This is a genomic window from Massilia sp. Mn16-1_5 (assembly GCF_004798585.1).
Lineage (GTDB): Bacteria > Pseudomonadota > Gammaproteobacteria > Burkholderiales > Burkholderiaceae_D > Telluria.
The window spans coordinates 56,506-114,176 of record NZ_PPXQ01000001.1 but is presented as its reverse complement, the minus strand read 5'-3'; the positions used below and the strand labels follow the sequence as shown (position 1 = coordinate 114,176).

Sequence of the window (57,671 nt, the reverse complement as noted above, 5' to 3'; positions counted from 1 at the left end):
AACGCATTGAGCCTGCCGTTTCCGGGCGCGGCGCGCACGTAGCCGGTGGCGCGGATGCCCTGCCCCAGCAGCCAGGCCTCGTAGTCGAAGCCGTGCGGATTGGCGTTGCCGTGCGGCCGCTGCAGGCGCACCGTCAGGCGCCAGCGCTCGCCCGGACGCAACTGCAGGCGCTCGTCCTCGGCGCGGTACCAGGACAGGGCGAGCATGGGAGGTATCTCCGTTTGCGGCGTCAGGACCTGCTCGACTTCGAACTGGAAGCGCGTGCCCTGGCCGAAGTCGTGCGGGAGTTTGGCGACGGTGCCGACGATGTCGATGTCGCGGCCTTCGTCGGACTTTTCAAGCTGGGGAGCGAGGGCCAGATGGGCGAGGAAGGCGGCCCAGGCGAAGCCGGCCAGGGCGCCGGCAATTGCTGCGCGGACCATGCCGCGCAATGCGATCAGGCAGGCGATCGACGCTGCGAGGCAGGCGGCGATCTGCCACGCCTCAGGGAGCGTTGCGCGTGTCTGCAGGAAGGCCGCGCCGGCGGCGACGCCGAGGATGGTGGAGCGCATGGGCGCGCTTGCAGGGGGCGGGGCCGTCAGATGGTCGGACGAGCGGGTGCTGCCGGGCGGGCGACCGGTGCAGGAGAGGCGTGGTGAAAACGGATGCTGGAGGAAATCTTATCCCATAGCGCCAGGGCCGCTTCCTGCGACAACGATGAAGGAACAGGGCCTCGCACGCCCTTTCCTGTGTCCATCGTAAACGACAGATGGGGACGCCCGACGTCGTCGGAGCTTCCACCAAACTCCCACCAAAAGCTATAGACATTTACGCTATCGCCCTCGGCGAAACGTTCGAGTACCTCTTCGCCGCGGAGTCCACTGATCGTCCTATGCGCTGCCCGCAATTGGGATACACGTAAGCTTTCAAGTACTGATAGTCGAGCATTGGATTCGGCATTGCGTATCAAGAGTCCTTTTTCGTCAGGCTTCGTTCCTGCCAACAGGATCAGGCTGAATTCAATATCAGGATGACTCGGCAGCCGTGCAAACATCATGATCCGTTCGCGCTGGCTGGCGTCGAGGGGATCGAGAACGTACGTTCCATCAAGACAAAATCCTGACTCCAAGGGAACCATGTTCGCTGGATTGGGAACGAGCTGTGCGGCCAGTCGGATAAGACGGTCGATGTGGTCGGGATCATATTTCCCGGCGCTGATGTCCGCGCTGGTGCCGCCGGAATGCACCATGGCTTCGACGGCGACGTTCTCGAAATCGTAATGCTCCAGCTCCATACCGTTCGCGGCAGTTCCTTGCGTCACTTGGCGATCATGTACAAACATCCGCGCCACTTCGCTTTCCCGTAGTTGCCCCACGGCCCAGGTTCCCGCTGCGACGGCCAAAACGATGGCGATGATCAGTTTCGCGAGCCGGCTCCAGGCTGCGCGCTTCATGCCGGATCCCCATCACCGCGACTCGCCTGTATCGGCGCATCGGCCAAGCGCATCAGGCGCCATGCACCGCGGCGCTCGATCGACTGCGCCCCATGCGCCGAGCGGCCGAAGGCCCCAGGCGGTATCGCGAACGTTGCCGAAGGCAGCAAGCTACCCTGTGCAAACCAGCGCGTGCTATCCAGTGCGCGAGGGTCCTCGCAACGCCACCAGCCGCTGGCCGGACAGGGCACGCCGGTGGCGGCGAAACTGCCGACCGGTACGCCCTGCTCTTCCATGACCCGCGGCCCGGCACTGGAACCGCTCACGCCAGCCGCCGCTACGGGTGTCGCCTGCGCCAGTGGCAGCGATGAGGGCACGCGCTTGCGATTGCGTTTGTCGACCAGCTTCCAAGAAGTTTGAGCCGTCGACTCGAAGCTCGGCTGAACGCCCCTGAGTTTTTCCCACATTGTTTGCGGTGGAAGCAGCAAGGCCCGCGGCATGCGGTCGCCTTCCTTGATGTACTGGCGCTGCCCACCGAGCACGCCGATGCCGTTGCCGCCGTCGCCGCACAGCCACCAGCCGCTTTCAGGGCAGCGGTCGCCAGCAAGTGCGTAAGTGCCGAGCGGGGTTGGCGGCGGCTCTGCTGCAACAGGCTTGCGTTCTTGCGTGGGACGCAATCGGATGCTGGATGAGATCTTGTCCCAAAGGGCCATGACTGCGTCCTGCGACAATGAAGAGGGAACTGGCCCATGATCGCTCTCGCCAGAGTCCATCTGAAAGAGCACATGTGGAATGAACACGTTGTCCTCCGTGCCATCGACCTCCCACCAAAAACTGTAACCAATAGAATCATTCTGCTCAACGAATCGTCTGACTAGCTCATCTCCGACAACTCCGCCGATTCTCCGTCGATCTGCCCGCAGGCGTGAAATTCGCTTCTTTTCGTCTGGAGCCAAGCCGGCCTCCGTAGCTGCGCTCCTTTCGAGCAGGCTTTGACTCGCGGGTTTGTTTCCGGCAGCCAGAATGGTCAAGAACCGGATATCAGGATGGCTTGGCAACTGGGCGTGCATCATGATTTGTTCGCCTTGGTCGGCGGTGAGCGGATCACGAAACCAAGCGCGGTCGATACAGAAGCCCGGTTCTTTCGGCGCTTCGTTAGTCGGGTTCGGCACCAGCTTGGCGACCAGTTTGGACAGATTTTCAATCTTTGCAGGGTCGTAATCGGGTGCCGATAGATCAAAACTCAGACCCTGGCCATGCACCAGGGCTTCGATCGCGACACCTTCAAAGCGGTAGCGTTCCTGTTCCAGCCCCCTCATTCTTGTTCCTTCCATTACCGTCCGGCTGTGAACGAAAATCTTGCCGATGACGCCGTTCTCGGTCTTCACCTCCCTGACCGATTCGACGTTCTTGTTCCCGCCGAGGCGGTCGGGCGTTGCCCGCAAACGCGCCTCGCGCAGGGCAAGGCGGGCCTGAAAATCGGCCTCCGGCTCGTCGAGCGACGAAATATCGAAGCCATGAATCCGCGGTTTGGCCAGCTCCAGCCTAGTTTCCTCTGGTAGATCAATCAGGAACCTGCCAATGCATACCGTCTTCATTTTCTGGGTCATTCGCGCTACCTCGTCCTTGTCTCGTTGTGCCGCTGCACGCTTCTCGCGAACCTCGCCGATGGCCCAGGCTCCCGTCATTCCAGCGATAAGCACGCCGGCCAGCAGTCTTGCCAGCCCGTTTCGGAGCCAACGCTTCACGTCGTCTCCTGCACGATCTTCACGACCAGCCGCAGCGTCAGCAACAACATATCGGGATGCTTGTACGAGCCCTGATGGTCGTAACCCTGCGTCGCGAACACCTGCTTCGCCTTCCCGCTCGGTCCCGTGCCCGACTGATAAGGAACCGTGCCGTCGCCACGTGCGTCCTGCTCCTCCAGTGCGAACAGCAGCTCGGTCTTTCCTTCCACGCGCACGCGGCGCTGGCCTAGCGTAGTGTGACCGACAAAACGTGCGGCATTGACGTTCGCCGGAGTGACGACGGTTGCCGCCCCGGCTTGTTGCCTCGCGACCCAGCGCAGCTGGCCATATGAGCGTTTGTGCTGGTCGTTGCCGTAAAATGCATATGTGTTTGGATGATAATAATCGCCCAGCGACCGGTGGAATGTCTCGGCAGTGTTAACCGCCGCGATAATGGCCTTCTCCACCCCCTTTTCTGTTTCTTTGTATTTCCCCGCAGGGTCCGCCAAGGCCGGGTTGATCAAACGATACCAAGGACTCATATCCCGGTAGATGTCGTAGGGATTTGGCGATGTTGGTCCAGGAAAATGCAGACAGTCGCTGGACGCAGGGTTATTGCCCGCCGAGTCAACTTTGCTTGCGCCGTTCACAGGCTCCGGTTTGCCAACGGACGTCGTGACGCGGACGTGCAGCCAAGGGCCGGGATAGAGATGATTCGGCAGCAGTTCGAGCGCGCCAGGCGAAGTCGCTAACACGGGCGTCGTCTTTTCGGTCGTTTCGCCCAGAATTTTTGCCAGCGCGGCGGCCGCAATATTATCGAGCGGGCCGTTGTAAGGACTCGAGCTCTCGGTGCCGCAGGCCATGCGTCGGTACGCCGCCGGCGCCCCAAAAGCGGGCATGACGCCATGAATTACGCCGGCGATCTTGTGGGGAATGCGTTTGGCGCACGCGCGTGCAACCAGCCCACCCATTGAATGCGTGACGAGGATGACCTGTTCACAATGCCGTTTCGCGCTTTGCCAGAAAGCGATGATCTCGTTAATCCGGCTTTCCAACCGCTCCGACGAGGTGGCGCAATCCTCAAGCCAGTTATAGCCGACGGCGTAGACCGGGAAATAGCGCTTGGCGTGTTTGGAAAGGTGTTTTTCCGTCAGCGGCTCGAACTCGCGCACGCCCCACTTGCTTGGTTCGCAGGCCATCACGTCCTTCCAGTGCTGTAGCAGGTAGCGCTCCTTCTTGATTTCGTCGAAGCCGAAAGTCTGGTTCAGGCGAGTTTGCAAGGTATGCAGTAAGAGGCCGTACGAGTCGGCATGGACTTCGCCCCATCCTTGCTTGCGCAGGATTTGCTCGTCCAACTCATACCCCTCGACAGCATCGAGTAATACGATGGAGCCACCGTCGTCCACTTCCAGAGTCGAACCATCGAACAACTGCTGGCGGTCTGACGGCGAAACCTCGCTCCATTTCGCTTTAGCTTTCAAGCCCTCCTTCATTCCATTAGGCGGACGCCATACCACTTCTCCAGGATTGGCCTTTCCATTTATCTCGTTAATCCGCATGGGTCGCGGATGCATCTTCGCCCGCAAATTCGTCCCCATAATCCCCGGCACCACGATCACCGGAATCACATGATTCGACGGCTTCAAGCCCATGCCCCGAATCGTGTACTCCGAGGAGGACATGAACGAATTGACCTCCCAGCCGCCGTGCGACAAGGGAATCAGCGGCGGTAGCGGCCTGGTCGATTCAGTCATGGGGCAAGACCTGCTGGCCGGCGTTCAGTCAAGCAGTTCGAAGCGAACAGGTCCGAGCGTGGCGCTCTGGACCAGGGAGGTGCGGCCATCCTCGTCGCTGGTGCCGGCGATCGTGCTGCCGTCCTCGAGGTGCGCGATATAGCGCTGCAGGGGAATCGGATCGCGCGTCTGCAAGTCGCGCAGCACCATGCGCTCGTCGGTGCGGATGTTCGATTTCGAGAAATCGAGCGTCGTCGGCGTGCCGCCGCCCGGCCCTGCGTGCACGATAGCCGAAGCCTTGATGATATGTTTGCCGCTTCCTTGCTGGGTGATCGTCCCGTCCGCCCATTCGGTCTGCGCGCCGCGCGAGACGATCCGCACCAGCGGCGCCTCGATGTGGATGGCCTCCGACGAGATCAGGCTGATGCGCTTGTGGGACCGCACCAGGACACTGCCCCGCCGCGCCTCCAGCGTCACGTCGCCGTCCGCGGCGACCAGCTTGACGCCGAGCGCATGGGCGAATGCGCTGATGCCGCGCGCCGCGCGCACGAAAATGTTGCGGCCGGCGGAGACTTGCGTATCGCCGCCGCTGACCACGTCCACCTTTTTTTCCGCTCCGAGCGCCACGTTCTGCTGGCTCGCCAGCACGACACCGGCGGGCGCCGTCACGGCGACGATGGGCGCGCCCCCGTTCCCGCCCGGCGTTCCCGGCGCTACATTGCTGCCCTCGTCCCAGGCCCTGATCTTGTCCGCCAGTTCGGCCAGGCGCCCGCTGGCCTGCTCGTCACCGGCATGGTGCTCGGCCAGCTTCGCCATCTCGTCGGCCACGCTTTGCATGAGTTGCGCCAGCCCCAGCAGGCCGCCGCGGGAAAGCTGCTGGCCACCTTCGTTCGACGCCGCCTCGGCGCTGACCAGCACCCCCTTCTTCCCCCGGATCGCCACCGCATGATCGCTGCGCAGCTCCGCGCCCTCGCCCCGTGCCTTGCCCTCGCCATTCGCCCGCGGACGCGTCAGCCAGCCGAGGTTCAGTTCGGATGCCCCATGGTCGCTGGCCACCTGCACGCCGATCTCGCCGCGGGTGTCGTCGAAGCGCAGCTGGCTGCCGCGGCGGCCACCGACTTCGCGCGAACGCAGGCCGGACAGGTAGCGATTGCCCGGCAGCTCGCCGTTCGGGCTCAGGGCCGGCGGGGTGGCCTGGCCGTTGAAGAGCTGGGCCAGGACGATCGGTTTGTCGGGGTCGCCGCCGAGGAAGGCCACCAGCACTTCGCTGCCCACGCGTGGCAGGCTGATGCTGCCGTTCTGCTGGTGGCTGCCGGGACCGTTGCCGGCCCAGTTCGAGGCAACGCGCACCCAGGCCGAGTCGAGCGGCGAGCCGGAGGCGCCGGCCCCGTGCGCATGTTCGTGGTCGCGCGTGCGCATGCCGGGGAAGCGGATCTTGATGCGGCCCAGGCTGTCGCAATGCACCTCTTCGTTGGCGGGACCGACGACGATCGCGCTTTGCAGTTGTGGATGCGGCAGGTCGACGCGCGGATCGAAGGCCGGCACCACGGGCACGCCGCGCCGGATTGCCGTGAAGCGCACCTGCACCGGCGCGCTGCCCAGTGGCGCAGCCCAGCCGGAGCGGGCCAGCAGCTGCTCGGCGCGCAGGTGCATGTCGCCCGGCAGGTTGTTGCGCACGCTGGCGTGCAGTTCGGTGATCAGGAACTCGCGCTCGGTTTCGGGATGGCCGTCGATCTCGGGATGGCCGTCCAGTGTGAAATACTGGCCCGCGCAGAAGTCGCGCACGGTTCCCTCGCCATGAAAGCACTTGGCCTCGAGGCCGTGGCGCGCCATGCGCAGCTGGCCCAGGCGCGCGTGGTCTTCGCCGTCGCTGCCGGCGTGCGGAGTATCGAGCAGGTAGTCGTCGAGGCTGGCCGCGAGCGCGTTGCCGTGGCTGCCCTGGTCGAATTCGGCGCGCGCGCCGGTAGCCATGAAGCGCTCGCCGCCCGGATGCTTGTAGTCCCAGCTGTGGCGCGACGCGAGACCGGGCTGCAGCGTGCGCGCCGCGCTCCAGGCGGTGATGGTGTCGCGTTCCCCGGTGGCGTCGTCGCGATGAAAGCGCACGGTCCCGGCGGCGTTGCGCGGCAGCTTGGCACCGTCCCCGAACAGGACCAGGGTGTGGGCCGGAATGCGGTCGTGCTCGGGGTCGACGGCGCTGGCGCGGCTGCGGCCCGGACGCACGCACCAGGAGATGCCGCGCCGGCGCAGCAGGCGGCGGACAAAAGCGGCATCGGACTCGTTGTACTGCATGGTCTGTTCGCGTGCCGGATAAACGGAAGATGCGTGGGCAAGGTCGAGCAGTGGATCGAGTTCGTACTCGAAGGCGCCGGCGAGCACCGCGTTCGCGTGGCGCCATTCGTCGAACAGGACCTGGACGATGGCCAGCTCGTTCTGGTTGCGGAAGATGCGGCTGTTGACGCGCCTTTCCATGATGGCCAGCGCGTCGCGCAAGACGAGCTGGTAGCTGGTGAGGGCGCCGTCGCTGTCGCCGGCGCGCGCTTCGGTGACGATGCCGCAGATGCTGCGCAAGGCGCCGCGGTCGGTGACGATCTGGACTTCGGCCGGCAGCGCGATGAAGTGTTTCAGCGCCAGTGCCGGATCGCTGGAGACGCAGGCCACGCGGTACTCGATACCGCCGCAGATGGACTCGCTGCCCACGATCTGCTGCGGCAGCAGCGCGTCTTCGATCAACTCCTCGGCATGCGCGAGGCGCAGGCGGAGCGCGCGGTGCGCCGTGCTCAGTGACTGTTCGTGCCGCAGCACCCGCAGGAAGGCACTCGCGCTGTCCAAAATCGTCTCCCATGCCGAAAGGGCCATGGTCCCACGAACCCGACAATACCTGGTTGCGGTGAATCATCGTGTCCAGGGAGAATGTGGCGAACTTTGTACGACCTGGACCGTCGTCTGGTTGCCTGCACAGCAGAGTTCGGCCGGCGCAAATAGTTCCGCCGAACGGCCGGTTTATTCCGCCAGCAGCGCCTGCAAACGGGGGATCGCGGCCAGGGAGCTGCGCCAGGTGCCGAGTGCCACCTCGGCCGGGTCCGTGCCCCGCAACTCGGCCAACGCCGCGCCGATCCGCGGTAGCTGCTCCGGGCTGTTGCGCGCCGGGTGGATCCAGCTGGGCGAGATGTCCGGCGCATCGGTTTCCAGCACGATCCGTTCCAAGGGCAGGCTGGCGGCCAGGCGCCGGATCTGCAACGCGCGGGTGAAGGTCATGGCGCCGCCGAAGCCCAGGTGCAGGCCGAGCTTGATGAAGGTATTCGCCTGCTGCTCGCTGCCGTTGAAGGCATGGGCGATGCCGCCTGCCGGCTGGATCTGGCGCAGGTGTTTCAGCACCTGGTCCTGCGAGCGCCGCACATGGGTGAGCACCGGCAGATCGAAGTCGCGCGCGATGCGCAGCTGCTCGCGGAAGAAGCGTTCCTGCTTCTCGCGCATGGCCGGCTCGCACAGCATGGGGATGAAGAAGTCGAGCCCGATCTCGCCGATCGCCACGAAGCGCGGGTCAATCATCGCCTTTTCGACCGCCGCACGCAGTGACACCAGGTCTTCGTCGCGCGCCTGCGGTACATAGATCGGGTGGATGCCGAGCGCGTAGCTGGCGTTCGGCGCGGCATGCGCCAGTTGCGCGACGGTCTCGAAATTCGCGCGCTCGACGGCCGGGATCACGATCATCGACACCCCGGCTGCACGCGCCTGCCCGGCCACCGCTAGCGAAGCAGCGCCGAACTCGTGCGCGTCCAGGTGGCAGTGGGTGTCGATCCACATGGCTTATGCCTCCAGCGGCACCAGCCCGTGCTCGGTCAGGCGCAGCGCGCGGTCGCAGCGGCGGGCGAGCTCCATGTCGTGGGTGACGATGACGAAGGCCGTGCCCAGGGTGCGCGACAGTTCCAGCATCAGGTCGAAGATCACGAGCGCCGTCGTGTGGTCCAGGTTACCGGTCGGCTCGTCGGCCAGCACACAGGCCGGCTGCGTGACCAGGGCGCGCGCCAGCGCCACGCGCTGGCGTTCGCCGCCGGAGAGTTCGCCCGGACGGTGCACGACCCGCTTGGCCAGGCCCACGCGCGCCAGGATCGCCTGCGCCTGCTCGACAGCCTGCGCGCGTTTCTCGCGCCGGATCATCAGCGGCATGGCCACGTTGTCCAGCGCCGAGAATTCCGGCAGCAGGTGGTGGAACTGGTAGACGAAGCCGAGCGAGGAATTGCGCAGGTCGCCGCGGCGCGCTTCGGACAGGGTCGCGAAGTCCTCGCCCAGCAGGGTCACCGAGCCGCCGGTCGGCGTATCCAGGCCGCCCAGCAGGTGCAGCAGCGTCGACTTGCCCGAACCGGAAGCGCCGACGATCGCCACGCGCTCGCCGCGCCCGATCGAGAAATCGATCTTGTCCAGCACCTGCACCTGATAGTCGCCCTGCTTGAAGGTTTTACTCAGGCCGCGGCAGGCCAAAACGGGAGTGTTCAACGCATCACTCATAGCGCAGCGCCTCCGCAGGTTTCACGCGCGAAGCCGACCAGCTCGGATACAGCGTGGCGGCAAAGGCCAGGATCACGGAGACGATGCCGATGCTGGCCACGTCCGGCCAGCGCAGCTCGGACGGTACGGCCGTGAATTGGTAAATATCCTTGGACAAGAACTGCACTCCCAATAACTGTTCAATGAATGGAACGATGACGTCGATGTTCAGCGCGACCAGCACCCCGCCGCCCACGCCCAGCACGGTGCCGAGCAGGCCCGCCACCGCGCCCTGGACCATGAAGATCTTCATGATCGAACGCGGCGAAGCGCCCAGCGTGCGCAGGATGGCGATGTCGGCCTGCTTGTCGGTCACCGTCATCACCAGGGTCGAGACCAGGTTGAAGGCGGCCACCGTAACGATCAGGGTCAGGATGATGAACATCATCTTCTTCTCGGTCTGTACGGCGCCGAACCAGACCGCGTTCAGCTGCGACCAGTCGCGCATCACCAGCTCGCCCGACATCGATTTTTTCAGCTCTTGCGCCACCTGGGGCGCGGCGTGCATGTCCCTGATGCGCAGGCGCAGGCCGGCGGGCGCATCGAGGCGCTCCATCTTCTCGGCGTCCTGCAAACTGATGAAGGCCATGCCGGCGTCGAACTCGGCGTGGCCGGCCTCGAAGATGCCCGACACCGTAAAGGTGCGCATGCGCGGCAGCAGGCCGGCCGGCGTGGCCTGGGCCTGCGCCAGCAGCATGGTGACCTTGTCGCCGACGTGCAGGTTGAGCGCGCCGGCCAGCGCATAGCCGAGCACGATGTTGAAGCTGCCCGGCGTGAGGCTGTCGATGCGGCCCTGGCGCATGGTGTTGGCCACTTCGGACACATTGCGCTCCGCTGCCGGCAGGATGCCGCGCACCACGGCCGGACGCATCGCGCCGTCGGCCTGCTGCAGTAGCGCCTCGCTCTGGACAAAAGGCGCCGCGCCCAGCACGTTCGGATTGCGCAGCGCTTCCTTCGACGCCGCCTGCCATTGCGGCATGCTGCCGGCGGCGTCGAAGACTTCGATATGCGCCAGCACCGACAGCATGCGGTCGGTTACCTGCTTCTGGAAGCCGTTCATCACCGAGAGCACGATGATCAGGGCCGCGACGCCGAGCGCGATGCCCGCCACCGAGATCAGGGAGATGAAGGAGATGAAACCACTGTTGTCGCTGCCCTTGCCCGCACGCGTGTAGCGCAGGCCGACCAGCCACTCGAAGGGCAGTTTGTGGATGATGCTCATACTGTTGTTCTCATTCGTAGCGTAGCGCCTGCGCCGGTTTCACGCGCGCGCCCGCCCAGCTCGGGTAGATGGTCGCCAGGAAGGCCAGCAGCACGGCCAGGCCGCCGATACTGGCCACGTCCGGCCAGCGCAGTTCGGACGGGATCTCGCTGATCAGGTAGATCTCCTTCGAAAGGAACTGGATCCCGAACAGGCGCTCGATGAAGGGCACGATCACGTCGACATTGAGCGCCACCGTCACGCCCAGCAGCACACCCAGCGCGCTGCCGAGCAGGCCGACCAGCGTGCCCTGCACGATGAAGATCTTCATGATCGAGCGCGGCGAGGCGCCCAGCGTGCGCAGGATCGCGATGTCGGACTGCTTGTCCTTCACCGTCATCACCAGGGTCGAGACCAGGTTGAAGGCAGCCACCGCGATGATCATCGCCAGGATGATGAACATCATGCGCTTTTGCGATTCGACGGCGGCGAACCAGACCGGGTTCACCTGCGACCAGTCGCGCAGCACCACCTCGCTGCCCAGGCTGCGGCGCAGCTCGGCCGCCACGCGCGGCGCCGCGTGCATGTCGCGCAGGTGCAGGCGCACGCCGGCCGGGCCCTGGATGCGCGCGGCCGCCACGGCGTCGTCCAGGTAGGCGAAAGCGAGCGTGGAATCGAATTCGTAGTGGCCGGCCTCGAAGATGCCGACCACCGTGAAGGCCTGGGTGCGCGGCGCGCTTGGTGCCCCGCCGGCATTGCCCACGGTGCCCAGCAACATGGTGACGCGCTCGCCGACCGTGACCTCGAGCGACTTGGCCAGCGCGCTGCCCAGCACGATGTTCATCGAGCCCGGCGTCAGCTTGTCCAGGCTGCCCTGGCGCATCTGGCGCCCTACTTCCGACACCCTGGTTTCCTCCCCCGGGATGATCCCGCGCAGCAGGGCCGGCTTCATCACGCCGTCGCGCAGCAGCATGCCCTGCACGTCGGCGAAGGGCGCGGCGGCCACGACCTGCGGATTCTTTGCGGCTTCGCGCCCGACCGCGCGCCAGTCCGGCATGGCGCCGCGCACGTCGTAGACCTCGACATGGGCCAACACCGACAGCATGCGGTCGGTGACCTCTTTCTGGAAGCCGTTCATCACCGACAGCACGACGATCAGGGCCGCCACGCCGAGGGCGATGCCGGCCACCGAGATCATCGAAATGAAGGAAATGAAGCGGTTGCGGCCGCTGCGCTTGCCGGCGCGCGTGTAGCGCAGGCCGACCAGGGCTTCATACGGCAGCTTGTAGATGATGCTCATGAATTTAAGTGTTTGACAACCGACCCCGCAGTTTGCCACAAGAAGCTCATCCGTGACAGCACGCGAGGAATCGATTTCGCACCTGAAACCCCGCTCGGGCCGCCTTGAGGACGGCCCGCGGCGTCGCTTGCCGGCCTCATTTGGCCTACAATGTCGGGTATGTCCCAGCTTACCGTCGTCCTTCCCTTCGCCCTTCCGATTCCCGAGTTCGCTCCCGACCTGGTGCGCTCCCTGCAAGCGCCTGCATTGAGCGCCCTGTTGAGCCGTACCAGCAGCCGCCAGCGCGTAGCGCTGAACGATGCGGTGCGCGCCTTGCCGCACGAGCAATGGCTGGCGCAGGCGCTCGGGCTGACCGACAGCGGCCGGCCGGCCTGGGCGGCGGCCGCGATGCGCGCTTTCGGCATCCAGCCCGAGGTGGGTACCTGGTTCATCGTCAATCCGATCCATATCGAGATCGCGCGCACCCACCTGATGATGGGCGACCCGCGCTATCTCGGGCTTTCGGATGCCGAAAGCCGTGCACTGTTCGAGACTGCCCTGCCCTATTTCGAGGAAGCCGGCCACGCGCTGGTCTACGGCGACCCCAAGACCTGGTTCATGCGCGCCGACGACTGGGCGGGACTCGATACCGCTACCCCCGAGGCGGCGCTGGGCATGGACCTGACCGACTGGATGCCGAGCGGCGAGCGCGCGGCGGCCTTCCGGCGCCTGCAGAACGAAGTCCAGATCCTGTGGCACACCCACCCGGTCAACGCGGCACGCGAGGCGCGCCGGCTGCCGCCGGTGAACGCCTTCTGGGCCTGGGGCGCGGCCGAAGCGAGCCGCCTGCCGGCACCAAACAGCCCCAAGCTGGCCGCCTTTGACGCGGGTGGCGTGATGAACGCGATTGCAGCCGAGCGCCCGGCGGACCTCGCGCAGTTTGCCGCCAGTGCCGGCGGCGAAACCATCCTGTACTGCGCCAGCGCCGCTCCCTACGCGGTCGGCGCCGACTGGGGCGGCTGGGTCGCGCAGCTGCAGCAACTTGAAGCCGCGCTGTTCGCACCCATCTTGGATGCCTTGAAGACGCGCCGCAGCGGCATCGGCCAGGTGCGCCTGTTGCTGAGCCACCGCGACGCGCTTGCCGAATTCACCACCACCGCCCTGGCGCAACGCGCCTTCTGGCGCCGTATCAGCCTGGATAGCCTGCTTTGAAAACCCGTATTTCCACTCGTCCCTGCCCCTTCCGCCAGTCCGAACTGCTGCGCCAGGGCGGGGTGCACCCTGTCCTGGCCCGCATCTACGCCGCGCGCGGCCTGGTCGACGTGCGTGAACTGTCCTGCGAACTGACGGCCCTGGTGCCGCCGAGCGGCCTGAAACACATCGACGCCGCGGCCGTCTTCCTGGCCGATGCGATTGCCGCGCGCAAGAAGATGACCATCGTCGCCGACTACGACTGCGACGGCGCCACCGCCTGCGCCACGGCCCTGCGCGGCCTGCGCGCGATGGGCGCCGAGGTCGACTACATCGTGCCCGACCGCGTGGTGCACGGCTACGGCCTGACGCCCGACATCGTCGAATTGACCGTGCGCGAGAAATCGCCCGACATCATCGTCACCGTCGACAACGGCATCGCCAGCGTTGACGGCGTCTTGGCGGCGAACCAACGCGGCATCGAAGTCGTCGTCACCGACCACCACCTGCCGGGCGACACGCTGCCGCCGGCGCGCGTGATCGTCAATCCGAACCAGCCGGAATGCGGCTTCCCGAGCAAGAACCTGGCCGGCGTCGGCGTGGTCTTCTATGTGCTGCTGGCCCTGCGCGCCGAGCTGCGCCGGCGTGGCGTGTTCGATGCGCAAAGCCAGCCCAAGTTGGACAATCTGCTCGACCTGGTGGCCCTCGGCACCGTGGCCGACGTCGTGAAACTCGACACCAACAACCGCATACTGGTCGCCCAGGGGATCAAGCGCATGCGCGCCGGCCGCATGCACGCCGGCGTGGCGGCCCTGTTCCGCGTGGCCGGTCGCGAGGCGCGCAATGCCTCGCCCTTCGACCTGGGGTTTGCGGTCGGCCCGCGCCTGAACGCGGCCGGGCGCCTGGAAGACATGGCGCTCGGGATCGAGTGCCTCACCACCGACGACGAAGGCCGCGCCTGGGCCATCGCCCAGCAGCTCAACGAAATCAACCTCAAGCGCCGCGAGATCGAGGCCGAGATGCAGGACACGGCCCTGCTGCACCTGGACGCTTTCGAGCCGGCGGACGCCAGCACCATCGCCGTGTTCGACGAAGGCTGGCACCAGGGCGTGATCGGCATCGTCGCCTCGCGCCTGAAGGAGAAGTTCTTCCGGCCGACGATCACCTTTGCACCGGGCGGCCCCGGCCTGATCAAGGGTTCGGGACGCTCGATCCCCGGCTTTCACATGCGCGACGCGCTCGACCTGGTGTCCAAGCGCGTGCCCGGCCTGATCGAGAAGTTCGGCGGCCACGCGATGGCGGCCGGCCTCACCATCAAGCTCGAGTCCTTCGACGCCTTCCAGCAGGCCTTCGAAGCCGTCGGGCGTGCCTGGCTGACCCAGGCCCAGCTCGAGCGCGTGATCGAGACCGACGGTCCGCTCGAAGACGAGTTTTATTCGACTTCCTTCATCGAACTGTGCGACGGCCAGGTCTGGGGCCAGGGTTTCGCGCCGCCCGTGTTCTGCGACGAATTCCGCGTGCTGAGCCAGCGCATCCTGAAGGAAAAGCATCTCAAATTGCTGCTGGAGCGGAACGGAAGGCGCTACGACGCGATCTGGTTCGGGCATACCGAAGGCCTGGGCGAGCGCGCGCGCGTGGCCTTCCGGCTCGATGCGAACGAGTACAACGGGGTGACCAAGGTGCAGTTGCTGGTGGAGCACGCCGAGCCGGTCTAAACGTTCACGTCCTACCGCGTGGGCATGCCCGGTGAACCCGTCATTGCGGCCATTGGCCACAATGACCCCGTACGGTGCGCCACCATCCGTGGCTGGTGCATATCGTAGGGTGGGCATGCCCACGCGTTTTCGTGCGGTTCTACATCCGCACCGTAATTTGCATCCACCTGGCACGCATGTCCCGGCGCTCATCAACTGCTATCGACATGCTAATATCGACCCGCGCCGGGTATCGTCGCCCGGCCGTTTCGAGGAGCGCAATGCATGATCGAAGCACGGCAGTTCACCCTGGTCACCGGCGGCAGTTCCGGCATCGGCCGCGCCATCTGCGAGGCGCTGCTGGCGCAGGGCCGCAGCGTCCTGAATCTCGATGTCCAGGCGCCCGCCTGGCACCATGACCAGCTAGTCTCGCTGCAGGCCAACCTGAGCAGGCAGGACGAGATCGAGGCCGCCGCGCGCCAGATTGCGGCACAGTACAACGTCACCGCGCTCGTCAACAACGCCGGCGCGACCCGTCCGGGCAGCATCGGGAGCGCGAGCATGGCCGACCTCGACGACGTCGTCGGCCTGCACCTGCGCGCGCCGATCCTGCTGACCCAGGCCTGCCTGCCGACGCTACGTGCCAGCAAGCAGGGCCGCATCGTCAACGTTTCCTCGCGCGCCGCGCTCGGCAAGCCCGAACGCATCGTGTATTCCGCCACCAAGGCCGGCCTGATCGGCCTGACGCGCACCCTGGCCCAGGAACTGGGCGCCGACGGCATCACCGTCAACGCGGTCGCACCGGGGCCGATCGCCACCGAACTCTTCAAGAACAGTAATCCCGAAGGCGCGCCGCAAACCCGGCGCATCCTCGACAGCATCGTCGTCAAGCGCATCGGCACGCCCGAGGACGTGGCCCGCGCGGCGCTGTTCTTCCTGGCGCCGGAAAATGGCTTCGTCACCGGCCAGGTGCTCTACGTCTGCGGCGGCACCACGCTGGGCGTCGCGCCAATCTGATTAGCACTGCCTTCCAACCACAACAACATCCTGGAGACCACCATGAAGACTTCTCAACCCAAGCGCCGCACCCTTGCCCTGGCCATGCTGGCCACCGGCGCTATCGCGCTGGCGCCGCTCGCCGCCCAGGCCCAGGCCTTCCCGTCGAAAGGCCTGACCATGATCGTGCCCTTCTCGCCCGGCGGTACCACGGACATCCTGGCGCGCGTGGTCGGTGCGTTCATGGCCAAGGACCTGGGCCAGCCGGTCGTCATCGACAACCGTCCCGGCGCCGGCGGCAACATCGGCGCCCAGATGGTGGCGCGTGCGGCGCCGGACGGCTACACGATCCTGATGGGCACCGTCGGCACCCACGCCATCAACCAGAGCCTGTACAAGAAGATGCCCTTCGATCCGATCAAGGACTTCGCGCCGGTCACGCGCGTGGCGCTGGTGCCGAACCTGCTGGTGGCGAACCCGTCGCAGCCATTCAAGACGGTGAAGGAGCTGATCGCGTATGCGAAGGGCAATCCGGGCAAGGTCACCTTCGCCTCGTCCGGCAGCGGCACCTCGATCCACCTGTCGGGCGAGATGTTCCAGCAGATGGCCGGCGTCGAGATGCAACACATCCCGTATAAAGGCAGCGCGCCGGCGCTGACCGACCTGCTGGGCGGCCAGACCGCCATCATGTTCGACAACATGCCCTCGGTGATCGGCCACGTCCGCGCCGGCAAGCTGCGCCCGATCGCGGTGACCACGCCGACCCGCTCGCCGGCCCTGCCGGACGTGCCGACCATCGCCGAATCCGGCGTGCCGGGCTACAGCGCCACCTCCTGGTTCGGCATCCTGGCCCCGGCCGCGACGCCGGCGCCGGTGATCGCGAAGCTGAACGCCTCGATCCTGAAAGCGCTGGCCGATCCGGAAGTCAAGAAGAAGCTGGCCGAGCAAGGCGCCGAGCCGCATGGCGAGAAGCCGGAGCAGTTCGCGGAGTTCATTCGCAGCGAGACGGCGAAGTGGGGGCAGACGGTGAAGGTGTCGGGCGCGACGGCGGATTGATATTTCGCCGATGATCCAACGGTGATACCGCGTGCGCATGAATGCGCACCCTACAACGGCCACGTAGGGTGCGCATTCATGCGCACGCGGTACATCCTTAGCGCACCGCTACCTCCCGCAATCACACCCCCGATCGAACACCACCCGCCAGGTCCCCGGCCCTTCCAGCCGCCACACCGAATTGAAACGCCCGACCTGCTTGCCCGCCGCATCGCGCACCGGCCCGCTGCTAAAGGCCAGCGTCCCCGAGGCCAGCACCTCGACCTCCTCCGGCGACCAGGAAAACGGCGCGTCCGGCTTGTCGAAATACGGCCGCCAGCCCTGGGCCACGTCTTCCTTGCCGCGCAATGCCCCGCCCGGCCGCATGAACACCGCTTCACGCGACAGATGGTCGGTGAAGGCATCGAAATCGCGCCTGGCCATGCTGGCGGCAAACGCGCGCTCGGCCGCGATCACCTGCTGGCGCAGGTCGCCGGGTGCGACCCGCGAGCCGCGCGCGACGGCAAGCGCCGCCGCCGCAACGCAGGCCAGCACCAGTAAGAAGAGTCCCGCGGAACGCCAGCGCATAGGAGTACCTTTCCTTTCGAACATTTTCCTTTCGACAACTCGGCGCCAATTCTGTCACGGTGTACACGGCTTGACAACCGCCAGTTGCACCCACTCCGGAAACGGAGTATAAATACTCCAGAACTGGAGGAAATAATGAACCTGGCCTATTCCTATCCGAAAAGCCGCTTCGAGCCGGCCGTGCTGGTGGACCTGAACTCGCGCGCCGAGCGCGAGCGCCTGTCGAAGTCGGCCCTGACCGGCTTCTTCAAGCTGGCCGCCGCCTGGCAGCTGCGCGACGAAGATGCGCGCGAACTGCTCGGCGGCCTGGGCGCGTCCTCCTTCTACGACTGGAAGAAGAATCCGGACCGGGTACTCGAAGTCGACCGCATCACCCGCATCTCCTACCTGCTCGGCATCTATAAAGCCCTGCACATCCTGTACGGCGACAAGCTGGCCGACGAATGGGTGCACCTGCCGAATACGAACATTATATTCGGCGGCCGCACGCCGCTGGCCGTGATGCTCGGTGGCGGCCTGCTGGCCATGCAGACGGTGCGCCAGCTGCTCGACGCGCGCCGCGGAGGCCTCTGATCTTGCCCCATCTTCCCAAACTGACCGCGCTGCGCCAGTTCGACACCTGCCGCCTGCTGCCCTCGCGCTTTGCCGATCTCGAGGACTCGGTGCTGGCGCCGCTGGCCGACAGCGACGCCACCCTGCGCGACCTGTTCGAGCTCGACAACGCCACCAACGAACGCCTGCGCGGCGAGGCCGGCCTGCTGCCCGGGATCGGCGTGGACGAACTCGTGTTCGGCCTGCCGAACTTCCGCATCATCAACGCGGCCTATACCTATGCCCGGCCCGAGGGAAGCCGCTTCAACGACGGCAGGCGCGGCGCCTGGTATTGCGCTTTCGACGCCGACACGGCGCTGGCCGAAGTCAGTTTTCACAAAGCCGTCGAATACCAGGAAATCAATCGCTTCGACGACAGCGTCACCTACCAGGCCATGCTGGCCGACTTCAATGCCGGCTTCCACGACATCCGCGGCATGCGCGGTTTCGCCGGCTGCCTCGACCCGAGCAGCTACGTCGCCTCGCAGGAGCTGGCGAACACCCTGCTCGAGCTCGGCTCCATGGGTGTGATCTACCCAAGCGTGCGTGCGCCGCAAGGCACCAACCTTGCCTGCTTCCGCCCCGCCCTGGTGGGCAATGTGCGCAGAGGAGCGGCCTATCGGTTAACATGGGCGGGTTCGCCGGTTCCGACGGTCGAACCGATGTGACTCCAAATTGAAAAGCATGAAAACGAAACCCGAGAACGACACCGAACTGCACGACAAGATCAACCGCGAAACCGGCCGCATCGCCTGGAGCGAGCTGGAGCGCCACTTCGCCCAGGGCAACGTGATCTACGTCAGCGAAGAACTCGACCTGATCGACGTCGCCGTCCGCATCTCGCACGACGACAAGGACAAGATCAGCCACTGGATGGCTGAGGGCAAGGTCGCCAAGGTATCCGACCTGCAGGCCCAGACCTGGAGCGCCTGCGGCGCCGCCCTGTGGGCCTCGGTTGTCCACCCTTTCATCCTCGTCCAGCCCGATAAGAAGCAATTGCATTGATATCAACTCAATTGCAACATCGGCATCATCAATCGATGTTGCAATTTTGCTGCACGGCATCATTTATTCCCCCTTGACTGATATACTCGCGGTTACAGGAGCTGCGGGCGTCGCCACGCCGGCCAGCTCCTGATACTCCCGAGTTCAACCGCGGCCCGCGCGCCGCCATTCATCAGGAATCCAACGTGAAGAACCTCAAGATCGGTGTCCGCCTGGGCGCCGGATTCGCCCTCGTCCTGGCCTTGCTGCTGGCGGTGACAGTCACCGCCCTGCTGCGCATGCAGGAAGCCGGCGACATGACCAATCGCCTCGTGCATACCAGCATCAAGAACCAGCGCAACGTGGCCGAATGGGGCAAGTTGATCGAGCTGAACAGCGCAATGCTGCAAACTGCCTACGTCAGCACCGATACCGCCGTGATCGAAACAGTCTCCGCGCGCATGAAGGAAGTCTCGGCGCGCTCTACTGTCCTGCAGGACGAGGTGGAAGCCTCGCTGCGCAACGAAGCCGTGCGCGCCCAGTTCGCCGTGGTCAAGGCCGCGCGCGAGCCCTACCTGAAGGCGCGCAACGCCCTGTTTGAAGCCAAGCGCAGCGGTGACGTCGAAGGCGCCGGCAAGATCTATGCTGAACAACTGACCCCGCTGAGCGCTACCTTCCTTGCCGAGATGAACAAGCTGGCCAAGATGCAGATCGAAGCCGCCGACGGCGTCGCGGCCGCTATCCTCGACTCCTACTCGCACACCCGCGTCATCCTGATCGCCCTCGGCCTGGCCGCCCTGCTGCTGGGCATCGGCTGCGCCTACTTCATCACCCGTTCGATCACCGTGCCGCTGCGCCATGCGGTCGGCTTCGCCCAGCGCGTCGCGCGCGGCGACCTGACCAGCCGCGCCGCCGCCACCGAGCGCGACGAAACCGGCGACCTGCTGCGCGCGCTCGCCAGCATGTCGACCGCGCTGGCCGGCATCGTCGGCCACGTGCGCAGCGGTACCGGGGCGATTGCCACCGCCTCGAACGAAATCGCCAACGGCAACGCCGACCTCTCGGCACGCACCGAACAGCAGGCCAGCTCGCTCGAGGAAACCGCCTCTTCGATGGAAGAATTGACCTCGACCGTGCGCCAGAACGCGGACAACGCCCGCGAAGCCAACAAGCTGGCCCGCAACGCGGCGGCGATCGCCGGCGAAGGCGGCGCCGTGGTGGCCGAAGTCGTGGCGACCATGGGCTCGATCAACGAGTCCTCGCGCAAGATCGTCGACATCATCAGCGTCATCGACGGCATCGCCTTCCAGACCAACATCCTGGCGCTGAATGCCGCCGTGGAAGCGGCGCGCGCCGGCGAACAGGGCCGCGGCTTCGCGGTCGTCGCCGGCGAAGTGCGCAACCTGGCCCAGCGCTCGGCCAGCGCCGCCAAGGAAATCAAGGCCCTGATCGACGACTCGGTCGGGAATGTCGAAGCGGGCGCGAAGCAGGTCGACCGCGCCGGCGCCACCATGAACGAGATCGTGCGCAGCATCGAGCACGTGACCGGCATCATGGCCGACATCGCCAATGCCAGCGAAGAGCAAAGCGCCGGCATCGAGCAGGTCAACAGCGCGATCGTCGACATGGACAGCGTCACCCAGCAGAACGCGGCCCTGGTCGAAGAGGCCGCCGCCGCGGCGGAATCGATGCAGGACCAGGCCGCGCGCCTGGCCCAGGTGGTCAGCACCTTCAAGCTGGACGAAGCTGCCGCCCCAAGCGCCGGCGCGGCACGCCCGCGCGCGGCAGCGCAGCAGCTGGCGCTGGCGTCCGCCTAAACGCCGGGCCTCAGGCGACCGGCACCAGATCGCGCGAACGCGGGTGCCGTCCGCCGTCTTCCAGCTGGAAGGTATTCACGACGCTCGCCAGCTGGTCGGCCTGCTGGCGCAGCGACTGCGCCGCGGCCGAGGCTTCCTCCACCAGCGCCGCATTTTGCAGCGTCATCTCGTCCAGGCGCACGATGGCCTGGTCCACCTGCTCGATGCCCGCACTCTGCGTGCGCGTGGCATCCGAGATCTGGCCCATGATGTCGGTCACGCGCTGCACACCCGTCACCACCTTGCGCATCGTGTCGCCGGCCTGCCCGACCAGCACCGTGCCGGCGCCGACCTTGCTTACCGAATCCTCGATCAGCCCCTTGATCTCGCGCGCCGCCGCCGCCGAGCGCTGCGCCAGGTTGCGCACTTCGCTGGCCACCACCGCGAAGCCGCGCCCCTGCTCGCCCGCACGCGCCGCTTCCACCGCCGCATTCAGGGCCAGGATATTGGTCTGGAAGGCGATGCCGTCGATGACCGAGATGATGTCCTCGATGCGGCGCGAGGATTCGTGGATCAGGTTCATGGTCGCGACCACGCCGTCGACCGCGGCGCCGCCTTCCTGCGAGACCTTCGACGCCTCGCCGGCAAGCCTGCTGGCCTGGGCCGCGTAGTCCGCGTTCAGCTGGACCGATTCGATCAGCTGCTTCATCGAGCCCGCGATCTGCGCCAGCGCGGCGGCCTGGGTCTCGGTGCGGCTGGAGAGATCGAGGTTGCCGCTGGCGATCTGGGCCGAGGCCGAGGCAATGGCGTCGGTACCGCCGCGCACCCGGGTCACGATGCCGGACAGGCTGTCGCGCATCGTGCTCATCGCGTACAACAGACTGGCCGGACGGGCGCGCCTGGTGTCGACCTGGTGCTGCAGCTGGCCCTGGGCGATGGCGCTGGCGACGCCGGTGGCGTAGGCCGGTTCGCCGCCGAGCTGGCCGATCAGGCTGCGCGCGACGGCGGCGCCGATGACGGCGCACAGCAGCGCGCACAGCACCGACAGGCCCGTGATCCAGTAGCGCGCGCCCGAGGCCTCGGCGGCGGCCGCGGCGCCGCCGGCGGTGGTCTGGGCCTGCAGGTCCTTCAGCAAGGCGTCGATATCGGCCACGATCTGGCGCCGCAGCGGGCTGCATTCCTGCACCAGGAAGGTACCGAAGGCTTCCATCTGGCCCGCCGTGCGGAAGCGCCGCGGACGTTCCAGTTCGCCCGCCATCGCCGTCATCCCGGCGCGCACCTTGCGGTAGGCGGCGTCGTCCTTCAGGAGCGGATCGAGCCTGGCCAGCGCGGCCAGGTATTCGGCCTTGCGCGCGTCGACGAGGTCGAGTTCGCGCGCGGCCGCGGCGGGGTCCTGGAAGATGAAGGCATTGCGCGCGGCGATACCCGTCTGGTCCAGCGCTTCGCGCGCTTCGTAGAGCGGCTCGAGGCGGGTGGCGCGGAAGGTCTCGGCATCGTTCAGGCTGGCCTCGATGCTGTTCACACGCACGATCGCGAACACGGCCAGCGTGACGGTGACCAGCAGGACCAGGGCAAAGGCGCCGAACAGGCGCGCCGCCAGGCTGTATTGGGAAAGCTTCACATCGTCTCCTTCTGGAATGCGAGCCCTGCAATACAGGGCCGAATATTGATGAAATCGCTCGGATTCTGAATGATCAATTTCCAATTTGCAACCAAAAGTCACGACTTTGTTGCCCGAATCATCACTTTTCGTCGAATGCAAGCAGACATCGAATAGATTCATCAAATCGGCTATACTTCAATAAACTTAGGAATATTGATGAACAGCAATTTAATGGAAGAGGATCCAATCCTGACCACCAGCGCCGCCGCGCGATTGCTTGGCGTGGCGACCAGCACCGTCCAGCTCTGGATGGAAAGCGGTGCGATCGAGTCATGGAAAACGCCGGGCGGACACCGCCGCACCCGCGAGAGCCACATCCGTGCGCTGATGACCAGGGTCGCGGGCCAGCCGGGCGCGCCGGAACGACGCCAGCCGCCGACGCCGACCGACCCCGAATTCCTGCCCAACCCGGAGCCTGGCTTCCCGGTGCCCGAAGAAGAAGCGCAGCGCCTCGCCGCGCTGGCCGCGACGGGTCTGGTGGACAGCCCGCCGGAAGACCGTTTCGACCGCATCGTGCGCCTGGCATCGAAAGTCACCGAGTCGCCGATCGCCCTGATCTCCCTGCTTACCGCGCGCCGCCAGTGGTTCAAGGCGCGCGTCGGCCTGCCGGCCCAGCAGACGCCGCGCGAATGGGCCTTCTGCACCCATGCGATCCTGCAGGACGGCCCCTTCGTGGTCGAAGACGCGATCAGCGACGCCCGTTTCTCGGGCAACCCGCTGGTGCTGGCCGCGCCGCACATGCGCTTCTACGCCGGTGTGCCGCTGCGCGACAGCGCGGGCATGGCGATGGGAACGCTGTGCGTGATCGACCGCGAGCCGCGCAAGCTGCGCGCCGCGGAGCTGGAAGCCCTGATGGACCTGGCCGCGATCGCGGCCAGCGAGATCGAAGCCTCGAACGAGCATTGAACGTCGGGTGGGCGCCCCGTGCCCACCGGTTAATTCGATACGTGCTGTAGCGCATGCGCCGCCTGGCGCATCAGCAGCTCCGCCTTGCGCGGGTCCGGTTCGCGCAAGGCCAGTTCCTGCAGCGCGGCCGGATGGCCGAGATCGGCGGCCTGCTCCAGCCAGCGCCGCGCCGCCGCCTCGTCGCGTGCGACGCCCTCCCCCGCCGCCAGCATGTTCGCCAGCGTGAACATCGCCTGCGGCAGTCCGGCGCGCGCCGCCGTTTCCATCCACCGCGCGGCCAGGGCCGCATCCGGCGCGACGCCCGTCCCGTTGCGGTAGGCCAGGGCCTGGCCGTAGGCCGCCTGCGCATCCGGCACAGGCTCCGCAGCCTGCACGGCGCCGGCCAGCGTCAGCGCCAGCAGCAGCGCCTTCACTTCGACAGATCCAGTTCGTACAGCGCGAAGCCCTTGCCCAGGCCGTCGTCGGCTTGCGCCTCGCGCACGTTGTCCAGTCCCGCTTCGCGTGCCAGCTCGAGCATGCCGGGCGCGGAATGGAAGACCACGGGACCGGCCGTCCTCACCTGCGTGAAGCGCCAGCTGCGCGTGCTGCCGTGCGTGGCGCGGCTCAGCTTTTTGACGTCGCGGACATACGCGATCAGCACGTCGCGGCTGGTGTCGGGCGAGGCAAGAATGGTCTTGCTGCCGTCCAGGCCCGGGAAGTTGCCGCCGCCGCTGGCGCGGTAGTTGTTGGTGGCGACGATGAATTCCTGGCCAGGTGCGACCGGCACGCCGCGCAGCGCCAGCTTGCGGATGCGCGCGCCGGGTGGCTGCGTCACGTCGATCTCGTAGCTGATCTCCTGCGAGGTCGGGGTGTCGAAGTTATAGCTCGGCACCGTGGCGTTGACCAGTTCCTGCGTCGTGCTCTTGCTCGGGTCGATCGTGTTGAAGCGGCGCGCCGAGGTCTCGAGCCAGGCTTTCAGGCCGGCGCCGTCGATCTTCACCGCGTACAGCGCGTTCGGGTAGAGGTAGAGGTCGGCCGCATTGTTCAGCGCCAGGTTCCCGGCCGGGACGTCGGTGAAGTCGAAGGCGCCGGCCAGGCCGCTCTTGAACGGCGCCGACATCGACAACACCGGCAGCTTGGCGTACTGCGGCAGGTTGGCGGCGATGTAGTTCTGCACGTACTGCGTCTGGGCTGCGTTCACGACCTGCAGCGCCGACGGATCGCCGACGTCCGCAAAATAGGTCGTCATGCGGAAGTCGGTAGTGCCGACCGGCGTCTTCACGTAGTCGATGGTCGCCTCGTGCTCGGCGCGAATCAGTTCCATCACGGCCGGGTCGGCAGCCACGAAACGCTTGTCCGCGTTCTGGGCTGCGCGCGCTTCGACGACGGTCTTGTCCTTCTCGATCGTCCAGCGCTTGCCGTCGGCCTTCAACTGCAACGCGATCACGCCCAGATGCTTGCCCCACAGGTTCGCCATCACGGTCGGCACGCCGTGCACCAGGCCTTTCGCCTTGTCGACGCCCGGCAGGTTGAACTGCGGCGCAGTGCTGGCCGCGTTCGGGAACAACTGGTGCGAATGGCCGAGCAGCATGGCGTCCACGCCCGGCACCTGGGCCAGGTACCAGCCGGCGTTTTCCATCTGCGGCGTGTAGGGATTGGCATCCAGGCCGCCGTGGGCGATCGCCACCACGATGTCCGCGCCCTTCTTGCGCATCTCCGGGATGTACTTCAGCGCCGCTTCGCGCACGCCCGTGGTGTAGACCTTCCCTTCCAGCCAGCGCTTGTCCCAGGACATGATGGTCGGCGGCGTGAAGCCGATAATGCCGACCTTGACGGTCGCGGTGATCGGCTTGCCATGCGCGTCGTGCGCGCTGAGCTTCTTCTCGACGATGCGATAAGGGCTGAACAGCGGCTGCTTCGTCCGCGCGCTGTAGACGTTGGCCAGCACCTGCGGGAAGACGGGACCGGCGCAGCGCTTCGGCTGATCCACGCCCGCCACCTTGAAGCGGCTGCCCGTCACCTGGCTGAGATAGGCCAGGCCGTAGTTGAATTCGTGGTTGCCGATCGAGGCGCCGTCGTACTCGAGCGCGTTCATGACCTTGTAGATGCCGAGCGTCTGGTCGCAGCGCAGCGGTTTGACGAGCGCCTGCCAGTCGGCCAGCGCATTGCCCTGGATGGTGTCGCCATTGTCGAACAGGACGGTATTCGGGAACTCGGCGCGCGCCTGCGCGATCAGGCGCGCCGTGCGGTCCAGGCCGATCGATGGTTCGGCGGCCAGCTTGAAGTAGTCGTAGCCGACCACGTTCGAATGCAGGTCGGTGGTTTCCAGGACGGCGAGCGTGGCGCTGGCGCCCTTCGGGGCGGCGGGCGCCGAATGGGCGAAGGCCGGCAGGGTGGCGAGGACGGCAATGACGATCTGACAAGGTTTCAGGTGGCGCATGGAGAATCTTCTGATGGAAGGCAAGTGAAATTCGGCCGATGATACGGCAGGCGCCCCTGGCGCAGCAAGGCGCACCGGCTGCTTGGGCGCTGGGGTATAATCGAAGGTTCGATTCAACTCATTCAAAACGCCAAGATCATGGAAGCTGAACGCATCAACGCCATCGCCGCCCTGCTGAACGACCTGACCGGTCGCGAGGCCGAACTTCGGAGGTATCTTTGACTTCGATCGGAAGGCAGAGAAACTAGAGCAGGTCAACGAAGAACTCGAAGATCCGACCGTCTGGAACGACCAGAAACGGGCCCTGGATCTGGGTAAGGAAAAGAAAGCGCTGGAAGGCGTCGTGCTCACGCTCGAGAAGGCGAAAGCCGATCTCGCGGACAGTGCCGACCTGTTCGAGATGGGCCGCGAAGAAGGCGACGACGACACCATCGAAGCCGTCGAAGCCGACCTCGAAGGCATCAAGACCGTCATCGAGCAGATGGAATTCCGCCGCATGTTCAGCAACCCGATGGACCATGCGAACTGCTTCATCGACATCCAGGCCGGCGCCGGCGGCACCGAAGCCCAGGACTGGGCCTCGATGCTGCTGCGCCAGTACCTGCGCTACTGCGAGCGCAAGGGCTTCAAGGCCGAGGTGATGGAAATGTCCGAGGGCGAGGTTGCCGGCATCAAGACCGCGACCATCAAGGTCGAGGGCGAGTACGCCTACGGCCACCTGCGCACCGAGACCGGCGTGCACCGCCTGGTCCGTAAATCGCCGTTCGACTCGGCCAACGGCCGCCACACCTCGTTTACCTCGCTGTTCGTGTATCCGGAAGTCGACGAGTCCTTCGAGATCGAGATCAACCCGGCCGACGTGCGTATCGATACCTACCGCGCATCCGGCGCCGGCGGCCAGCACATCAACAAGACCGACTCCGCGGTGCGCTTGACGCACGCGCCGTCGGGCATCGTCGTGCAGTGCCAGAACGACCGCTCGCAGCACCGCAACAAGGCCGAAGCCTGGGACATGCTGCGCGCCAAGCTTTTCGAACTCGAGCTGCGCAAGCGCATGGCCGAGCAGCAGAAGCTGGAAGACTCGAAGACCGACGTCGGCTGGGGCCACCAGATCCGCTCCTATGTGCTCGACCAGTCGCGCATCAAGGACCTGCGTACCGGCTTCGAGACCGGCAACACCAAGAACGTGCTCGACGGCGACCTGGACGACTTCATTTCGGCCTCGCTGAAGCAAGGCGTGGGCGCAGGCGCAAGCGCATGATGACGTCGACGAGCCCAACCCGGCGCGCACTGATCTTCGACATGGACGGCACCATCGTCGACAACATGGCCTTCCATACGCAATCGTGGATCACCTTCTTCGAGCGCCGCGGACGCGCCATCGATGCGGACGAATTCTTCCGCACCACGGCCGGCCGCCAGGGCAAGGAGATCATCCGCTCCCACATGGGCGAGGACCTGGACGACGATGAAGTCGCCACCCTCAACCACGAGAAGGAAGCCGTGTACCGCGAGCTGTATGCGCCGCACCTCAAAAGCGTCGACGGCTTCGAGGACCTGATCGCCGACGCGCGCTCGCAAGGCATCCTGCTTGCGGTCGGCACCGCCGCGCCGCCGGCCAACGTCGAGTTCACGCTCGACGGCCTGGACCTGCGCCGCCATTTCGAGACGGTCGTCGGTGCGCTTGATGTCCCGCGCGGCAAGCCGCATCCGGACGTGTTCCTGGAAGCGGCAAAGCGCTGCGGCGCCGCGCCGGCCGATTGCATCGTCTTCGAAGACGCACCCCTCGGCGTGGAAGCCGCGCGCCGCGCCGGCATGCGCGTGGTCGTGATCACGACCACGCTGCCGCGCGAGGCCTTTGCCGAATTCGACAACGTGATCGCCATCGTCGACGATTTCTCGTCGCTGTCGCTGGACGCGCTGTTCGCCTGAATTACACCAACAAGAGTTGAATCCACCATGACTACGGAAAACCAAGAGAACACGTCGCCGGTAATTGCTGCGACCGACGAGAACAAGATCATGACCGAGCGCCGCGCCAAGCTGGCGGCCATCCGTGAAAAAGGCGTCGCCTTCCCGAACGACTTCAAGCCCCAGCACAAGGCGGCGGACCTGGTCGAGCAGTATGGCGGCCTGACCCGTGAAGAGCTGGAAGAGAAAGCTATTCCCGTGGTGCTGGCCGGCCGTATGATGCTGAAACGCGAAGCCGGCAAGAAGGCCGCGTTCGCCACGCTGCAGGATTCGTCGGGCGTGCGGGCCGACGGCCGTATCCAGATCTACGTGACCCTGGACGCGACCGGCGAAGCGGCGATGGAAGCCTTCCGCCACTACGATCTGGGCGACATCCTGGGCGTGGAAGGCACGCTGTTCAAGACCAAGGTCGACGAGCTGACCATCAAGGTGACGACCCTGCGCCTGGTGACCAAGTCGCTGCGCCCGCTGCCGGACAAGTTCCACGGCCTGGCGGACCAGGAGACCAAGTACCGCCAGCGCTACGTCGACCTGATCATGAACGAAGAGACGCGCCGCACGTTTAAAGCGCGTACCGCCGCGCTGTCGTCGATGCGCCGCTTCATGGAAAAGAACGGCTTCATGGAAGTCGAGACCCCGATGCTGCACCCGATCCCGGGCGGTGCCGCGGCCAAGCCTTTCATCACCCACCACAATGCGCTCGACATGCAAATGTTCCTGCGTATCGCGCCCGAGCTGTACCTGAAGCGCCTGGTGGTCGGCGGCTTCGACCGCGTCTTCGAAGTGAACCGCAACTTCCGTAACGAGGGCGTGTCGATCCGTCACAACCCCGAGTTCACGATGATGGAGTTCTACGCGGCCTATACCGACTACACCTGGCTGATGGACTTCACCGAAGCCGTGATCCGCCAGGCCGCGATCGACGCCCAGGGCACGGCCGTGCTGAGCTACGGCGGCCGCGAGCTGGACCTGTCGAAGCCCTTCCACCGCCTTACCATCGTCCAGGCGATCAACAAGTACGCGCCGCACTACACGGCCGCGCAGCTGGACGACGCGGAGTTCATCAAGGCCGAGCTGAAGAAATTCGGCGTCAAGCCTTTCGCCACCGCCGGCCTGGGCGCGCTGCAGCTGGCCCTGTTCGAAGAGACGGCCGAAGCGCAGCTCTGGGAACCGACCTACATCATCGACTACCCGGTCGAAGTCTCGCCGCTGGCACGCGCCTCCGACACCCGCGCCGGCATCACCGAGCGTTTCGAGCTCTTCATGGTGGGCCGCGAGATCGCCAACGGCTTCTCCGAGCTGAACGACCCGGAAGACCAGGCCGCGCGTTTCCTGTCGCAGGTCGAAGCCAAGGATGCCGGTGACGAGGAGGCGATGTACTACGACGCCGACTACATCCGCGCGCTGGAATACGGCATGCCGCCGGCCGGTGGCTGCGGTATCGGCATCGACCGCCTGATCATGATCCTGACGGATTCGCCGAACATTCGCGACGTGCTGCTGTTCCCGCACCTGCGGAAAGAAGACTGATCGCTTGATCGGATGAAAAAACGGGACGCCAAGGCGTCCCGTTTTTGTAGGGTGGGCGCCCCGTGCCCACCGAAAGCATGCGCCGCGTTGCCGCATCGTTTTGGTGGGCACGGGGCGCCCACCCTACCTCACTGGACGATCGTGTAGCAAGGGACGTAAGCCTTGCCCGGCAACTTCATCCGGCTCTGCTCGACGAACGACGCCAGCAGCGCATCCATCGGCCCCATGATGTCGGGGTCGCCGTGGATCTCGTACTTGCCGTGTTTCTCGATCTCGCGGATGCCCTCTTCCTTCACGTTCCCCGCCACGACGCCCGAGAAGGCGCGGCGCAGGTTCGCCGCCAGGAGGTGCGTTTCCTGGTTCTTGTGCAGCGACAGGTTGCGCATGTTTTCGTGGGTCGGCTTGAAGGGCTTCTGGAATTCCTGATCGATCTTCAGGCGCCAGTTGAAGTAATAGGCGTCGCTCTTCTCCTTGCGGTACTCGCGCACTAGCTTGATCCCCGCATGCATTTCGCGCGCGACCGCGTCCGGGTCGTCGATGATGATCTTGTAGCGCGCCTGGGCGCGCGGGCCCAGCGTGTGGCCGATGAAGCCGTCGATCTGTTCAAAATATTCGCGTGCGGTGGCCGGCCCCGTAAACACCAGCGGGAACGGCATCTCGGCATTGTCCGGATGGAGCAGGATGCCGAGGATGTACAGGATCTCCTCGGCGGTGCCGGCGCCGCCCGGGAACACGACGATGCCGTGGCCGGTGCGGACAAAGGCTTCCAGGCGCTTCTCGATGTCCGGCATGATGACCAGGTCGTTGACGATCGGGTTCGGCGACTCGGCGGCGATGATGCCCGGTTCCGAGATGCCGAGGTAGCGCCCGCCGTGCAGGCGCTGCTTGGAGTGGCCGATGGCGGCGCCCTTCATCGGGCCCTTCATCGCGCCCGGGCCGCAGCCGGTGCAGATGTCGAGTTCGCGCAGGCCGAGGGCATAGCCGACCTCTTTCGAGTAGTTGTACTCGATGCGGTTGATCGAGTGGCCGCCCCAGCACACCACCAGGTTCGGATTGCGCTGCGGCTGCAGGATGTTCGCGTTGCGCAGGATGTGGAACACCGCGTCGGTGATGCCTTCCGGCTTGGCGAGGTTAAATTTCGGGTTGTCGGTGACTTCGAAGTGGACGTAGACGATGTCGCGCAGGACGGCGAACAGGTGCTCGTGGATGCCCTTGATCATCTTGCCGTCGACGAAAGCGATGGCCGGGGCGCCGCGGATGTCGAGCTTGATGCCGCGCTCGCGCTGGATGATGCTGATGTCGAAGCTGCTGTAACGCTCGAGGAGTTCCTTGCCGTCGTCGATCGAACTGCCGCAGTTGAGGACCGCGAGCGCGCACTTGCGGAAAATATTGTAGAGACCGCCCTGGCTGGTATCGAGCAGCTTGGCCACCTCGGCCTTCGACAGCACTTCGAGCCGGCCTTCAGGGGAAATCAGGGTATCGATGACTTCGTAGTTCATGCAGGTCTTCCTTATTCTAGATACGCACATGCACATGGAATAAAGGCTTCCGGAAATAGTGCTGGCGGTTTCACCAATATACGACAAAGGCGCGTGAGACGCCTGCGCTGCGCGTCAATTGTGCAATCAGGCAACGCCACGGTGCTTTGGCGCACCATCCGCGCGCGTGTTTACCACAATGACAAAAATTTTTCTTGAGGTAAGCAAATTCCTCTAAAATGCGTCCCAGCTGGAAATGTCTGTATATCCGCCATTTCCATAAAACAGTCGTTCTCAAAACTCTATTTTCGGAGGGACCCGCATGAGCGGTGCAGCAGTTACACCCGGCAAAGAAGCCGTCATTCCAGAGTTCAAACAGATCATGGGGCACCCAGCACCGCTGTGGATGCTGTTCATGACCGAATTCTGGGAACGCTTCGCTTTCTACGGCATCCGTTGGGCCCTCGTGCTCTACATCGTCGCCCAGTTCTACGGCGGCGCGGCCGTCGGCCAGGCCGACGCCAACCTGACCTATGGTTCCTACCTCGCGCTGGTCTACGCCGGCGCCGTCTTCGGCGGCCTGATCGCCGACCGCGTGATCGGCTACCAGCGCTCGATCCTGATCGGCGCAGTCTTCATGGCGGCAGGCCTGTTCATGATCACGATCCCGAACCAGGACCTGTTCAAGCTGGGCCTGGCCACCATCATCGTCGGTAACGGCATGTTCAAGCCGAACATCTCGACCATGGTCGGCAAGCTGTACGCCATGAACGATACCCGCCGCGATTCGGGCTTCACCATCTTCTACATGGGCATCAACGCGGGCGCCTTCATCGCCCCGATCCTGACCCAGATCCTGGCGCAGAAGCTGGGCGACGGCAGCACCCCGGCCTACAAGGTCGTGTTCTTCGCCTCCGGCGTCGGCATGCTGATCAGCCTCGTGTGGTTCTACATCGGCCGCCGCAGCCTGGCCGGCATCGGCCGTCCGGAGCCGCAGGCCGAAGGCATGGGCCGTCCGCTGGCCGTCATCATCGGCAGCGTGATCGTGATCCCGGGCGTGTACTTCCTGCTGAAACTCGGCGCCAACACCCTGCAGGTGATCCTGACCGTGCTGTTCATCGCCCTGGCGCTGATGCTGATGGTCGAAGGTATCCGCAACGGCAAGGTCGCGCGCGACAAGACCATCGCCATGATGATCATCTTCGCCTTCAACATCCTGTTCTGGATGTTCTTCGAACAGGCCGGTTCCTCCTTCACCTTCCTGGCCGACCAGATCGTCGACCGCGACCTGAACGGCTTCATCTTCCCGGTCGCCTGGTTCCAGAGCGTGAACTCGATCGCCATCATCATCTTCGCACCGATCATCGCCGCGATCTGGGTGATGCTGGGCAAGCGCAATGCCAACCCGTCGATCCCGCGCAAGTTCGGCCTCGGCCTGATCTTCAACGGCCTGGCCTTCGGCCTGCTGATGTTCGCGCTGGGCAGCCTGGTCGACATGGACAACAAGATCCCGTTCTGGACCCTGTTCACCGTCTACTTCATCCAGTCCGTGGGCGAGCTGTGCCTGTCGCCGATCGGCCTGTCGATGGTCACCAAGCTGGCGCCGGTGCGCTTGGTCGGCCTGGGCATGGGCGGCTGGTTCCTGTCGACCGGTATCGGCAACAACCTGTCGGGCATCTTCGCGTCGCACGTCTCGGGCGAATCGGGCATGTCGATCGCTTCGGCACTGGACGGCTACACCTTCGGCTTCTGGTCGCTGGTGGGCGGCGGCATCCTGCTGTTCCTGATCGCACCGCTGATCCAGAAGCTGATGCACGGCGTGAAGTAATCTTCTACGCACCATAAAAAACGGCAGCCGCGGCTGCCGTTTTTTTATGCCTTCTTCGGTTTCCTGTCCAGCGCCAGCTCCATCTGCGCCATCTCTTCCTCGATCCAGGCCCGGAAGCGCTGCACCTTGCCCATGTTTTCCTTGTGCGGATTGGCGAGGAAGCGGTAGCCCTGCTCGAAGCGCGCGCTCTTGCAGGCGATCTGGCGCAGCGCGCCGGAGGCGATGTCCTGGCAGGCGATCCCGTAGGGCACCAGGGCCACGCCCTGCCCGGCCACGGCCGCCTGCACCAGCACGCCCCAGTGGCTGTAGGCGCGCGAAAAGTCGTAATCGCCCTTCAGGGCGCGGTTCTCGTTGAGCAGCTGCAGCCAGCGCTCGGGCGACTTCTCGCACAGCAGCGGCCATTTGCCGAGGTCGGCCAGGGTCAGCTCGGCCTGGCCAGGCGCCAGCAGCTCGGGGCTGTAGACCGGCACCAGGCGCTCGCGGAACAGGGTCGACGGATCGCCGTCGCGCACCGGGCCATAGCGCACGGCGACGTCGGTGGTGTCGGCTTCCAGGTCGACCGGGGCGTCGTTCGAATCGATGCGGATGTCGAGCTCCGGATACAGCTTGGTGAAGCGGTGCATGCGCGGCACCAGCCACTTGATCGCGAACGAGTGGGTAGTCGAAATGCGCAGCACCGATTCCTCGTCGCCGCGCTGCAGGGCCGCGACTTTCGCGCGCAGGTCGGCCAGCATGCGGCCCACGGCGATCGACAGCTCTTCCCCCTTGGCGGTCAGGGCGATGTGGCGCGGGTGACGCACAAACAGCGGAAAGCCGACCGCCTCCTCCAGCTGTTTCACCTGCAGGCTGACCGCCGCCGGCGTCTTGTGCAGCTCGCGCGCGGCCAGCTTGAAGCTGCCCCAGCGCGCCGCACACTCGAAATCGATGAGCCCGGACAGGCTGCGCAGCGGCTTCATCGCGCCTCCATGCATAAATTATTCTTATTCATAGCGCTCACTTTTTCTCGGTTGTGCGAATTTGTTGCTGAGCACAAAATATATCCGATTCGTCAAGGAGAAGCCATGCACAAGGATATATTGGTGATCGGCGGAACACGCTATTTCGGCAAGCTGCTGGTGCAGCGCCTGGTGCGCGCCGGCCACCGGGTGACGATCGCCACGCGCGGCTACGCCCCCGACCCGTTCGGCAGCCGCATCGACCGCATCCGCGTCGACCGCCGCAACGAGACCGCGATGCGCGCCGCCTTCGCCGGCAAACGCTACGACCTCGTGTTCGACCAGATGTGCTACAGCCCACTGGACGCGGCCATCGCCGTGCGCACCTTCGCCGGCAAGGTCGGACGCTATGTGATGACTTCCACGATCGACGTCTACCGCGGCGTTCAGCCCTCTTCGAGTGCACTGCGCGAATCAGACCTGGCGGTGCTGGCCCAGCGCATCGATACAGGGTACTCCTGGCACGACCCGAAGCGCGCCGTCGAAAGCTACGTCGCCGGCAAGGTGCAGGCCGAGGCCTATCTGTACCGCGACGGCTCCCTGCCCCTGGTCACCGCGCGCTTGGCGCACGTGCTGGGCGGGCCGGAGGAATTCACGGGACGCCTGTCCTGGTATGTGGACGCGCTGCGCTCCGGCATGGCGTTGCGCTATACGGATGCGCGGGCGCAGCTGTCCTTCCTTGGCACACAGGAGGCGGCGGCATTTCTCGATTGGGCGGGTGCGCAGGACTTTACCGGGCCGGTGAACGCGGCTTCGCACGGCGCGCTGTCGGCGCATGCATTGTACGAACGCGTGGCGGACGTGCTGGATGCGCCGGCGCGGACGCAGCAAGTCGCGGGCATGGCGCCGGGTGTCCTGTCGCCCTTCGATTCGCCGGAGGCCCTGGTGCTCGACACAAGCCGCGCCGCGCAGCTGGGGTTCAGGTTCAGCCACACGGACGAGTGGCTCGATAACGTGATTCGGCAGCACGATCTGGCGTTTGTTTAAGCGCCTCTGTTCAATCGGTGAGTCCGCGTGCGCACAAGTGCGCACCCTACCGAAAAGTACCGCCGCGTAGGGTGCGCACTCGTGCGCACGCGGGATCACTGTCTCGAACCACGCGCATCCAAACAAAAACGGGCGCTATAAAAGCGCCCGTTTCACTTACCGCTGCGGCTTCTCCCGCGCCACCCAATACAAGAGCAGCACGATCGCCGCATACGGGATCAAGGACAGCGCGTCCGCATTCGGCCCCGCAAAGAACGGATTCGAGGCCTCCGCCCACTTCGCCATCATGCTGTCGAAGTTGGTCATGACACCCGCCGTGATCGCGATGATGATGCCCGCCAGCGCGCCGCCGGCGATGTAGCCCGAGGCCAGCAGCGTGCCCCAGCTGCGGTCGCCCGCGGCGACGCGCTCTTCCTCGTTCAGCTTGGCGTACTGCGGCAGCTTGTTGTTGCGGCGGTCGGCCGCCCAGCGCACGGCGCCGCCCACCGCGATCGGCAGCGTCGACACCAGCGGCAGGTACACGCCGACCGAGAAGGCCAGCGCCTGGATGCCGGCCATTTCCAGCACCACCGAAATCATCACGCCGAACAGCACCAGCGTCCACGGCAGCTGCTGGTCGAGGATGCCCTTGATGATGTAGGAGATCAGCACGGCCTTGGGCGCGTCGTACTTCTTGACTTCGGTGCCGTCCGGACGGGTGTGGTGGTGGCCGTTGATGCCCGGGTCGACCAGGTAGGCCAGCTTGCCGTCCTCGCCCACCAGGTACTTGCCTTCCGGTCCGCCGACCGTATCCGTCTTGCGCCAGACCTTATAGGTCTTGCTGTCGCTCGCCGCCTGCGGGCCCTGCAGCTGCGCCGTCTCGGTCAGCTTCGACGCATCCACGGTAATCCCGGGCGCGACCTGGGCCGCCGGCACATACACGGTGCCGGCGTCGTTCAGCTTCAGCAGGATCGGCCCGAGGATCAGCGCCGACGCGAAGGCGCCGCACAGGATCGCGTACTGCTGCAGCTTGGGCGTCGAGCCGACCAGGAAACCTGTCTTCAAATCCTGCGACGTGGTGCCGGCGTTACTCGCGGCGATGCAGACGATGGCGCCCACCGACAAGGCGGTCACGTAGTAACGCCCGCCGGTCCAGCCCATCAGCAGGAAGATCAGACAGGTGAACAGCAGCGTGGCCACGGCCATGCCGGAGATCGGGTTCGAGGAGGAGCCGACTTCGCCGGTCAGGCGCGAGGACACGGTCGCGAACAGGAAGCCGAACACCAGGATCAAGAGCGCGCCGAGCAGGTTCATGTGCAGCGGCGTGGCGACGGTGATGATGGCGATGATGGCCAGGCAGCCGATCGCGACCCATTTGAAGGGGATGTCCTGGTCGGTGCGCTGCGTTGCCCGCGCCGCGGTCTTGGCGCCACCCATGCCGGCCAGGCCGCCCTTCAGACCCTTCCAGATCGAGGGCAGCGAGCGCACCAGCGAAATCAGGCCGCCCGCGGCGACGGCGCCGGCGCCGATGTACAGCACATAGGCGTCGCGGATGTCGTCGGGCGACATGTCCTTGATGAGCATGGTCCCGGGCGAGAGCGGCACGGTGAGCAGCTCGCCGAAGAACTTGATCATCGGGATCAGCATCAGATAGGACAGCACGCCGCCGGCCGCCATCGTGAAGGCGATGCGCGGGCCGATGATGTAGCCGACGCCGACCAGCTCCGGCGAAATCTCGGCGCCGGCGGAACCCGCTTTCAATGGTGCGCCGAATTCGAAGTTGGCGACGTCCTTCCAGCCCTTGAACGAGACGTTCGCGACTTTATACAGCAGCCCGAGACCGAAGCCGCCGAAGATGACGGCGGCGCGGCGCTTGGCGTCGCGCGCAGCGTCGGAACCGGCTTCGCGCACTTCGCCGGCGGCTGCGCGCGAGGTGTCGGTGGCGGCGGCCTTGAGCACCTCGGCGCAGGCCGTGCCTTCGGGGTACTTCAGTTCGCGGTGGGCGTCGACGATCATGGTGCGGCGCATCGGGATCATCATCAGGATGCCGAGCAGGCCGCCCAGCACGCCGACCAGCATGACGCGCGAGATCTCGAGGTCGAAGCCGAGGATCATAATCGCCGGCATGGTCACGCCCAGGCCGAAGGCGAGCGATTCGCCGGCCGAACCGGCCGTCTGCGTGATGCTGTTTTCCAGGATGGTCGATTCGCGCCCGCCCATCTTCTTGAACATGCCGAACAGGGTGATGGCAATGACCGCCACCGGGATCGAGGCGCTGACCGTCAGGCCGACTTTCAGCACCAGGTAGAGCGAGGAAGCGCCGAACACCATGCCCAGCACGACGCCCATGACCAGGGCGCGGATGGTGAATTCGGGGAGGTTGGCCGTCGCCGGTATGTAGGGCTTGACGGGCGCGGGAGCAGGATCGTAGGGCATCGTATTCCTAGTGGCTGAATTCTTGGCCAGTCTTAAGCCGGCCTGAAGGCGTGACTATGGCATATGCGGAGAGCGAAAGAAAGCGGATTATAATGCGCCGCCGGGCCTGCCTTTTGCGCGGTCCATAGCAGGAGAACACCGTCTTGACCAAGTCCCTTCGCAGCGTGCCGAACAGGCAACGCGGTTTCATTTTCTTCATCCTCGCCGGCATCGTCCTCGCCATCGCCGGCGTCGCCGTGTGGTTCCTGATGTCGATCGTGCCGAACGTCCCCTCGATCGACGCCGTCACCGACTACAAGCCCAAGATCCCGCTGCGCATCTACACGGCCGACAATCAGCTGATCGGCGAGTTCGGCGAGGAGCACCGCGACTTCGTGCCGATCGCCCAGATTCCGCCGATGATGAAGAAAGCCGTCCTCGCCATCGAGGACGCGCGCTTCTACGAACACAAGGGCATCGACTGGATGGGCGCGGCGCGCGCCGTCAAGAGCAACGTCATGGGCGGCTTCGGCTCGGGCGGCGCCTCGACCATCACGATGCAGGTGGCCCGCAACTTCTTCCTGTCCAAGGAAAAGGTCCTGTCGAGGAAACTGAACGAGATCGTGCTGGCTTACAAGATCGAGGACGCCCTGACCAAGGACCAGATCCTCGAGCTGTACATGAACCAGATCTACCTGGGCCAGCGTTCCTACGGCTTTGCCAGCGCCGCGCGCAGCTACTTCGGCAAGCGGCTCGACCAGCTGACGGTCGCCGAGGTGGCGATGCTGGCCGGCCTGCCGCAGAACCCCTCGCGCCACAACCCGGCCGTGAATCCGAAGCGCGCCAAGGTGCGCCAGGAGCAGGTGCTGCGGCGCCTGCGCGACCTGGGCGACATCGACGAGGCGCAGTATGCGCAGGCCGTGGCCGAACCGCTGCGCGTGCACTCCAAGCCGCAGGAATTCGGCACCCACGCCCAGTACGTGGCCGAGCTGGCGCGCCAGGCCGTGTTCGCCCAGTACGCCGAAGAGAGCTACACGCGCGGCATCAAGGTGATCACCACCATCGACTCCAAGGCCCAGGAAGCGGCCTACGATTCGGTGCGGCGCAATGTATTGGCGTATGACAGCCGCCACGGCTACCGCGGCCCGGAAGCACGCATCGAGCTCCCCGAGGACAAGGAAGAGCGCGAGGAAGCCATCGTCGAAGCGCTGCAGAAGCGTCCGTCGAGCGACGGCCTCGAGCCGGCGGTGGTGGTCGCGGCCTCGCCGAAGTTGGTCAAGGTCGAGAACATCGACGGCGACGTGATCACGATCACGGGCGCCGGCCTGAAGTTCGCGGCCGCCGGCCTGTCGGAGAAGGCAAAGGAAGCCCAGCGCATCGCGCCTGGCGCCGTGGTCCGCATCAGTAAGATCAAGGATAGCTGGGGCATCACCCAGGTGCCGCTGGTGGCAGCCGCTTTTGTAGCGCTGGACGCCGATACCGGTGCCTACCAGGCCCTGGTCGGTGGCTTCGACTACAACCTGCAGAAGTTCAACCACGTGACGCAAGCCTGGCGCCAGCCGGGTTCCGCGATCAAGCCCTTCGTGTATTCCGCGGCGGTGGAAAAAGGCTATAACCCCGGCACCCTGATCCTCGACCAGGAACTCGTCATGCCGGGCGAGAACGCGGGCGCCGACTGGTCGCCGCAGAACGACGACGGCGTCTTCGACGGCCCAATCACGATGCGCTATTCGCTGGCGCATTCGAAGAACGTGCCGACCGTGCGCCTGCTGCGCGCGCTCGAGGTGCCCTACACCCACGACTTCCTCGGCAAGTTCGGCTTCGATCTGGCGCGCCATCCGAAGAACCTGACCCTGGCCCTCGGCACCGGCGCCGTGACGCCGCTGCAGATGGCGGGCGCGTATGCCGTCTTCGCCAACGGCGGCTACAGCGTCAAGCCCTACCTGATCGCGCGCATCGAGGACGGCGACGGCACCGTGCTGGTCGAGAACAAGCCGCCGCAGGCGCGCCAGGACAGCGCGCGCGTACTGGACGCCCGCAACGCCTTCGTCACCGACTCGATGCTGCGCGACGTGACCCGCTACGGCACCGGCGCGGCCGCTACCAAGCGCCTGGGCCGAACCGACATCGCCGGCAAGACCGGCACCACCAGCGACGCCATCGACGGCTGGTTCGCCGGCTACGGCGCCAACGTGGTGGCGGTGGCCTGGATGGGCTACGACGAGCCGCGTTCGCTGGGCGGGCGCGAGTTCGGCGCCACCCTGGCGCTGCCGATCTGGATGGACTACATGCAGGTGGCGCTGGCGAAGAAGCCGCAGGTCGAGCGCGAACAGCCGGAAGGCGTGGTGCGCGAGAACGACGACTGGGTCTACACCGAGTTTGCCGAGTCGCCGCAGTACCGGGGGATCGATGTCGAGCTGGCGCCGCCGGCGGCGCCGGAGCAGCCTTATCTCACCGACGACGTGGAAGGCGAGGAACACCCGCGTGCGGATGGCGCACCGACCGCCACGCAGCCCCCGCCGGCACCCGTGTTCGTGCCGGCGCAATAGGCTTGTTTCAACGCCGCGTCAATTCACCCGTTCCCGCGCGGGCATGCCCGCCCTACGTTACACGACCGCCAACATTGTTCACGTTGTCGACCGGTGCGTACCGTAGGGCGGGCATGCCCGCGTCAACGGCGAGCACTACGCGGCGCATGTGTTTTCACGACACCATCGCCGCAACAGGAGCACGTGCTGGCGCCGTCGCATCCGCCGCCGCCACGTCGAAGCGGTAATCCTTCGCCTCCAGCACCTCCCACTCCCCCTCGCCCTTCAGGTGCAGCACGTGCGTGTGGTGCCGCAGCACAGCGGCGCGGTGCGCGATGCTGATCAGCGTCGCGCCGCTGGCGCGCAGGCGCGCATACAGCGAGGCTTCGTTGCCGGCGTCGAGGGCGCTGGTCGCTTCGTCCAGGATCACGATGCGCGGCTCGTGCACCAGCACCCGGGCAAAGGCCAGGCGCTGCTGCTCGCCCACCGACAGCAGCTTTTCCCAGTCCTGCATCGCGTCCAGCCCGCCGACGCGCTCGACCAGGTGCGGCAAATGCACCTCGTCGAGTATCTCGAGCAAGCGCGTATCGTCCAGATCCGAGTCCGCGCTCGGGTAAATCAGCTGGCTGCGCAGCGTGCCGGTTTGCAGGTAGGGCTGCTGCGGCAGGAAGAAGAAATCCTCGGCCGGCGGATGCTGGATGGTGCCGCTGCCGCGGCTCCACAGGCCGGCAATCGCGCGCAGCAGAGAGCTCTTGCCGCAGCCGCTGTCGCCGGTGATGAAGAGCGCGTCGCCTGGCTTCAGGACCAGGTCCAGCTCCCTGATCAGCACCCGCTCGGATTGCGGCGGATGCAGGGTCAGCGCTTCGAGTGCCAGGTGTGCGCCCGGACGGCGTGCGATGCGCGGCTCCTGTGCGCCCGCGCCGGCATGCGTTGCCTCCGGCAGCAACAGGCGCGACAAGGCCTGCAGGCGGTCGATGCCGGCCACGAAGCGGCTCAGGCTCTCGAAGTTGTCGACGATGACGCCCACCGCACCGAGCACCGCCGTGAAGGCGCCGGCCGCCTGGATGGCGCGCCCCACTTCGAGCTCGCCCGTCAGTACGGCGTCGGCCAGGATCACGGCGGGCAGCACCAGGGTCAGCTGGCTGAAGGTGCGCTGGAACAGGTTCAGCGAGCGCTGCTTCCTGATCAGGCGCGCGTAGTTCTGGATCACCTTCTCGAACTTGCTGTTGATGTGGGCGCGCTCCTGCCCCTCGCCGCGGTAGAAGGCGATCGATTCGGCGTTTTCGCGGACCCGCATCAGGCTGAAACGGAAATCGGCCTCGCAGCGCAGCTGCCAGAAGTTCATCCGGATCAGCGGATTGCCGAAGACCCAGAGCGCGATCACGGTGCCGGCCAGCGCATACACCGCGAGAACGGCAACCAGGATGTGCGAGATCGACCACAGCACGGCGCTGAAGGCGACCAGCTGCATGATCGATCCGAGGAAAATCAGCAGGAAGTGGATCGAGCGCCCGGTGAAGGTATTCACATCCTCGCTGATGCGCTGGTCGGGGTTGTCGATCTCGCTGTCGCCGCCGAGCGCGTAGTACTTGCGGCCTTTCAGGTAGCCGTCGAGGAAGCGGCCGGTCAGCCAGCGCCGCCACTGGTTCGCGAACACGTCGCGCATGTAGTAATAGAAGGCGTAGGCCGGAACGGCGAAGGCCAGCACGAGCAGGCAGGCCCGTACCGAGGCCCAGAAGCGTCCGCCGTCCTTTGCGGCCAGTGCCGACGTCATCTCGCCGGCCTGGTCGTTGAGCATGACGGCCGCCTTGGTCTCGACCAGCATCAGCACGATCAGGACCAGCAGCAGGCACCAGGCGCGGGTCCTTTCTTCTTCCAGCCAGTAGGGTTTGGCTACATGGACAAATTGTTTCCAGGCGGCCAGCGAGAGGGGCGGCCTGCGGCGTCGTTCGCGGGAGCGCGCCGGCTCCCCTTGCATTGCGGTTTCGGTATCGGCGGGGCTGGGCGTGGTCTTCATATCGTACATTCCGGAAAGCGGCCAGGCGTCTTTACCCGAGCCGCAGCACCAGAATACGGCCGCGTACAACTTCGTTCAGTGCGGAAACAGACATAGCGCGGCCGCCGTGTCCGGAAGCCCCCTAGGCCCAGGCGTCGATGACCCAGTCGGCCGGCTTGCCGCCCGGCTGGCGCGGCAGCGCGGGACCGAAGGAGTACGCGGCGGGCCGTTCGGGCGGCGTCAGGCGCTCGGCGATCCAGGCATCCAGTTCTGCGCGCAAATCCGCCGCGGCATGGCCGTCTGCCGCTACCACGAAGGCTTTCAGGCGCGCGCCTTCGTCGGGCCGCATCGCGCGCACCACGCATTCGCGCACTGCCGGATGCAGCGCCAGCACCTCGGCCACGTAAGCCGGATACACGTTCGTGCCGCCCACCTGCACCGCCTGGTCGATACGGCCGCGCGGCAGGAAGTGCTGCGCATCGAGCCACTCGAGCCGGTCCTGCAGGCTAAAGCGTTCGTCCCCACGTTCGATCGTGTTCTCGGCTGCCCCGCGCCGCCAGTACGGCAGCAGGCGATACGGCGCCCCGGCCGCCTCGCGCGTGCCGACGCCGGCCGTCTCGGAGCTGCCGTAGACCTGCAGCAGGCGCAGTCCGGCGCCCGCCAGGGCATCGGCCGTGGCGTCGGGACAAGGCGCGCCCGAGCTGACGCCGGCCACGTCTGCGGGCAAGCGCGGGGACAGTGCGGCTACCGCGTTCCAGAAATCCGGATGGGCCACCACCAGGTCGCCCGGCGCCAGCTGCGCCGCCAGCGTTGCCGGCGAGGCGCCGCGCAGGTCGAGCACCGGCAGCGCACACTGCCCTGCCTGCGGCAGCAGCACCGTGAACAGGAAGCCGTAGATATGGTGGGCCGGCACGCCCGTGAGGACGCGGCGCCGGCCTGGGAGCAGGCGCGCCAGTTCGTCGACCTCGCGCCAGAGGTGCGCCAGCGAATGCGCGCAACGCTTGGGGCTGCCGGCGCTCCCCGATGTGCGGAAGGTCAGCAGCGTGTCGTCGCGCGCGAGGCTGGCGCGGGCCGTGGCGACCCAGTCAGTGAGCCGCGTTTGCGCCAGCAGGGCATCCTCCATCCCGGCGCGGGCAAAACCGAGCAGGTCGGCCAGGCTGGTGGCTGCGCCCATCAGGTCGAGCGAATCGGCGCCGAGGTCGGCGGCGAGGTCGATGTCCCGCGCCCAGGACGCGGCGGCGGGCAGGCTGCGCCCGGGCCGCGCGGCCGCAAGCTCGGCTGCGACGAGGTCGCGCACCAGGCGCGCCAGGATTTCGTCAATACGCCACCAGGCGGGATGCCACAGCTCTGCCATTGTCACTTTCGCACGAATCAGGGCTGGCGATGGTGCAGCGGCCGGGCTATTCTGTCAACCGCAGCCAATTTGTGACACAAAGTGGCGCGTTCGATTGACACTCGGACGTTCACGTGCCAACATTTGTTTCCTCAAATCAATCAATTCATAAGGCGGAGAAACCATGACGAGTGCTACCCCTACTTTCGACGCGCGCGGCCTGGCCGACATCCTCGACGCCAGCAGCCCCGAACAGCTCGACGCGCTCGACTTCGGCGTGATCGGCTTCGATGCCGACGCCAAGGTGCAGCGCTACAACGCCTTCGAGTCGCAGGCCGCCGGCCTGTCGCCGCAGCGCGTCATCGGCGAGCCGCTGTTCACCAACGTCGCCCCCTGCCTGAACAACTTCATGGTGGCCCAGCGCTTCGAGGACGCCGCCTTCGACGCGTCCGAACTCGACGACACCATCGACTACGTGCTGACCCTGCGCATGCGCCCGATCAAGGTCAAGCTGCGCCTGCTGGCCAGCGCCGACAGCACCACCCGCTACGTCCTCGTGCAGCGCCGGTGATGCCTTTCGACGATAGCGTGGAAAGTTTACGCGCCGAGCACGAAGCCCTGATGCAGTTCCTGTACCTGGCCCCCGTCGGGCTGGTGCAGGCGGGCATCGACGGCGAGATCGTGATGATCAACCCGATTTCGGCCCAGCTCCTGATGCCGCTGTCGCCCGACGGCTGCCTTACCAACCTGTTCACCGCGCTGGAAGGCGTGGCGCCCGGCCTGCGCCTGCAGTGCGCCCAGTATCCGCAGCCGAACGGCATGGTGTTCGAAGGCCTGCATATCCACCTGCGCGCCGAGGAGCGGCGCGGGGTGCCGCAGATCCTCTCCTTCACCCTGCTCAAGCTCGATGAAGCGCGCATCATGGCCGTGATCCAGGACGTGACGGCCGAGGTGCGGCGCGAACGCCAGCTGCGCCAGAGCGACGCCTGGCTGAACGCGATCCTGACCCGCATCAGCGACTACGCGCTGGCCGCGATCGACCGCGAGGGCCGCCTGTGCGACTGGAACGACAGCATCGCGCGCGTGACCGGCTTCGGCGAGCACATCGTCGGCTCGCCCTATTCCATCTTCTATCCACCCGACGCGATGACGGGCGAGCACCTGCTCGACCGACTGCGCGAGGCCGACGCCAACGGCTGGAGCATGGACGAAGGCCTGCGCCTGCGCGCCGACGGCAGCCAGTTCTGGTGCAGCGCGCTGATCGCGCCGCTGCCGGATCGCGAAGCCTTCGGCGACGATCCGAGCGCCCCGGCCTACTGCCTGATCCTGCGCGACATCAGCGACAAGCGCGCCGCCACCGAGAAGCGGCGCCAAGCGGCCTTCTGCGACCACCTGACCTCGCTGGCCAACCGCCGCGCCTTCTTCGAGGCAGCCGAGCTGGAACTCGAGCGCGCCGCCCATACTCCGCGCTCGCTGGCACTGATCGTGTTCGACGCCGACCATTTCAAGCAGGTCAACGACCGCTACGGCCACCCGGCCGGCGACCGCGTTCTGTGCGACCTGGCCAACGTCCTGCGCGATACCTTCCGCGCCGTCGACACGGTGGCGCGCCTGGGGGGCGAGGAATTCGCCGTGCTGCTGCCCTCGACCGGCATCGACCAGGCGCTCGCCAGCGCGGAACGCCTGCGCCTGGCCGTCTCGACGCGGCTGGTGGCGGCCGACGGCGCGGAGATTGCGTACACTGTCAGCGCCGGGGTCGCCGTGCTCGACGCCACCGCCGAAGGCAACATCGACCTTTTGATCAAGCGCGCCGACGAGGCGCTGTACATCGCCAAGGCGCAGGGCCGCAACCGCGTCGCTTCCTGGACTCCCGAACTGACCCACCATGCAGACACTCCACAGCGAAGCCGCCATGCAGGTTGAACAGATCGACGCCTACGAGGCCCTGGTGCAGTTCCTGTACCGCGCCCCGATTGGCCTCGTTCAAACAAACCTCGACGGCGCGGTCGAGATGCTCAACCCGATGGCCTCGAGCCTCTTGATGCCGCTCGCGCGCGACGGTGGGCTGGACAACCTGTTCGCCACACTGGAGGACGTTGCGCCCCAGCTCAAGCAGATGGCGGACGGCTTCGACCAGCCCTCGGGCGTGGTCTGCGAGGCGCTGCGCGTGCCCCTTGGCTCCGAATACAGCGCGCCGGGCGCGCCCCAGGTGCTGTCGATCAGCCTCCTGAAGCTCGATCCGGAACGCCTGATGGCGGCCATCACCGATGCCACCCTGGAGATCCAGCGCGAACAGGAAAACCTGCGCCGGCGCCTGCGCAGCGCCGCGCGCACCGACGCGCTGACCCGGCTGCCGAACCGCTCCGCCGCGGTCGAGCAATTGCAGACCCTGCTCGGGCGCACCGGCAGCGAAGATCGTTTTGCCCTGCTGTTCATCAATTGCGACCGCTTCCGCCAGATTAACGACACCCTGGGCCAGAGCGCGGGCGACCGCCTGTTGACCGGGGTCGGCGACCGCCTGCTGGCGGCGCTGGCCGACCGCATGCGCGCCGGCGGCCTGCCGGCCAATGGCCGCATCGACCCGGCGGCCGGCGGCGCCGGCCTGGTTGCGCGCCTGGGCGGCGACGAATTCGTCGTGCTGCTCGACGGCCTGCGCCATCCCGACGAAGCCGAGCGCCTGGCCCTGCGCCTGCTCGACGCGCTGGCGCGCCCGCACCAGGTCGACGGGCACGAAGTCGCGTGCCGCGCCAGCATCGGTGTGTTCTGGGACGGCGGCGCCGACGGCCGCGACGCCGACGCCGTGATCGGCGACGCCAGCATCGCGATGGTCGAGGCCAAGCGCGCCGGCGGCGCCCGTCACGTACTGTTCGAAGCGGCGATGCGCGAACGCGCCGCGCGCCGCGCCGACATCGAGGCCCAGCTGCGCACGGCGCTGGCCGAGGAACAGCTGTTCGTGATGTACCAGCCGGTGGTCGGCCTGAATCCGGACGGCTCGACCGACCATTCGGCCGGCGTGGAAGCACTGGTGCGCTGGCAGCATCCCGTGCGCGGCCTGGTGCCGCCCTTCGACTTCATCGGCGTGGCCGAGGAATGCGGGCTGATCGACGCGATCGGCGACTTCGTGCTGGAACGCTCCTGCCGCGACTTCATGCGCTGGCGCGAACAGCTGGGAGACGCCGCGCCGCGCCTGATGGCCGTCAACCTGTCGCGCGCCCAGCTGGCCCAGCCCGCCTGGACGGCCAAGGTGGCCGCCATCCTGGCGCGCACCGGCATGCCCGCCGCCAGCCTGCAGCTCGAAGTCACCGAAAGCCTGGCGGCCCAGGACGAACACATCCAGGTGCGCCTGCACGAGCTGAAGGGCCTGGGCATCAAACTGGCGCTGGACGACTTCGGCACCGGCTATTCCTCGCTGTCGAGCCTGCACCTGCTGCCGGTCGACACCGTCAAGATCGACCGCTCCTTCGTGTGCAAGGCCGACACCAGCCACCACCACCGGGTGCTGATCGAAGCGACCGTGAAGGTGGCGCAGAGCCTGGGCATGAACACGGTGGCCGAAGGCATCGAGACCCAAGCCCAGGCCGACGCCGTGCGCGCCCAGGCGTGTGCCAAGGGGCAAGGCTACTTCTACAGCCGCCCGCTGGTATCGAACGCCCTGGTCGAGTGGATCGGCGCGCAGCGCTGACGCTGTCCGGCCCGTCCTACAAGGCCGTCAGTTGATGGCCTATGGCGCCCTTGCGCGCCCGGTCGCATGATGAACCCGTATTCACAACGGGAGAGCGACCATGAAGCACCTGACCACCTGCATGCTGTTCGTTGCCGGGCTTGGCTTGGCGGGCTGCAGCAACATGAACAGCGGCATGAACAGCAGCGGATCGACCGAGGGCGCGGGCGCCATGACCGGCAGCGGCGCGGGCGGGACTGCGCGCACCAGCGGCGGCGCCGAGGCGGCGAATGCCGACGTCAAAGGTTCCACCAGCGCAACTGGAGCAACCCCGGCCAACACCTCCGATAGCACCAGCGGCGGCGAACGGCGCTGACCTGTGGTTACACCGGACATTGACTGTCCGGTAACTCCTACACATATTGTCGCTCCCTTCCTATGGTGGCGGCAAACGTGCGCTCGCATGATGAAAGCCTCAAACCAATATGGAGGGAAAAGAATATGAAACGCACCATCACCACCGTCATCGTCGCCGCTTCGCTGGGCCTGGGCCTGGCCGCCTGCAAATCGACCAACTCGATGGACAGCACCTCGGGCGCAAGCTCCTCGGGCACCACCGGCAGCGGCGCCATGACCGAGCGCGGCAACCCGACCACGGGCGTCACCGGCAGCACCCCGAGCACCACCACTACCGGCCAGCCTTCGGGCACCTCGGGTTCGTGGGGCACCGGCTCCAGCAGCGGCACGGGCACGGGTACGACCGGCACCACCGGCACCTCGGGGTCGACCGGCACCACGGGCACCACCGGCACCTCCTCCGGTACCTCGACCACGACCGGCACCGGCCGCTGATCGAGCGACACGGCACGCGACGGCGCGTGTCTGCGGAATGGGCCTCTCGAGGTGCCGTTCCGCGCATTTCCACGCCAGCGCCTGCCGCTGGCGTCTTCATGTCAGGCTGGCTTCTTTTTTCTCGAGAAAGCCAGGCCGGCGAAGCCAAGACCCAGCAGCGCCAGCGAAGCAGGCTCGGGCACCTCGGCCATCTTCTCGAAATTCATGAATGCCATGTAACTCTGGTTATTACCGTAGTCGAAACCGCCAGTCCAGGCAAAGCTGCCCACATAATCGGGACCGCTTCCATTGACATACCATGCCGAGGTCACATTGCCGTTCGAGATTGCATACGGTATCCACATTTCGCAAAAGCCGGGCCTGTCGCAGCTGTTGACCAGCTCGGGTTTGCTGTCGAAGTTGTAGCGGGTGCCATTGATCAGGACATCATCGACCAGGACCTGGGCATATACCGCGTCCAGCGCACTCAGGGCTCCATGCTGGGTCGTGAAATCGAAGAGCGCGCTCTTGCAGCCATCAAACATCGATGCGCACGAATCGCCAAAGCTGACTTTGTATTTCTGGCCTTCGATCTCGACGCCTTTTGCGCTGAGCAGTTTTCCATTTTCGATGGTGAAGCTCACGCCTGCCTGGGCGCCGGAAGTAAAGAACGCCGCCCCCGCGATGGCCAGGCTGATGATCGTCTGTTTCATGCTGATCCCTTTAGAATTATTGTGCATAAGATATTTCACTGGAGAATAAGCAATTGTCGTGCCATTGGGAAATATTTTATGACAATCAATAAGCTACGGGTTTAGCGGGAAGACGGACACGTGTATTTGTAAAGTTTTTCGACAGGGATTTGAGCTTGCCAAGAATATTACACTGAGGCAATCACGCCACACTGCAGGGGCGCCAAGCGCTCGAATACGCTCTTCCAACCGGTATCGGCTCCCGGTCTTGGCAGGGGCTCGCGTATCATAGCCGACCATTACCCCTCCTCTTTTCATTCAATGAGCACGGATTCAAGCAGCCAGGACATTACCTATGACGAGGTCGCCAACGCGGCCGCCAATCTGCACAAGGCGGGCACGCCCGTGACCCTCGACGCGCTGGTCGAGGAACTCGACGGCGCCTCGCCCAGCGCCATCGGCCGCCACCTGCGCGCCTGGCGCGCCGAACACGAGCAGCCGGCGGAACCGCCGCCGGTCGAACTGCCGGCCGCGCTGGCCGCCGAGCTGGCCAAATGGGCGCGCCAGCATGCCGAGGAAGCCGGCGCCGGTCCGCGCGAAGCGATGGCACGCCTCGAGCGCGACATGGACGAGCTGATCGAGGCCGGCAGCCGCCTGGAAGCCGATCTCGACAGCGCCAACAGCGCGCGCTACGCGGCCCAGGCCGCCGCCGACGAACGCTCCGAGGAAATCGAACGCCTGAACGCCGAACTGCGCAACGCCCGCCAGGTCGCGATGGACGCCCTGGTCAACAAGGCCAAGGACCAGCTGGCGATCGACGGCAAGGATGCCCAGCTGGCCGACCTGCGCACCCAGCTCGAGCGCAGCGTGGCCGCCCAGGCGGCGCAATCGGATGCGCGCCTTGCGGCCGAGATGGAACTGGTCGGCGCCACCACCGCGCGCGACAGCCTGGCCGCCGAGCTCAAGGACGTGCAGGCGCAACTGGCGCAGGCCAAGAGCGACCGCGGCGCGCTGCGCATGGAGCTGGACGCGCTGCGCAAGAAGGCGAAATAACAGCGCCAGCAATGGTGCCGGCGTTGCATCCTGGGCTGGCCTGCGGCCAGCCCAGGCTACGTGATTGAATACGTGCGTGTCCGCAGTTCAAGGCGTGACCGACACGGTCCGCTTCAGGCAGCGCAAGGTAAACGTCGAGCGCGTATGGCGCACGCCCGGCAGCTTGTACAGTTTCTGGCGCAGGAAGCGCTCGTAGCCTTCCGTGCCCGACACCGCCACCTTGATCAGGTAATCGTATTCCCCTGAGAGCAGGTAGGCTTCCATCACTTCCGGCAGCTCGGCCAGGGCGTCGGAGAAGGCCTGGAAGATCTCGTCGTCGTGGCGGTCCACCGTCACCTCGATGATCACCGTGTCCGGCAGGCCCAGCGTACGCTGGTCGAGCACGGCGACATAGCCGCTGATATGGCCGGCCTCCTCGAGCGCGCGCACCCGGTGCCAGCAGGGCGTCGGCGAGAGGTTCACGGTCTCGGCCAGTTTCTGGTTGCTGATCCGGCCGTCGCGGCTCAGGGTGCGCAGGATCTTCCGGTCGATCTCGTCCAGCACGCCTTCCTTCATGTACAGCCCCTCCTGTCTATACGAGCATAAATAGATATTCCTTCTCCATTTTAGCGCAACCATAGCAGGACTATCCAGAACTGCCGCATATCGCCGGGCTGAACGAAAGAATATTTTTTGTGCGCTGCAGTAAAATCCTTGTTCGCCTTTTACATAGGACAAAGCGCTACATGCCCTCGCCCGAGCGCAGCTTTTGTCCGCAATGCAGCAGCAGGATTCTGGAGTATTCGTGTCGGAAGCAGTATCTCGCGCAGGACTTGGACTTCGGGTCGATGCCCGCAACACCGAGCTGCCGCTCATGTTGGTCACCCCCGCCCTCTTCGCCGCCAACCTCGTCGTCGCCCGCTGGGCCGAGAGCGCGGCGCTGCCGCCGCTGTTCCTGGCCTTCGGACGCTGGGCGCTGGCCTTTGCCCTGCTGCTCCCAAGCGTCGGCCCGCGCCTGTGGGCGCACCGCCACGTCCTGATGGCCCACTTCCCGCGCCTGATGCTGCTGGCCGCGCTCGGCATGGGCCTGGCCGTCGGTCCCCAATACATCGGCGCGCGCCATACCAGCGCGGCCAATATCGCCATCATCTTCGCTGCCTGCCCGGCCCTGGTCATGCTGTTGGAGACCCTGGTGTGGAAGGTGCCATTGAGCCGCAAGCAGGCCGGCGGCATGCTGCTGGCCATCCTCGGCGTGCTGGTCGTGCTGTCGAAAGGAGACGTCTCCGCGCTGGGCGGCATGGCCTTCGGTACCGGTGACCTCTGGGTGGTGCTGGCCGCGAGCGGCTGGGTGCTGTACACGGTGCTGGGCAAGCGCATGCCGCTCCCCGCCCTACCGAGCATCGTCAAGCTGGCCTTTCTCATCGGCGGCGGTGCGCTGGTGCTGGCGCCCTTCGCCGTGCTCGAAGCCTCGCTCGGCAATGTGGCGAACTTCAGCGATCCGCGCCTCTACATCGCACTGGCTTTCCTGGCCGTGGTGCCGAGCCTGGGCGCCTACTTCTGCTTCGACCGCCTGGTCATGCTCGCCGGTCCGGCACGCGCCAGCCTGTCGGTCTACCTGATCCCGCTGTTCGCCACGCTGGCCGCCTGGCCGCTGCTGGGCGAAGCGCCACACCTGTACCACGCCGTGGGCTTCGGCATCATCCTCGGCGGGGTCGCGCTGGCGGCGGCACGGCGCCGCTGAGCAAGCCTCGCGTGCAGGGCGTCGGATGGTCGGTTCGTCTATAATGAACGACCCAACGGCCAGACCTGAACCCGCACGCCTGCATGCCTTTCGATCTCAAAAAGCACCTCCCGAAACCCGGTAACCGTTTCGTCCTGCCCGCCCTCGCGGGTTCGTCCGACGCCTATGCGCTGGCCGTCGCCGGCCTCGAGTTCAAACGCGAGAAGCGCATGCTCACGGTGGTCGTGGCGAACGCCAGCGACGGCCAGCGCCTGCTCGACGAAATCGCCTGGTTCGCCGACGGCAAACTGTCCTGCCACCTGCTGCCGGACTGGGAAACCCTGCCCTACGACGCCTTCTCGCCGCACCAGGACCTGGTGTCCGAGCGCCTGGCGACGCTGCACGAGATCCGCAACGGCCAGTGCGACGTGCTGGTGGTCCCGGCCACCACGGCGCTGGTGCGCCTGGCGCCGCCTTCGTTCCTGGCCGCCTACACCTTCTTCTTCCGCCAGGGCGAGAACCTAGACGAAGCGAAGCTGAAAGCCCAGCTGACCTTGGCCGGCTACAGCCACGTCTCGCAGGTGATGTCGCCCGGCGAATACTCGGTGCGCGGCGGCCTGATCGACCTGTTCCCGATGGGCTCCGCACTGCCTTACCGCCTCGACCTGTTCGGCGACGAGATCGAGACCATCCGCACCTTCGACGCCGACACCCAGCGCTCGCTGTATCCGGTGAAGGAAGTGCGCCTGCTGCCGGGCCGCGAATTCCCGATGGACGAAGCTTCACGCACGGCCTTTCGCAGCCGCTGGCGCGAACGATTCGAAGGCGACCCGTCGAGGGCGCCAGTGTACAAGGACATCGGCAGCGGCATCGCCTCGGCCGGCATCGAATACTACCTGCCGCTGTTCTTCGAAGAGACGTCCACGCTCTTCGATTACCTGCCCGAAGACGGACCGCTGGCCCTCGTGGGCGACATCGAAGCGGCGATTGCGCGCTTCTGGACGGATACCGAATCGCGCTACCGCTTCCTGAAAAGCGACCGCGAACGCCCGATCCTCGAGCCGCGCGAACTGTTCCTGTCGAGCGAGCAGTTCTTCACCTGCGCCAAGCCGCACGGACGCTGGAACATCGGGCGCGATCCAAACGCACCCGCATCGGAACTGTCGGCGCCGATTCCCGACATCGCGGTGAACCGCCGCCTCGAAGACCCGCTGGCGCCGCTGCGCGCCTTCATCGCCAGGACCCCCTGCCGCGTCATGATCTGCGCCGAGTCGAACGGCCGTCGCGAAACCCTGCAGCAGTACTTCAACGAATACCACTTCGACGTCACGCCGGTCGAAGGCTTCGAAGGCATGCGTGCCAGCGATGCGAAACTCGCGCTGGGCGTGGCGCCGCTGCAGGCCGGGTTCGAATTATTGGAGGAGTCGAGCGGCTGCATCGCCTTCATCACCGAGACCGAGCTGTATGCCGGCTCGGGACGGCGCGCCGGCAAGAAGAAGCAGGAAGCCTCGAGCCAGGTCGAGTCGATGGTGCGCGACCTCTCGGAGCTGAAAATCGGCGACCCGGTGGTGCACATCAACCACGGCATCGGCCGCTACATGGGCCTGATCTCGATGGACCTGGGCGAAGGCGAGACCGAGTTCCTGCACCTCGAGTACGCAAAAGACACCAAGCTGTACGTGCCGGTGTCGCAGCTGCACGTGATCTCGCGCTACTCCGGCACCTCGCCCGAAGACGCGCCGCTGCACTCGCTCGGCTCCGGCCAGTGGGACAAGGCCAAGAGAAAGGCGGCCGAACAGGTGCGCGATACGGCGGCCGAGCTGCTGAATTTGTACGCCCGGCGCGCGGCCCGCACCGGCCACTCCTTCGAATATTCCGCGACCGACTACGAGAACTTTGCCCAGAGCTTCGGCTTCGACGAGACCCCGGACCAGGCCGAGGCGATTGCCAACGTCATCAAGGACATGACCTCGGGCCGCCCGATGGACCGCCTGGTCTGCGGCGACGTCGGCTTCGGCAAGACCGAAGTGGCCCTGCGCGCCGCCTTCATCGCCGTCATGGGCGGCAAGCAGGTGGCGATCCTGGCGCCCACCACGCTGCTGGCCGAACAGCACGCCCAGACCTTCGCCGACCGCTTCGCCGACTGGCCGGTCAAGATCGCCGAGCTCTCGCGCTTCCGCACCGGCAAGGAAATCAACAACGCGATCAAGGGCATGGCCGACGGCACGCTCGACATCGTGATCGGCACCCATAAACTGCTCTCTACAGACGTGAAGTTCACGCGCCTGGGCCTGGTCATCATCGACGAGGAACACCGCTTCGGCGTGCGCCAGAAGGAGGCGCTGAAAGCCTTGCGCGCGGAAGTCGACGTGCTGACCCTGACGGCGACGCCGATCCCGCGCACCCTCGGCATGGCCTTGGAGGGCTTGCGTGACTTCTCCATCATCGCCACCGCGCCGCAGAAGCGCCTGGCGATCAAAACTTTTGTCCGCAGCGAGGACGGCTCGGTGATCAGGGAGGCCTGCCTGCGCGAACTGAAGCGCGGCGGCCAGATCTACTTCCTGCACAACGAAGTCGAGACCATCGAGAACCGCCTGGCCATGCTGCGCGAACTGCTGCCGGAGGTGCGCATCGGCGTCGCCCACGGCCAGATGCACGAGCGCGACCTGGAAAAAGTGATGCGCGACTTCGTGGCCCAGCGCTTCAACATCCTGCTGTGCACGACCATCATCGAGACCGGTATCGACGTGCCGACCGCGAACACCATCATCATGCACCGCGCCGACAAGTTCGGCCTGGCCCAGCTGCACCAGCTGCGCGGACGCGTCGGCCGCTCGCACCACCAGGCCTATGCGTATTTGCTGGTGAACGACGTGGCAAACCTGACCAAACAGGCGCAGCGCCGCCTGGATGCGATCCAGGCAATGGAGGAACTGGGCAGCGGCTTCTATCTCGCCATGCACGACCTCGAGATCCGCGGCGCCGGCGAAGTGCTGGGCGAGAACCAGTCGGGCGAGATGCTGGAGATCGGGTTCCAGCTGTATTCGGACATGCTCAACGAGGCCGTGCGCGCCCTGAAGGCCGGCAAGGAGCCCGACCTGGCCGCGCCGCTGTCGACCACCACCGAGATCAACCTGCACGTGCCGGCCCTGCTCCCGGCCGACTTCTGCGGCGACGTCCACGAGCGTCTCTCGATTTATAAACGCCTGGCCAACTGCGAAAGCCAGGGCAAGATCGACGACATGCAGGAAGAACTGATCGACCGTTTCGGCAAATTGCCGGAACAGGTGAAAGCCCTGATCGAGACGCACCGCCTGCGCATCGCGGCCAAAACCGTCGGCATCGTCAAGATCGACGCCCACAGCGAAGCGGCAAATCTCCAGTTCATGGAACAGCCGCCGATCGATCCGATCAAGATCATCACCCTGATCCAGAAGAACCGCCACATCAAGCTCGCGGGCCAGGACAAGCTGCGCATCACGGCCGCCATGCCCGACCTGGCGGCGCGCGTGCTGCAGGTGAAGCAAACGATCAAACAACTACTGGCTTAACGATGATGAACCTGGTATTACAGGGGCCGCAGGCCTCGCAGGACGTATTGCAATCGATCACGGCGCTGGCACGGCCGGCACGCACGGTTTTCCTGTCTTCCGGCGCACTGCGCGCCGAAGACGTCGACCACACGCCTGACGTCGCCGAGGCCGTGCAGGCCGCAGCTCTGGCAGCGCAGGTCGACGCCACCTTCATCGCAGCGGGCCGCAGCCTGTCCGACTTTTCCCTGGTGGCGATGGACATGGACTCGACCCTGATCACCATCGAGTGCATCGACGAGATCGCCGACATGCAGGGCCTGAAAGCCCAGGTCTCGGAGATCACCGAAGCGGCGATGCGCGGCGAACTCGATTTCGCCGCCAGCCTGACGCGCCGCGTCGCCCTGCTCGAAGGATTGGAAGCCTCCGCGCTCGAGCGCGTATATGCGCAGCGCCTGCGCCTGTCGCCAGGTGCGGAAACCATGCTGGCCGCGGTGCAGGCCGCCGGCCTGAAAACCCTGCTGGTGTCGGGCGGCTTCACCTTCTTCACCGACCGCCTCAAACCGCGTTTGAAGCTGGACTACACCCATGCCAACGTGCTCGAGACCGAGAACGGGCGGCTGACCGGCCGCGTGCTCGGCGGCATCGTCGACGCCGAGGAAAAGATGCGCACCGTGCAGCGCGTGTGCGCCGAATTGAACGTGCCCACCTCGCGCGCGATCGTCATGGGCGACGGCGCCAACGACCTCAAGATGATGGGGATCAGCGGCCTGTCGGTGGCCTTCCGCGCCAAGCCGGTGGTGCGCGCCCAGGCGGACGTGGCGCTGAATTTCAGCGGGCTGGATGGGGTGCTGGCGGTGCTGGGCGCGTAGCCGTGGGCCGAGTTAGCCAAAAATTGCTCGGCCCCAAGCGCTATCTCATCAATATCTGCGTTAGCGCAAATCCCCTGTCGTGCGTCTCTTGAGCCATCCACGTCCCGCGCTTTAGATTGGTCATTGCACCCGCCCTGCATTTTCCCCGCATGGCGGCACCAGTTCCCAACCTGTCCGACGGAGCATGACCATGACTGACGATTCGCCCGCACCCGAAGCCGGCTCGAACCGGCGCGCATTCCTGAAAGCCGGCCCGGCCCTGGCCGGCTCCCTGGCGGCCACGCTCGCCCTGCCGACGCTGCCGGCGCGCGCGCAGACCGGCAGCGGCGTGCGCTGGTGCACGACCTGGGGCGCGGCGCCGGCCGGGCCGCCGCCCGAGGCCAGCATCCAGACCTATTCCAGCCAGACCATCCGCCTGATCGTCCATACCAGCATCGGCGGCAGCCGGGTGCGGATCCGGATCTCCAACGAAATGGGCTCCACGCCCCTGCGCATCGGCCGCGCCACCATCGCCCTGCGTTCCAGCGGCGCGTCGATCAACCAGTCCAGCCTGCGCGAGCTGCGCTTCGGCGGCGCGCCCTCGGTCACGATTCGCGCGCGGGCGCCGGCCGTCTCCGATGCGCTCGACTTCGTGGTGCCGGCGCAGGCCGACCTCGCCGTCAGCCTCTACCTGTACGGCAGTACGCCGGGCACCACCCTGCACAACACCGCGCTCCAGCACAGTTACGTATCGCCGGGCGGCGACTATACTTCCACCGTCTCGATGCCGGTGACGCGCACGCTCACCTCCTGGCCCTTCCTGACGGCGGTCGACGTCAACGCCGCCGTCCCCAGCCTGGTGGTCCTGGGCGACTCGATCACCGATGGCCAGGGCAGCACCATCAACACGAACCGGCGCTGGCCCGATTTCCTGGCGCGGCGCCTGCAGGCCTCCCTGGGGTCGGCGGGGCGTATCGGCGTCGTGAACCGTGGCATCAGCGGTAATTTCCTCCTCTATGACACCCCGAACGGCCTGCTCGCGGGCTACGCCGCGCCCGAGCGCTTCGACCGCGACGTGCTGGCCACCAGCGGCGTGCGCTACCTGATCACGCTCATCGGCACCAACGACGTGCGCGCCATGTCGAGCACGAACCCGGTCCCTGCAAGCGATCTCATCGCCGGTTATCGCCAGCTGATCATGCGGGCGCAGGCGCGCGATATCACGATCATCGGCGCCACCTTGCCGCCCTTCGAAGGCTTCTCGTCCTACGGGCCGGTGCAGGAAGGCGTGCGTCGCGCGGTGAACGACTGGATGCGCGCGAGCGGCGAATTCGACGCCCTGCTCGATACCGACGCGGCCGTGCGCGACCCGGCGCAACCGACGCGCATCCTGCCGGCCTACGACAGCGGCGACCACCTGCATCTGAACGATGCGGGCTACCAGGCGGTCGCGAATGCGGTCCCGCTCGCGCCTTTCCTGGCAGGGGCGAGCGCGCCGATCGAGCAGAGCGCCTGACGCCGGGCGGGCCGCTCATGTGTCGATGCGGCCTTACGTGTAACACTCTGTAATTCCTCGCCAAAATGGACACGAAAAAACTATCATGGCGACATCAGGAGGACCGCCATGAAAAAACTCATTCTCGTATTTGCCTCGCTGGCTGCGCTTGCCGGCTGCGCCGCGCCGGGTCCGGGCCCGGCCAACTACGGCACCCGCGCCTATGCCCAGCCTGATCCGAACGGCTGGCAGACCGTGTCCGTGACGCCGGTGCCGCTGGGGACCGGTGCCCGTGCCGGCGACGCCGGTGTCGTCACCAGCTCGAACGTCGTCGTCAACCCGGCGCCAACATATGGCGGCCAGCCGCTGTACAGCGCACCGCCGGTGTACGCGCCACCCGTCTATGCGGCTCCGCCGGTCTATGTGCAGGACCCGTACTGGTATCCGCCGGTCTCGATCGGCCTGGGCTTCAGCTTCGGCCGCAGCTGGGGCGGACACCGCCACCACGGCTATCGCCGGCGTTGAACAGGCCGCGCCGGCGCGCACGCTGGCGCAACAATGCACCAAAACAGGGAGGCCGCACGAAATGTGCGGCCTCTTTTATTTTGCGGCTTTATACGCGCTATTTCTTACCAATTTCTTACAACGTGTTATCTAGGTTGCATTGTGCAATGCGTCATAGCAATCGTTTGCCGTTGGCCAATTGCTATCCTACAATGGGTCGGTCGATGGCCCGACAGCGGCAGGTTCCGCGGCGGGTTCAACGTCACGCACCACTAAAAACACACTACGGAGACGGCAATGAATTTCAAGTTGAAAGCATTGGTTGCAGGGGTAGCACTGGGTTTTTCGATGTCGGGCATGGCTGCGGAGCCGATCAAGATCGGGGTGTCCGGCCCATTCACGGGTGGTTCGGCGCCGATGGGCGTCTCGATGCGTGACGGCGTCAAGCTGGCCGTCAACGAGATCAACGCCGCCGGCGGCGTCCTCGGCCGCCAGATCCAGCTGGTCGAACGCGACGACGAAGCGAAGAACGAGCGCGGCGTGCAGATCGCCCAGG

General features: G+C 65.9%; 47 protein-coding genes (2 of these 47 only partly in view). 27 read left to right on the top strand and 20 right to left on the bottom strand.

The genetic code is table 11. The features are described from left to right. The 9 genes from C2862_RS00495 to C2862_RS00455 all read right to left on the bottom strand — a co-directional run. Positions 1-551, bottom strand: partial view of a DNA internalization-related competence protein ComEC/Rec2 gene (locus C2862_RS00495; RefSeq protein WP_136218158.1) — the 5' end (the start) only. It extends 1,792 nt beyond the left edge of the window; 551 of the gene's 2,343 nt are visible here — the first part of the coding sequence; it begins with the start codon at positions 549-551; its stop codon lies beyond the left edge, outside the window. Positions 552-577: 26 nt separating this feature from the next. After that, the gene (locus C2862_RS00490) at positions 578-1,432 is read right to left on the bottom strand and encodes a T6SS immunity protein Tli4 family protein (RefSeq protein ID WP_136218157.1); all 855 of its coding nucleotides are present in this window, start codon (positions 1,430-1,432) and stop codon (positions 578-580) included. Further along, entirely contained in the window at positions 1,429-3,159 is a 1,731-nt protein-coding gene (locus C2862_RS00485; RefSeq protein WP_136218156.1) for a T6SS immunity protein Tli4 family protein, read from the bottom strand. Before C2862_RS00485 ends, C2862_RS00490 begins: the two co-directional genes overlap by 4 nt. After that, the gene (locus C2862_RS00480) at positions 3,156-4,892 is read right to left on the bottom strand and encodes a triacylglycerol lipase (RefSeq protein WP_136218155.1); all 1,737 of its coding nucleotides are present in this window, start codon (positions 4,890-4,892) and stop codon (positions 3,156-3,158) included. The genes C2862_RS00485 and C2862_RS00480 overlap by 4 nt, the downstream gene beginning before the upstream one ends. Before the next feature lie 24 nt (positions 4,893-4,916). Then, positions 4,917-7,700, bottom strand: a complete 2,784-nt coding sequence (locus tag C2862_RS00475; protein WP_210735823.1) for a type VI secretion system Vgr family protein — start codon at positions 7,698-7,700, stop codon at positions 4,917-4,919. 171 nt (positions 7,701-7,871) lie between these two features. Next, complete coding sequence (locus C2862_RS00470) at positions 7,872-8,675, bottom strand: TatD family hydrolase (protein ID WP_136218153.1); 804 nt, start codon at positions 8,673-8,675, stop codon at positions 7,872-7,874. Between the two features lie 3 nt (positions 8,676-8,678). After that, positions 8,679-9,377: a lipoprotein-releasing ABC transporter ATP-binding protein LolD gene (lolD, locus tag C2862_RS00465; protein ID WP_136218152.1), complete on the bottom strand. Its 699-nt coding sequence runs from the start codon at positions 9,375-9,377 to the stop codon at positions 8,679-8,681. Further along, the gene (locus C2862_RS00460; RefSeq protein WP_136218151.1) at positions 9,370-10,638 is read right to left on the bottom strand and encodes a lipoprotein-releasing ABC transporter permease subunit; all 1,269 of its coding nucleotides are present in this window, start codon (positions 10,636-10,638) and stop codon (positions 9,370-9,372) included. Before C2862_RS00460 ends, lolD begins: the two co-directional genes overlap by 8 nt. A 10-nt stretch (positions 10,639-10,648) precedes the next feature. Then, positions 10,649-11,917 carry a lipoprotein-releasing ABC transporter permease subunit gene (locus C2862_RS00455; protein WP_136218150.1) on the bottom strand — a complete coding sequence of 423 codons (1,269 nt, stop codon included), beginning with the start codon at positions 11,915-11,917 and terminating at the stop codon, positions 10,649-10,651. A gap of 159 nt (positions 11,918-12,076) precedes the next feature. On the opposite strand from C2862_RS00455, the gene C2862_RS00450 reads away from it, so the two are divergent. The 4 genes from C2862_RS00450 (at position 12,077) to C2862_RS00435 (ending at position 16,833) form a co-directional block, all read left to right on the top strand. Further along, on the top strand, positions 12,077-13,108 hold the full coding sequence (locus tag C2862_RS00450) for a hypothetical protein (protein ID WP_136218149.1): 1,032 nt from the start codon (positions 12,077-12,079) through the stop codon (positions 13,106-13,108). Then, on the top strand, positions 13,105-14,802 hold the full coding sequence (recJ, locus tag C2862_RS00445) for a single-stranded-DNA-specific exonuclease RecJ (RefSeq protein WP_136218148.1): 1,698 nt from the start codon (positions 13,105-13,107) through the stop codon (positions 14,800-14,802). Before C2862_RS00450 ends, recJ begins: the two co-directional genes overlap by 4 nt. A gap of 264 nt (positions 14,803-15,066) precedes the next feature. Further along, positions 15,067-15,798, top strand: a complete 732-nt coding sequence (locus tag C2862_RS00440) for an SDR family NAD(P)-dependent oxidoreductase (RefSeq protein ID WP_136218147.1) — start codon at positions 15,067-15,069, stop codon at positions 15,796-15,798. Positions 15,799-15,840: 42 nt separating this feature from the next. Further along, complete coding sequence (locus C2862_RS00435; protein WP_136218146.1) at positions 15,841-16,833, top strand: tripartite tricarboxylate transporter substrate binding protein; 993 nt, start codon at positions 15,841-15,843, stop codon at positions 16,831-16,833. A 108-nt stretch (positions 16,834-16,941) separates the two neighbouring features. On the opposite strand, the gene C2862_RS00430 is transcribed toward C2862_RS00435, so the two are convergent. Continuing rightward, a complete protein-coding gene (locus C2862_RS00430) occupies positions 16,942-17,400 on the bottom strand; it encodes a DUF4440 domain-containing protein (RefSeq protein ID WP_136218145.1) in 459 nt (152 codons plus the stop codon). 135 nt (positions 17,401-17,535) lie between these two features. Between C2862_RS00430 and C2862_RS00425 the strand changes: the two genes are divergently transcribed. From C2862_RS00425 to C2862_RS00410, 4 genes are all read left to right on the top strand, one after another. After that, complete coding sequence (locus C2862_RS00425) at positions 17,536-17,973, top strand: MbcA/ParS/Xre antitoxin family protein (RefSeq protein WP_136218144.1); 438 nt, start codon at positions 17,536-17,538, stop codon at positions 17,971-17,973. A 2-nt stretch (positions 17,974-17,975) separates the two neighbouring features. Beyond that, a complete protein-coding gene (locus C2862_RS00420; RefSeq protein WP_136218143.1) occupies positions 17,976-18,659 on the top strand; it encodes an RES family NAD+ phosphorylase in 684 nt (227 codons plus the stop codon). A 16-nt stretch (positions 18,660-18,675) separates the two neighbouring features. Continuing rightward, positions 18,676-18,996 (top strand): DUF2288 domain-containing protein, encoded by a 321-nt coding sequence (locus C2862_RS00415; RefSeq protein ID WP_136218142.1) that lies wholly within the window; start codon positions 18,676-18,678, stop codon positions 18,994-18,996. Between the two features lie 185 nt (positions 18,997-19,181). Continuing rightward, positions 19,182-20,792, top strand: a complete 1,611-nt coding sequence (locus C2862_RS00410) for a methyl-accepting chemotaxis protein (RefSeq protein WP_136218141.1) — start codon at positions 19,182-19,184, stop codon at positions 20,790-20,792. Positions 20,793-20,802: 10 nt separating this feature from the next. Here the strand turns inward: C2862_RS00410 and C2862_RS25955 are convergent, their stop codons facing one another. After that, positions 20,803-22,392 carry a methyl-accepting chemotaxis protein gene (locus tag C2862_RS25955; protein ID WP_307723527.1) on the bottom strand — a complete coding sequence of 530 codons (1,590 nt, stop codon included), beginning with the start codon at positions 22,390-22,392 and terminating at the stop codon, positions 20,803-20,805. A 198-nt stretch (positions 22,393-22,590) separates the two neighbouring features. On the opposite strand from C2862_RS25955, the gene C2862_RS00400 reads away from it, so the two are divergent. Then, positions 22,591-23,340, top strand: coding sequence for a GAF domain-containing protein (locus C2862_RS00400; protein ID WP_136218140.1), 750 nt, complete (start codon positions 22,591-22,593; stop codon positions 23,338-23,340). Between the two features lie 29 nt (positions 23,341-23,369). Here the strand turns inward: C2862_RS00400 and C2862_RS00395 are convergent, their stop codons facing one another. Both C2862_RS00395 and C2862_RS00390 read right to left on the bottom strand, forming a co-directional pair. Continuing rightward, positions 23,370-23,753: a tetratricopeptide repeat protein gene (locus C2862_RS00395; RefSeq protein WP_136218139.1), complete on the bottom strand. Its 384-nt coding sequence runs from the start codon at positions 23,751-23,753 to the stop codon at positions 23,370-23,372. Next, positions 23,750-25,759, bottom strand: coding sequence for a bifunctional 2',3'-cyclic-nucleotide 2'-phosphodiesterase/3'-nucleotidase (locus tag C2862_RS00390; protein WP_136218138.1), 2,010 nt, complete (start codon positions 25,757-25,759; stop codon positions 23,750-23,752). The genes C2862_RS00395 and C2862_RS00390 overlap by 4 nt, the downstream gene beginning before the upstream one ends. Positions 25,760-25,897: 138 nt before the next feature. Between C2862_RS00390 and prfB the strand changes: the two genes are divergently transcribed. The 3 genes from prfB to lysS all read left to right on the top strand — a co-directional run bounded on the left by prfB (position 25,898) and on the right by lysS (position 29,260). Beyond that, a protein-coding gene (prfB, locus tag C2862_RS00385; protein ID WP_136218137.1) for a peptide chain release factor 2 occupies positions 25,898-27,020 on the top strand; the annotation gives its coding sequence in 2 pieces (ribosomal slippage) (positions 25,898-25,978 and positions 25,980-27,020; 1,122 coding nt in all). Further along, on the top strand, positions 27,017-27,691 hold the full coding sequence (locus C2862_RS00380; protein WP_229467226.1) for an HAD family phosphatase: 675 nt from the start codon (positions 27,017-27,019) through the stop codon (positions 27,689-27,691). Before prfB ends, C2862_RS00380 begins: the two co-directional genes overlap by 4 nt. A gap of 27 nt (positions 27,692-27,718) precedes the next feature. Next, a complete protein-coding gene (lysS, locus tag C2862_RS00375; RefSeq protein ID WP_136218136.1) occupies positions 27,719-29,260 on the top strand; it encodes a lysine--tRNA ligase in 1,542 nt (513 codons plus the stop codon). 128 nt (positions 29,261-29,388) lie between these two features. Here lysS and ppnN read toward each other — a convergent pair whose 3' ends face one another. Next, a complete protein-coding gene (gene ppnN / locus C2862_RS00370; protein WP_136218135.1) occupies positions 29,389-30,759 on the bottom strand; it encodes a nucleotide 5'-monophosphate nucleosidase PpnN in 1,371 nt (456 codons plus the stop codon). A 301-nt stretch (positions 30,760-31,060) separates the two neighbouring features. Between ppnN and C2862_RS00365 the strand changes: the two genes are divergently transcribed. Further along, complete coding sequence (locus tag C2862_RS00365) at positions 31,061-32,566, top strand: peptide MFS transporter (protein ID WP_136218134.1); 1,506 nt, start codon at positions 31,061-31,063, stop codon at positions 32,564-32,566. A 44-nt stretch (positions 32,567-32,610) separates the two neighbouring features. Here C2862_RS00365 and C2862_RS00360 read toward each other — a convergent pair whose 3' ends face one another. Beyond that, complete coding sequence (locus C2862_RS00360) at positions 32,611-33,522, bottom strand: LysR substrate-binding domain-containing protein (protein WP_136218133.1); 912 nt, start codon at positions 33,520-33,522, stop codon at positions 32,611-32,613. A gap of 105 nt (positions 33,523-33,627) precedes the next feature. On the opposite strand from C2862_RS00360, the gene C2862_RS00355 reads away from it, so the two are divergent. Further along, positions 33,628-34,548 (top strand): NAD-dependent epimerase/dehydratase family protein, encoded by a 921-nt coding sequence (locus C2862_RS00355; protein WP_136218132.1) that lies wholly within the window; start codon positions 33,628-33,630, stop codon positions 34,546-34,548. 156 nt (positions 34,549-34,704) lie between these two features. On the opposite strand, the gene C2862_RS00350 is transcribed toward C2862_RS00355, so the two are convergent. Beyond that, complete coding sequence (locus tag C2862_RS00350; RefSeq protein WP_136218131.1) at positions 34,705-36,963, bottom strand: OPT family oligopeptide transporter; 2,259 nt, start codon at positions 36,961-36,963, stop codon at positions 34,705-34,707. A 143-nt stretch (positions 36,964-37,106) separates the two neighbouring features. On the opposite strand from C2862_RS00350, the gene C2862_RS00345 reads away from it, so the two are divergent. Then, positions 37,107-39,491: a penicillin-binding protein 1A gene (locus tag C2862_RS00345; protein WP_229467225.1), complete on the top strand. Its 2,385-nt coding sequence runs from the start codon at positions 37,107-37,109 to the stop codon at positions 39,489-39,491. A gap of 154 nt (positions 39,492-39,645) precedes the next feature. Here the strand turns inward: C2862_RS00345 and C2862_RS00340 are convergent, their stop codons facing one another. Together C2862_RS00340 and C2862_RS00335 are read right to left on the bottom strand one after the other, a co-directional pair. After that, on the bottom strand, positions 39,646-41,487 hold the full coding sequence (locus C2862_RS00340; RefSeq protein WP_229467224.1) for an ABC transporter ATP-binding protein/permease: 1,842 nt from the start codon (positions 41,485-41,487) through the stop codon (positions 39,646-39,648). 121 nt (positions 41,488-41,608) lie between these two features. Continuing rightward, positions 41,609-42,820, bottom strand: coding sequence for an AMP-binding protein (locus C2862_RS00335; RefSeq protein WP_136218130.1), 1,212 nt, complete (start codon positions 42,818-42,820; stop codon positions 41,609-41,611). A gap of 163 nt (positions 42,821-42,983) precedes the next feature. Here C2862_RS00335 and C2862_RS00330 point away from each other — a divergent pair, with 163 nt between their 5' ends. From C2862_RS00330 to C2862_RS00310, 5 genes are all read left to right on the top strand, one after another. Beyond that, positions 42,984-43,370 (top strand): phosphonate transporter, encoded by a 387-nt coding sequence (locus C2862_RS00330; protein ID WP_136218129.1) that lies wholly within the window; start codon positions 42,984-42,986, stop codon positions 43,368-43,370. A 17-nt stretch (positions 43,371-43,387) separates the two neighbouring features. Beyond that, entirely contained in the window at positions 43,388-44,722 is a 1,335-nt protein-coding gene (locus C2862_RS00325; RefSeq protein ID WP_229467223.1) for a sensor domain-containing diguanylate cyclase, read from the top strand. Then, the gene (locus C2862_RS00320) at positions 44,685-46,481 is read left to right on the top strand and encodes a bifunctional diguanylate cyclase/phosphodiesterase (RefSeq protein WP_229467222.1); all 1,797 of its coding nucleotides are present in this window, start codon (positions 44,685-44,687) and stop codon (positions 46,479-46,481) included. Before C2862_RS00325 ends, C2862_RS00320 begins: the two co-directional genes overlap by 38 nt. A 100-nt stretch (positions 46,482-46,581) precedes the next feature. Next, complete coding sequence (locus C2862_RS25465) at positions 46,582-46,836, top strand: hypothetical protein (protein WP_210735821.1); 255 nt, start codon at positions 46,582-46,584, stop codon at positions 46,834-46,836. A 125-nt stretch (positions 46,837-46,961) separates the two neighbouring features. Next, complete coding sequence (locus C2862_RS00310) at positions 46,962-47,312, top strand: hypothetical protein (protein ID WP_136218127.1); 351 nt, start codon at positions 46,962-46,964, stop codon at positions 47,310-47,312. Between the two features lie 101 nt (positions 47,313-47,413). On the opposite strand, the gene C2862_RS00305 is transcribed toward C2862_RS00310, so the two are convergent. Continuing rightward, on the bottom strand, positions 47,414-48,004 hold the full coding sequence (locus C2862_RS00305) for a PEP-CTERM sorting domain-containing protein (protein WP_136218126.1): 591 nt from the start codon (positions 48,002-48,004) through the stop codon (positions 47,414-47,416). A 300-nt stretch (positions 48,005-48,304) separates the two neighbouring features. On the opposite strand from C2862_RS00305, the gene C2862_RS00300 reads away from it, so the two are divergent. Further along, positions 48,305-49,036, top strand: coding sequence for a DNA-binding protein (locus C2862_RS00300; protein WP_136218125.1), 732 nt, complete (start codon positions 48,305-48,307; stop codon positions 49,034-49,036). 87 nt (positions 49,037-49,123) lie between these two features. Here the strand turns inward: C2862_RS00300 and C2862_RS00295 are convergent, their stop codons facing one another. Beyond that, complete coding sequence (locus C2862_RS00295) at positions 49,124-49,591, bottom strand: Lrp/AsnC family transcriptional regulator (RefSeq protein ID WP_136218124.1); 468 nt, start codon at positions 49,589-49,591, stop codon at positions 49,124-49,126. Positions 49,592-49,889: 298 nt separating this feature from the next. On the opposite strand from C2862_RS00295, the gene C2862_RS00290 reads away from it, so the two are divergent. From C2862_RS00290 to C2862_RS00265, 6 genes are all read left to right on the top strand, one after another. Beyond that, entirely contained in the window at positions 49,890-50,756 is an 867-nt protein-coding gene (locus C2862_RS00290; protein WP_210735819.1) for a DMT family transporter, read from the top strand. Positions 50,757-50,839: 83 nt separating this feature from the next. Next, complete coding sequence (mfd, locus tag C2862_RS00285; protein WP_136218122.1) at positions 50,840-54,286, top strand: transcription-repair coupling factor; 3,447 nt, start codon at positions 50,840-50,842, stop codon at positions 54,284-54,286. A 5-nt stretch (positions 54,287-54,291) separates the two neighbouring features. After that, positions 54,292-55,137 carry a phosphoserine phosphatase SerB gene (serB, locus tag C2862_RS00280; RefSeq protein WP_136218121.1) on the top strand — a complete coding sequence of 282 codons (846 nt, stop codon included), beginning with the start codon at positions 54,292-54,294 and terminating at the stop codon, positions 55,135-55,137. A 190-nt stretch (positions 55,138-55,327) separates the two neighbouring features. Further along, positions 55,328-56,632 (top strand): SGNH/GDSL hydrolase family protein, encoded by a 1,305-nt coding sequence (locus C2862_RS00275; protein ID WP_136218120.1) that lies wholly within the window; start codon positions 55,328-55,330, stop codon positions 56,630-56,632. Between the two features lie 108 nt (positions 56,633-56,740). After that, positions 56,741-57,136 carry a DUF3300 domain-containing protein gene (locus C2862_RS00270; protein WP_136218119.1) on the top strand — a complete coding sequence of 132 codons (396 nt, stop codon included), beginning with the start codon at positions 56,741-56,743 and terminating at the stop codon, positions 57,134-57,136. Positions 57,137-57,412: 276 nt separating this feature from the next. Next, positions 57,413-57,671: the start of an ABC transporter substrate-binding protein gene (locus C2862_RS00265; protein ID WP_136218118.1), read on the top strand. 899 nt of this gene lie beyond the right edge of the window; the window shows 259 of its 1,158 coding nt (coding positions 1-259); the start codon lies at positions 57,413-57,415; its stop codon lies beyond the right edge, outside the window.

Excerpts from the sequence above, each read along its gene's own strand:
- C2862_RS00320 (WP_229467222.1), top strand. The coding sequence starts at position 44,685 with ATGCAGACACTCCACAGCGAAGCCGCCATGCAGGTTGAACAGATCGAC.
- C2862_RS00305 (WP_136218126.1), bottom strand. The coding sequence starts at position 48,004 with ATGAAACAGACGATCATCAGCCTGGCCATCGCGGGGGCGGCGTTCTTT.
- serB (WP_136218121.1), top strand. The coding sequence starts at position 54,292 with ATGAACCTGGTATTACAGGGGCCGCAGGCCTCGCAGGACGTATTGCAA.
- C2862_RS00435 (WP_136218146.1), top strand. The coding sequence starts at position 15,841 with ATGAAGACTTCTCAACCCAAGCGCCGCACCCTTGCCCTGGCCATGCTG.
- C2862_RS00400 (WP_136218140.1), top strand. The coding sequence starts at position 22,591 with ATGAACAGCAATTTAATGGAAGAGGATCCAATCCTGACCACCAGCGCC.
- lolD (WP_136218152.1), bottom strand. The coding sequence starts at position 9,377 with ATGAGTGATGCGTTGAACACTCCCGTTTTGGCCTGCCGCGGCCTGAGT.
- C2862_RS00355 (WP_136218132.1), top strand. The coding sequence starts at position 33,628 with ATGCACAAGGATATATTGGTGATCGGCGGAACACGCTATTTCGGCAAG.
- C2862_RS00450 (WP_136218149.1), top strand. The coding sequence starts at position 12,077 with ATGTCCCAGCTTACCGTCGTCCTTCCCTTCGCCCTTCCGATTCCCGAG.
- C2862_RS00380 (WP_229467226.1), top strand. The coding sequence starts at position 27,017 with ATGATGACGTCGACGAGCCCAACCCGGCGCGCACTGATCTTCGACATG.
- lysS (WP_136218136.1), top strand. The coding sequence starts at position 27,719 with ATGACTACGGAAAACCAAGAGAACACGTCGCCGGTAATTGCTGCGACC.
- C2862_RS00310 (WP_136218127.1), top strand. The coding sequence starts at position 46,962 with ATGAAACGCACCATCACCACCGTCATCGTCGCCGCTTCGCTGGGCCTG.
- C2862_RS00350 (WP_136218131.1), bottom strand. The coding sequence starts at position 36,963 with ATGCCCTACGATCCTGCTCCCGCGCCCGTCAAGCCCTACATACCGGCG.
- C2862_RS00390 (WP_136218138.1), bottom strand. The coding sequence starts at position 25,759 with ATGCGCCACCTGAAACCTTGTCAGATCGTCATTGCCGTCCTCGCCACC.
- C2862_RS00300 (WP_136218125.1), top strand. The coding sequence starts at position 48,305 with ATGAGCACGGATTCAAGCAGCCAGGACATTACCTATGACGAGGTCGCC.
- C2862_RS25465 (WP_210735821.1), top strand. The coding sequence starts at position 46,582 with ATGAAGCACCTGACCACCTGCATGCTGTTCGTTGCCGGGCTTGGCTTG.
- C2862_RS00490 (WP_136218157.1), bottom strand. The coding sequence starts at position 1,432 with ATGAAGCGCGCAGCCTGGAGCCGGCTCGCGAAACTGATCATCGCCATC.
- C2862_RS00295 (WP_136218124.1), bottom strand. The coding sequence starts at position 49,591 with ATGAAGGAAGGCGTGCTGGACGAGATCGACCGGAAGATCCTGCGCACC.
- C2862_RS00460 (WP_136218151.1), bottom strand. The coding sequence starts at position 10,638 with ATGAGCATCATCCACAAACTGCCCTTCGAGTGGCTGGTCGGCCTGCGC.
- C2862_RS00440 (WP_136218147.1), top strand. The coding sequence starts at position 15,067 with ATGATCGAAGCACGGCAGTTCACCCTGGTCACCGGCGGCAGTTCCGGC.
- C2862_RS00455 (WP_136218150.1), bottom strand. The coding sequence starts at position 11,917 with ATGAGCATCATCTACAAGCTGCCGTATGAAGCCCTGGTCGGCCTGCGC.
- mfd (WP_136218122.1), top strand. The coding sequence starts at position 50,840 with ATGCCTTTCGATCTCAAAAAGCACCTCCCGAAACCCGGTAACCGTTTC.
- C2862_RS00480 (WP_136218155.1), bottom strand. The coding sequence starts at position 4,892 with ATGACTGAATCGACCAGGCCGCTACCGCCGCTGATTCCCTTGTCGCAC.
- C2862_RS00290 (WP_210735819.1), top strand. The coding sequence starts at position 49,890 with ATGTTGGTCACCCCCGCCCTCTTCGCCGCCAACCTCGTCGTCGCCCGC.
- C2862_RS00330 (WP_136218129.1), top strand. The coding sequence starts at position 42,984 with ATGACGAGTGCTACCCCTACTTTCGACGCGCGCGGCCTGGCCGACATC.
- C2862_RS00360 (WP_136218133.1), bottom strand. The coding sequence starts at position 33,522 with ATGAAGCCGCTGCGCAGCCTGTCCGGGCTCATCGATTTCGAGTGTGCG.
- C2862_RS00365 (WP_136218134.1), top strand. The coding sequence starts at position 31,061 with ATGAGCGGTGCAGCAGTTACACCCGGCAAAGAAGCCGTCATTCCAGAG.
- C2862_RS00340 (WP_229467224.1), bottom strand. The coding sequence starts at position 41,487 with ATGAAGACCACGCCCAGCCCCGCCGATACCGAAACCGCAATGCAAGGG.
- C2862_RS00335 (WP_136218130.1), bottom strand. The coding sequence starts at position 42,820 with ATGGCAGAGCTGTGGCATCCCGCCTGGTGGCGTATTGACGAAATCCTG.
- C2862_RS00270 (WP_136218119.1), top strand. The coding sequence starts at position 56,741 with ATGAAAAAACTCATTCTCGTATTTGCCTCGCTGGCTGCGCTTGCCGGC.
- C2862_RS00425 (WP_136218144.1), top strand. The coding sequence starts at position 17,536 with ATGAACCTGGCCTATTCCTATCCGAAAAGCCGCTTCGAGCCGGCCGTG.
- C2862_RS00415 (WP_136218142.1), top strand. The coding sequence starts at position 18,676 with ATGAAAACGAAACCCGAGAACGACACCGAACTGCACGACAAGATCAAC.
- C2862_RS00430 (WP_136218145.1), bottom strand. The coding sequence starts at position 17,400 with ATGCGCTGGCGTTCCGCGGGACTCTTCTTACTGGTGCTGGCCTGCGTT.
- C2862_RS00275 (WP_136218120.1), top strand. The coding sequence starts at position 55,328 with ATGACTGACGATTCGCCCGCACCCGAAGCCGGCTCGAACCGGCGCGCA.
- ppnN (WP_136218135.1), bottom strand. The coding sequence starts at position 30,759 with ATGAACTACGAAGTCATCGATACCCTGATTTCCCCTGAAGGCCGGCTC.
- C2862_RS00470 (WP_136218153.1), bottom strand. The coding sequence starts at position 8,675 with ATGTGGATCGACACCCACTGCCACCTGGACGCGCACGAGTTCGGCGCT.